The 45,065-nt window shown below is 60.7% G+C and carries 37 protein-coding genes and 1 pseudogene; 20 read left to right on the forward strand and 18 right to left on the reverse strand.

Going from position 1 to position 45,065, the window contains the following annotated elements; genetic code table 11:
* Positions 1–57: 57 nt before the first annotated feature.
* The 5 genes from ACYP2A_RS00760 to ACYP2A_RS00780 form a co-directional block, all read right to left on the reverse strand.
* Positions 58–1,308 carry a CynX/NimT family MFS transporter gene (locus ACYP2A_RS00760; protein ID WP_459741842.1) on the reverse strand — a complete coding sequence of 417 codons (1,251 nt, stop codon included), beginning with the start codon at positions 1,306–1,308 and terminating at the stop codon, positions 58–60.
* Positions 1,309–1,478: 170 nt separating this feature from the next.
* A complete protein-coding gene (locus ACYP2A_RS00765) occupies positions 1,479–2,243 on the reverse strand; it encodes an amino acid ABC transporter ATP-binding protein (protein WP_459741843.1) in 765 nt (254 codons plus the stop codon).
* A gap of 10 nt (positions 2,244–2,253) precedes the next feature.
* Positions 2,254–3,351: an amino acid ABC transporter permease gene (locus ACYP2A_RS00770; protein ID WP_459741846.1), complete on the reverse strand. Its 1,098-nt coding sequence runs from the start codon at positions 3,349–3,351 to the stop codon at positions 2,254–2,256.
* A 10-nt stretch (positions 3,352–3,361) separates the two neighbouring features.
* Entirely contained in the window at positions 3,362–4,543 is a 1,182-nt protein-coding gene (locus tag ACYP2A_RS00775; RefSeq protein ID WP_459741848.1) for an amino acid ABC transporter permease, read from the reverse strand.
* A 73-nt stretch (positions 4,544–4,616) separates the two neighbouring features.
* Positions 4,617–5,645: an amino acid ABC transporter substrate-binding protein gene (locus tag ACYP2A_RS00780; RefSeq protein ID WP_459741849.1), complete on the reverse strand. Its 1,029-nt coding sequence runs from the start codon at positions 5,643–5,645 to the stop codon at positions 4,617–4,619.
* A gap of 451 nt (positions 5,646–6,096) precedes the next feature.
* Between ACYP2A_RS00780 and ACYP2A_RS00785 the strand changes: the two genes are divergently transcribed.
* Complete coding sequence (locus ACYP2A_RS00785) at positions 6,097–6,753, forward strand: alpha/beta hydrolase (protein ID WP_459741851.1); 657 nt, start codon at positions 6,097–6,099, stop codon at positions 6,751–6,753.
* 105 nt (positions 6,754–6,858) lie between these two features.
* Entirely contained in the window at positions 6,859–8,310 is a 1,452-nt protein-coding gene (gene rhlB, locus ACYP2A_RS00790) for an ATP-dependent RNA helicase RhlB (protein WP_459741852.1), read from the forward strand.
* Positions 8,311–8,313: 3 nt separating this feature from the next.
* Here the strand turns inward: rhlB and moaE are convergent, their stop codons facing one another.
* From moaE to ACYP2A_RS00815, 5 genes and pseudogenes are all read right to left on the reverse strand, one after another.
* Entirely contained in the window at positions 8,314–8,766 is a 453-nt protein-coding gene (gene moaE, locus ACYP2A_RS00795) for a molybdopterin synthase catalytic subunit MoaE (protein WP_459741854.1), read from the reverse strand.
* Positions 8,767–8,768: 2 nt separating this feature from the next.
* Positions 8,769–9,014 carry a MoaD/ThiS family protein gene (locus tag ACYP2A_RS00800; RefSeq protein WP_459741856.1) on the reverse strand — a complete coding sequence of 82 codons (246 nt, stop codon included), beginning with the start codon at positions 9,012–9,014 and terminating at the stop codon, positions 8,769–8,771.
* Positions 9,011–9,496 (reverse strand): cyclic pyranopterin monophosphate synthase MoaC, encoded by a 486-nt coding sequence (gene moaC / locus ACYP2A_RS00805; protein WP_459741857.1) that lies wholly within the window; start codon positions 9,494–9,496, stop codon positions 9,011–9,013. Before moaC ends, ACYP2A_RS00800 begins: the two co-directional genes overlap by 4 nt.
* Before the next feature lie 103 nt (positions 9,497–9,599).
* Positions 9,600–10,994 (reverse strand): PhoH family protein, encoded by a 1,395-nt coding sequence (locus tag ACYP2A_RS00810; RefSeq protein WP_459741859.1) that lies wholly within the window; start codon positions 10,992–10,994, stop codon positions 9,600–9,602.
* A gap of 432 nt (positions 10,995–11,426) precedes the next feature.
* A pseudogene (locus ACYP2A_RS00815) lies at positions 11,427–12,587 on the reverse strand (polysaccharide deacetylase family protein); the annotation flags it as partial.
* 208 nt (positions 12,588–12,795) lie between these two features.
* On the opposite strand from ACYP2A_RS00815, the gene yaaA reads away from it, so the two are divergent.
* The 15 genes from yaaA to ACYP2A_RS00890 all read left to right on the forward strand — a co-directional run bounded on the left by yaaA (position 12,796) and on the right by ACYP2A_RS00890 (position 32,267).
* Positions 12,796–13,575 (forward strand): peroxide stress protein YaaA, encoded by a 780-nt coding sequence (gene yaaA / locus ACYP2A_RS00820; RefSeq protein WP_459741860.1) that lies wholly within the window; start codon positions 12,796–12,798, stop codon positions 13,573–13,575.
* 827 nt (positions 13,576–14,402) lie between these two features.
* Positions 14,403–15,719, forward strand: a complete 1,317-nt coding sequence (locus ACYP2A_RS00825) for a nucleotide sugar dehydrogenase (protein ID WP_459741862.1) — start codon at positions 14,403–14,405, stop codon at positions 15,717–15,719.
* 100 nt (positions 15,720–15,819) lie between these two features.
* Positions 15,820–17,301 carry a mannuronan synthase gene (alg8, locus tag ACYP2A_RS00830; protein WP_459741864.1) on the forward strand — a complete coding sequence of 494 codons (1,482 nt, stop codon included), beginning with the start codon at positions 15,820–15,822 and terminating at the stop codon, positions 17,299–17,301.
* 40 nt (positions 17,302–17,341) lie between these two features.
* Positions 17,342–18,514, forward strand: coding sequence for a PilZ domain-containing protein (locus ACYP2A_RS00835; protein WP_459741866.1), 1,173 nt, complete (start codon positions 17,342–17,344; stop codon positions 18,512–18,514).
* The gene (algK, locus tag ACYP2A_RS00840) at positions 18,514–19,935 is read left to right on the forward strand and encodes an alginate biosynthesis TPR repeat lipoprotein AlgK (RefSeq protein ID WP_459741907.1); all 1,422 of its coding nucleotides are present in this window, start codon (positions 18,514–18,516) and stop codon (positions 19,933–19,935) included. Before ACYP2A_RS00835 ends, algK begins: the two co-directional genes overlap by 1 nt.
* 26 nt (positions 19,936–19,961) lie before the next feature.
* Positions 19,962–21,440, forward strand: a complete 1,479-nt coding sequence (locus ACYP2A_RS00845) for an alginate export family protein (RefSeq protein ID WP_459741909.1) — start codon at positions 19,962–19,964, stop codon at positions 21,438–21,440.
* Between the two features lie 28 nt (positions 21,441–21,468).
* Complete coding sequence (algG, locus tag ACYP2A_RS00850) at positions 21,469–23,079, forward strand: mannuronan 5-epimerase AlgG (RefSeq protein ID WP_459741867.1); 1,611 nt, start codon at positions 21,469–21,471, stop codon at positions 23,077–23,079.
* Between the two features lie 14 nt (positions 23,080–23,093).
* Positions 23,094–24,539 carry an alginate O-acetyltransferase gene (locus ACYP2A_RS00855; protein ID WP_459741869.1) on the forward strand — a complete coding sequence of 482 codons (1,446 nt, stop codon included), beginning with the start codon at positions 23,094–23,096 and terminating at the stop codon, positions 24,537–24,539.
* A 10-nt stretch (positions 24,540–24,549) separates the two neighbouring features.
* Positions 24,550–25,683 (forward strand): mannuronate-specific alginate lyase, encoded by a 1,134-nt coding sequence (locus tag ACYP2A_RS00860; protein ID WP_459741871.1) that lies wholly within the window; start codon positions 24,550–24,552, stop codon positions 25,681–25,683.
* A 97-nt stretch (positions 25,684–25,780) separates the two neighbouring features.
* Complete coding sequence (locus tag ACYP2A_RS00865; RefSeq protein WP_459741873.1) at positions 25,781–27,334, forward strand: MBOAT family O-acyltransferase; 1,554 nt, start codon at positions 25,781–25,783, stop codon at positions 27,332–27,334.
* A 10-nt stretch (positions 27,335–27,344) separates the two neighbouring features.
* Complete coding sequence (locus ACYP2A_RS00870) at positions 27,345–28,520, forward strand: alginate O-acetyltransferase (RefSeq protein WP_459741875.1); 1,176 nt, start codon at positions 27,345–27,347, stop codon at positions 28,518–28,520.
* Between the two features lie 13 nt (positions 28,521–28,533).
* Positions 28,534–29,235, forward strand: a complete 702-nt coding sequence (locus ACYP2A_RS00875; RefSeq protein ID WP_459741877.1) for an alginate O-acetyltransferase AlgF — start codon at positions 28,534–28,536, stop codon at positions 29,233–29,235.
* A 138-nt stretch (positions 29,236–29,373) separates the two neighbouring features.
* Positions 29,374–30,825: a mannose-1-phosphate guanylyltransferase/mannose-6-phosphate isomerase gene (locus ACYP2A_RS00880; protein ID WP_459741878.1), complete on the forward strand. Its 1,452-nt coding sequence runs from the start codon at positions 29,374–29,376 to the stop codon at positions 30,823–30,825.
* A gap of 132 nt (positions 30,826–30,957) precedes the next feature.
* The gene (locus ACYP2A_RS00885; RefSeq protein WP_459741880.1) at positions 30,958–31,422 is read left to right on the forward strand and encodes a multidrug transporter; all 465 of its coding nucleotides are present in this window, start codon (positions 30,958–30,960) and stop codon (positions 31,420–31,422) included.
* A 26-nt stretch (positions 31,423–31,448) separates the two neighbouring features.
* Complete coding sequence (locus ACYP2A_RS00890; protein ID WP_459741882.1) at positions 31,449–32,267, forward strand: SDR family oxidoreductase; 819 nt, start codon at positions 31,449–31,451, stop codon at positions 32,265–32,267.
* Positions 32,268–32,277: 10 nt separating this feature from the next.
* Here ACYP2A_RS00890 and ACYP2A_RS00895 read toward each other — a convergent pair whose 3' ends face one another.
* The 5 genes from ACYP2A_RS00895 to ACYP2A_RS00915 form a co-directional block, all read right to left on the reverse strand.
* Complete coding sequence (locus tag ACYP2A_RS00895) at positions 32,278–32,454, reverse strand: hypothetical protein (RefSeq protein ID WP_459741884.1); 177 nt, start codon at positions 32,452–32,454, stop codon at positions 32,278–32,280.
* 176 nt (positions 32,455–32,630) lie between these two features.
* Complete coding sequence (locus ACYP2A_RS00900) at positions 32,631–33,488, reverse strand: efflux RND transporter periplasmic adaptor subunit (RefSeq protein ID WP_459741886.1); 858 nt, start codon at positions 33,486–33,488, stop codon at positions 32,631–32,633.
* A gap of 22 nt (positions 33,489–33,510) precedes the next feature.
* A complete protein-coding gene (locus ACYP2A_RS00905) occupies positions 33,511–33,711 on the reverse strand; it encodes a DUF1656 domain-containing protein (protein WP_459741887.1) in 201 nt (66 codons plus the stop codon).
* Entirely contained in the window at positions 33,701–35,884 is a 2,184-nt protein-coding gene (locus ACYP2A_RS00910; RefSeq protein ID WP_459741888.1) for an FUSC family protein, read from the reverse strand. The genes ACYP2A_RS00905 and ACYP2A_RS00910 overlap by 11 nt, the downstream gene beginning before the upstream one ends.
* An 86-nt stretch (positions 35,885–35,970) precedes the next feature.
* Entirely contained in the window at positions 35,971–37,428 is a 1,458-nt protein-coding gene (locus ACYP2A_RS00915) for an efflux transporter outer membrane subunit (protein WP_459741890.1), read from the reverse strand.
* A gap of 198 nt (positions 37,429–37,626) precedes the next feature.
* Between ACYP2A_RS00915 and ACYP2A_RS00920 the strand changes: the two genes are divergently transcribed.
* Both ACYP2A_RS00920 and ACYP2A_RS00925 read left to right on the forward strand, forming a co-directional pair.
* The gene (locus ACYP2A_RS00920; protein WP_459741892.1) at positions 37,627–38,565 is read left to right on the forward strand and encodes a LysR family transcriptional regulator; all 939 of its coding nucleotides are present in this window, start codon (positions 37,627–37,629) and stop codon (positions 38,563–38,565) included.
* Positions 38,566–38,652: 87 nt separating this feature from the next.
* Positions 38,653–39,627, forward strand: coding sequence for a 2-hydroxyacid dehydrogenase (locus ACYP2A_RS00925; protein ID WP_459741894.1), 975 nt, complete (start codon positions 38,653–38,655; stop codon positions 39,625–39,627).
* Positions 39,628–39,684: 57 nt separating this feature from the next.
* Here the strand turns inward: ACYP2A_RS00925 and ACYP2A_RS00930 are convergent, their stop codons facing one another.
* Both ACYP2A_RS00930 and ACYP2A_RS00935 read right to left on the reverse strand, forming a co-directional pair.
* Positions 39,685–42,414 (reverse strand): TagA domain-containing protein, encoded by a 2,730-nt coding sequence (locus ACYP2A_RS00930; protein WP_459741896.1) that lies wholly within the window; start codon positions 42,412–42,414, stop codon positions 39,685–39,687.
* 109 nt (positions 42,415–42,523) lie between these two features.
* Positions 42,524–43,426, reverse strand: a complete 903-nt coding sequence (locus ACYP2A_RS00935; RefSeq protein ID WP_459741898.1) for a DMT family transporter — start codon at positions 43,424–43,426, stop codon at positions 42,524–42,526.
* A 133-nt stretch (positions 43,427–43,559) separates the two neighbouring features.
* Here ACYP2A_RS00935 and ACYP2A_RS00940 point away from each other — a divergent pair, with 133 nt between their 5' ends.
* Entirely contained in the window at positions 43,560–44,429 is an 870-nt protein-coding gene (locus tag ACYP2A_RS00940) for a helix-turn-helix domain-containing protein (protein ID WP_459741899.1), read from the forward strand.
* Positions 44,430–44,969: 540 nt separating this feature from the next.
* Here ACYP2A_RS00940 and ACYP2A_RS00945 read toward each other — a convergent pair.
* Positions 44,970–45,065, reverse strand: a 96-nt coding sequence (locus ACYP2A_RS00945) for an IS3 family transposase (protein WP_459741911.1), incomplete at its 5' end; no start/stop codon positions are given.

The raw sequence follows: 45,065 nt of genomic DNA on the forward strand, positions 1-45,065 counted from the left end.
AAAGTTGACTGCACGATAAGCGGCAATTGGCCTGTCTGCCAACTGCCGCATGCAGGCTCACGGCGTATCGTGGCTGACCTGGACCTGACGCGCACGCCCGGCACCCAGCCCGGCGATGATCGCACCCAGGCCCAGCAGGCCGAAAATCCAGCCGATCGGCCCCCAGGTTCCCGTGGCATCGTGCACCACGCCGACGGCGAATGGCCCGATAGAGGCGACTGTATAGCCGATGCCCTGGGCCATGCCCGACAGGTTGGAGGCCACGTGCGAGTCGGCCGAGCGCAGCACGATCAGGGCCAGCGCCAGGCTGAACGTGCCGCCCTGACCGACACCCAGCAGGATCGCCCATCCCCACAGTCCTTCGACAGGCGCATACAGGCAGCCGAACAGACCGGTCAGGGTCATGCCCATGACCACCACGATCGCCAGGCGTTGATCCTTGCCACGGGTCGCCAGCCAGGGGGCACTCAAGGCGCTGACCAGTTGGCAGATGATCGAGCCGGAGAGCAGCAGGCCGGCCTCGGTCGGGTTCAGGCCGCGGCCGATCAGGATCGAGGGCAGCCAGCCAAAGACGATGTACGACAGCGAAGACTGCAAGCCCATGTACAGGGTCACTTGCCAGGCCAGCGGATCACGCAACAGGCCGCGCACCTTGACCATACTGCGCTGTGTGCCATACAACTGGCGTGTCTGCGGCCACCAGAACAGCGCGGCGAGCAACGCCGGAATCACCCAGAACGCCAGGCTGGCGTCCCAGCGCTCACCGAAGGCATGGCTCAGCGGCACACTGGCGCCAGCCGCCAGTGCCGCGCCCAGGCACAGCGCCATGGTGTAGACCCCGGTCATGGCGCCTGCACGGTTGGGAAAATCGCGCTTGACGATACCCGGCAACAGCACGCCGATGATGCCAATACTGGCACCGGCCAGCAGGCTGCCGGCAAACAGCCCTACTTCGCCAAACAGGCTACGCAGCCCGATACCGAGCGCCAGGGTAAACAGAATGCCCAGTACGACCCGCTCACTGCCAAAACGCCGTGCCAGCCATGGCGCCAGCGGCGCAAACAGACCAAGGCACAACACCGGCAAGGTGGTCAGCAAGCCGGCCTTGGCCGCCGACAGCCCCAACGCCTGCGACACGTCATTGAGCAAGGGCGCCACACTGGATAGTGCCGGACGCAGGTTGATGGCCACCAGCACCAGGCCCAGCAGCAACAGCCAGGTACGGATGCGTGGAACAGCCTTGCCGGTACTGGCATCGATCAAGGTATCGTCGGTCGGTGAAGGGTCGTGCGGTGGCTTGGCGGTCATTGAATCCTCAGGTCTCAGGTGTCGCCCCCGTCGCAGGGAGGGGCGCGTATCCTGTTGGAGAAGAATGAGGATTACAAGGTTCAGCACAATTGCAGGGGCGCGGCAGCACGCGGCGCACGAATAAAAAAACCGGACGCGAGGTCCGGTTTTTTATCTGCATCACGCCTGGATCAATGAATGATCTGGCTGAGGAACAGACGGGTACGGTCGCTTTGCGGGTTGTCGAAGAAGTCGTTTGGCGCGGCTTGTTCGACGATTTCACCCTTGTCCATGAAGATCACCCGGTTGGCCACGGTACGGGCGAAGCCCATTTCGTGGGTCACGCACAACATGGTCATGCCCTCTTCGGCCAGGCTGACCATGGTGTCGAGTACTTCCTTGACCATTTCCGGGTCGAGTGCCGAGGTCGGCTCGTCGAACAGCATGATCTTGGGCTTCATGCACAGGGCGCGGGCAATCGCCACACGCTGTTGCTGACCACCGGACAACTGGCCAGGAAACTTGTGCGCCTGCTCCGGAATACGCACACGCTCAAGGTAGTGCATGGCGATTTCTTCGGCCTGCTTCTTCGGCATCTTGCGTACCCACATCGGTGCCAGGGTGCAGTTCTGCAGAATGGTCAGGTGCGGGAACAGGTTGAAGTGCTGGAACACCATGCCCACTTCACGGCGGATGGTTTCGATCTGCCGCAGGTCGGAGGTCAGTTCGGTGCCATCGACAATGATGCGCCCCTGCTGGTGCTCTTCCAGACGGTTGATGCAACGGATGGTGGTCGATTTGCCCGAGCCCGATGGCCCGCACAGCACGATACGCTCACCCTGACGCACATTGAGGTTGATGTCCTTGAGCACATGGAACTGGCCGTACCACTTGTGTACACCTTCCAGACGAATCATACCTTCGGCGCCCAGCGGCTTTTTGACTGCTTCACTCATCACGAAACTCCTAACGCTTGTGGCCAGTGTCCAGCTTGCGCTCCAGATGCATGGAGTAGCGGGACATACCGAAACAGAAAATCCAGAACACCAGGGCCGCGAAGACATAGCCTTCGGTGGCCATGCCCAGCCAGGTCGGGTCGGCCGCAGCCTGCTTGACGCTGTTGAGCAGGTCGAACAGACCGATGATGATCACCAGGCTGGTGTCCTTGAACAAGGCAATGAAGGTGTTGACGATGCCGGGGATCACCAGCTTCAGGGCTTGCGGCAGAATCACCAGACCCATCGAGCGCCAGTAGCCCAGACCCATGGCCGCAGCGGCTTCATACTGGCCCTTGGGAATGGCCTGCATACCACCACGCACCACTTCGGCGATGTAGGCCGACTGGAACAGGATCACACCGATCAGTGCACGCAGCAGCTTGTCGAAGTTCATGCCTTCAGGCAGGAACAACGGCAGCATGACCGAGGACATGAACAGTACGGTAATCAGCGGCACACCGCGCCAGAACTCGATGAACGTCACGCAGACGACTTTCACCGCCGGCATGTTCGAACGCCGTCCCAGCGCCAGCAGGATACCCAGCGGCAAGGCCCCAACGATACCGACGGTGGCGATGACCAGGGTCAGCATCAGGCCGCCCCACTGGCTGGTAGGCACGGTGGTCAGACCGAACGCGCCGCCATGCAGCAGGTAGAAGGCGATGATCGGGTACAGCACCAGAAAACCCAGGCCGTAATGGAGCTTGCGCTCGAACGCCTTGATGAACAGTGGCGCGATACCGACGATGGCCAGGATCACGGTCAGGTCGACACGCCAGCGTTGGTCGCCGGGGAAGTAGCCGTACATGAACTGGCCAAAGCGCTGCTCGATGAACACCCAGCATGCACCGGCCTTGGTGCAGTCGGCGCGCGTGGTGCCGACCCAGTTCGCATCCAGAATGGCCCAGTTGAGGATCGGTGGCACAATCAGCCACACCAGATACAACGAGAACAGGGTCAGTACGGTGTTGAACCAGCTGGAGAACAGGTTACTGCGCATCCAGCCAACCACACCGACGGTGGATTTTGGCGGTGCCAGATTGGGTTTGAACGTATGTGTACTCATGCGCGTTTCCTCACCGCTCGATCAGCGCAATGCGCTTGTTGTACCAGTTCATCAACAGGGAAATGCTGATGCTGATTGCCAGGTACACGCTCATGGTGATGGCAATGACTTCGATCGCCTGCCCGGTCTGGTTGAGTACCGTGCCAGCAAACAGCGAAACCATTTCCGGATAACCGATACCGGCGGCCAGCGAAGAGTTCTTCACCAGGTTCAGGTATTGGCTGGTCAATGGCGGAATGATCACCCGCAGTGCCTGGGGAATGATCACCTTGCGCAGGGTAGGACCCGGACGCAGGCCCAATGAACGGGCAGCTTCGGTCTGGCCATGGCTGACCGACTTGATGCCGGAACGTACGATCTCGGCGATGAACGCCGCTGTATAGACCGTCAGCGCCAGGGTCAGCGCCAGCAGTTCAGGGATCAATACCCAGCCGCCGACGAAGTTGAAGCCACGCAGTTCAGGCATTTCCCAGTGCACAGGCGCACCGGCAATCAGGATGCTCAATGCCGGAATCACCAGCATCAGGCCAAGGCCTGCCCAGAACTTGTGGAAAGGCTCGCCGGTCAGCTCGAAACGCTTGTTGGCCCAGCGGACCATGACCACGGTGGCAATCACGGCCACCACCAGGCTGACCAGGAATGCTGTCATGCCTTCGGCCACCAGGGCACGCGGCATGTTCACACCACGGCTGCTGACATAGAACATGTCGAGGTAACCATGGGCGTTGCGTGGACCGGGCAGGGTCAGGAAGACCGCAAAGTACCAGAACAGGATCTGCAACAGCGGCGGGATGTTACGGAACACCTCGACGTAGACAGTCGCCAGCTTGTTGACCATCCAGTTGGGCGACAGACGAGCGATACCGATGCTGAAACCCAGCAGCGTCGCCAGAATGATGCCGATGAACGATACCAGCAGCGTATTGAGCAGGCCGATCAGAAAGACGCGGGCATAACTGTCGGCTTCGGTGTAGTCGATCAGGTGCTGGGCAATACCGAAGCCCGCACTGCGATCGAGAAAGCCGAAACCGGAGGTGATACCACGATGTTCAAGGTTGGTCTGGGTGTTGTCGAACAGGAACCAGCCCAGGGAGACCACCGCCACGATGGTGATGATCTGGAATAGCCAGGCGCGCACTTTGGGGTCGCTCAGGGTGAGCTTTTGTTTGGGTGCGTCGATATGTTTTTGCATGAAATGCCCCGGAAAAAATGGAACGGTGCAAAGCACCCGGCAGCCTGTTCAGGCAGCCGGGTGCAGGGTCAAATCAGCGAATCGGAGGAGCGTACTGAATGCCGCCGTTGTTCCACAAGGCGTTCTGGCCGCGCTTGATCTGCAGCGGGGTGTTCTCGCCCAGGTTGCGCTCGAACACTTCACCGTAGTTACCGACCTGCTTGACGATTTTCACCACCCAGTCTTTCGGCAGTTTCAGGTCTTTGCCGTACTCGCCGTCGGCGCCGAGCATACGGGCAACGTCAGGGTTTTTGGTCGACTTGGCTTCAGCTTCGACGTTCTTGGAGGTCACGCCCGCTTCTTCGGCGTTGAGCATGGCGAACAGGGTCCACTTGACGATGGCCAGCCATTCTTCGTCGCCTTTACGCACGACCGGACCCAGTGGCTCCTTGGAGATCACTTCCGGCAGAACCACGTAGTCCTTCGGATTGGCCAGCTTGCTGCGTTGTGCGTAGAGCTGCGACTGGTCGGAGGTCAGCACGTCGCAACGGCCGCTTTCCAGCGACTTGGCGCTTTCGTCGGAGGTGTCGAAAGTGATCGGGGTGTACTTCAGGCCATTGGCGCGGAAGTAGTCGGAAACGTTCAGCTCGGTGGTGGTACCGGCCTGGATGCACACGGTGGCGCCGTCCAGTTCTTTGGCGCTTTTAACGCCCAGCTTGTTGTTTACCAGGAAGCCGATGCCGTCGTAGTAGGTCACGCCGGCGAAGGTCAGGCCCATGCCCGAGTCACGCGAGCTGGTCCAGGTGGTGTTACGCGACAGCACGTCGATTTCGCCCGATTGCAGCGCGGTGAAGCGCTCTTTGGCGTTCAACTGGCTGAACTTGACCTTGGTGGCGTCACCGAATACGGCAGCGGCTACAGCGCGGCAGACATCAGCGTCGATACCGGTGATAACGCCTTTGGCATCAGGAACGGAGAAGCCTGGCAGACCATCGCTGACGCCGCACTGTACGAAGCCCTTTTTCTGGACTGCGTCAAGCGTTGCACCGGCATTGGCGACACCGGTCATGCCCAGTGCTGCGAAAGCGGTCACGACCGCCAGGGTGGATTTCAACATCTTCATTCATAACCTCCAGTTTGCTCTTTGTTGTGTGGGAGCTTCAGTCACGTCGCACCCTTGTGGGGCAGTAACGACCCGTGCTGGCTTTTTTTTGGGTCGTGCGACGTTGGGTCCGTTTGTGAAACCATTACCCGCCGTCTCGCGGACCAAAGCCCCATGATTTTTTCCGTATCGTTAAAACGGAATGAATCGTGACGTGAATCCTGTAGCTGGGATTCGCGTGCTGCGCCGACCAGTGATAGCCAAATAGTGTTACCGGACGACGTGAGCGCTCTGACTCCGCTTTCTCCATAGCAAAGCGCGTACCAGACTGCTGGCTGATTCGATAAACCAACAGGTCAAGTACAAAAGTTGTAACCTTGCGACATCTTCGTTCAGATTTGAATGGACCGCGCCAGGTCCAGCACTCATTAAATGCACGGTTGATACCGTAGCGCACCAAACTGGAGCAACCATGACTCAACCTTTGATACTTGAGCCCGCCACACAAGCCGACGCCTGTGTCATCTGGCTGCACGGCCTGGGTGCCGACCGCACTGATTTCGAGCCTGTGGCCGAGGCTTTGCAGGAGTCGCTGACCAGTACCCGTTTTGTGTTACCCCAGGCGCCCATGCGTGCCGTCACCATTAATGGTGGCTATCAGATGCCAAGCTGGTACGACATCATTGCCATGAGTCCTGCGCGGGCCATCAGCCACGAAGAACTGGAAGTGTCGGCGCAAACCGTCCTCGACCTGATCGAAGCCCAGCGCGACAGCGGCATCGACCCGGCACGGATCTTTCTGGCCGGTTTTTCCCAGGGTGGCGCGGTCGTGCTGCACACAGCCTATCGCCGCTGGCAGGGGCCTCTGGGTGGTGTACTGGCCTTGTCGACCTACGCGCCGACCTTCAATGAACAGATGACCATTTCGGCCAGTCAGCAACGAATCCCGGCCTATTGCCTGCACGGCTACCACGACGAAGTGGTGCTCAATGCCATGGGCCGCACGGTCTATGAGTACCTCAAGTCGCTGGGCGTCAGCGCGCAATGGCAGGAATACCCGATGGGCCACCAAGTGTTACCCCAGGAGATTTCCGATATCCGCGCCTGGCTGACCGACAAGCTGCGGTAACACCGTTGCTTAAAGCGGGGTTTGTAGCCTTGTATGGATGACACTACGCCGAGTACCCAACTTGCTTTACACTGCTCGGCGTACATTCCTTGACCAATTGACGAGATGACCGTGCTCAAAGCACTCAAGAAGATGTTCGGTAAAAGCGAGGCTGAGCCGCTCGCGCCCCTTCCGATCACATCGACCCCCGCTGCAGTGATTACCGGCGATGCCCTCCCCGTCCAGCCTGTTGCTGTGATACCGCCTCCTTCTTCTTCGCCCTTGCCTGTGCAACCAGCCGTTGCCAAGCCGCCACGGGCCGAACGCCCGCGCCGCGAACGACCGCCCAGGCCGGTCGACACCTGGAAACCCGAAGACTTCACCGTCGAGCCACAGGAAGGCAAGACCCGCTTCCATGACTTCGACCTTGCTCCTGAACTGATGCACGCCATCCACGACCTGGGCTTTCCTTATTGCACCCCCATTCAGGCCGGCGTGCTGGGTTACACCCTCAAGGGCCGCGATGCCATTGGCCGGGCACAGACCGGCACCGGCAAGACCGCGGCCTTTCTGATTTCGACCATCACCCAGTTGCTGCAGACCCCACCGCCCAAAGAACGCTACATGGGCGAGCCGCGTGCGCTGATCATCGCGCCCACCCGTGAACTGGTGGTGCAGATCGCCAAGGATGCGGCCGACCTCACCCGCTACACCGGCCTGAACGTGATGAGCTTTGTCGGCGGCATGGACTTCGACAAGCAACTCAAGCAGCTTGAATCGCGCTATTGCGATATCCTGGTCGCCACACCGGGCCGTCTGCTGGACTTCAACCAGCGCGGCGAGGTGCATCTGGACATGGTCGAGGTGATGGTGCTGGATGAGGCCGACCGCATGCTCGACATGGGCTTTATCCCGCAGGTGCGCTCGATCATCCGCCAGACACCGCACAAGGGCGAACGCCAGACCCTGCTGTTCTCGGCGACCTTCACCGATGACGTCATGAACCTGGCCAAGCAATGGACCACGGACCCGGCCATCGTCGAGATCGAAGCCCAGGGCGTGGCCAACGCCAACGTCGAGCAACACGTCTATGCCGTAGCGGCCGCCGACAAATACAAGTTGCTCTACAACCTGGTCACCGATAACGGCTGGGAACGGGTAATGGTCTTTGCCAACCGCAAGGACGAAGTACGCCGCATCGAAGAACGCCTGGTGCGCGATGGCGTCAATGCCGCCCAACTGTCGGGCGACGTGCCGCAGCACAAGCGCATCAAGACCCTGGAAGGTTTTCGCGAAGGCAGGATTCGCGTGCTGGTGGCCACCGACGTGGCCGGGCGCGGGATTCACATCGACGGCATCAGCCATGTGATCAACTTCACCCTGCCCGAAATGCCCGACGACTATGTGCACCGCATTGGTCGCACCGGTCGGGCAGGCGCCGATGGCGTGTCGATCAGTTTTGCCGGCGAAGACGATTCTTACCAGTTGCCGGCCATCGAAGAGAAGCTGGGCCGCAAGATCAGCTGCGAAATGCCGCCGACCGAGCTATTGCGTGCCGTAGAACGTAAACGCCCCTGACGTTTACGTGTCCCAACGCCGGGCGGCCTGCTGGTCGCTCACGCGGCCCTCGACCCAGCGCGGGCCCTCTGGGGTATTTTCCCGTTTCCAGAACGGCGCACGGGTTTTCAGGTAATCCATGATGAACTCGCAGGCCTCGAATGCGGCCTGCCGATGGGCACTGGTAACACCGACGAACACGATCGGCTCGCCCGGCTGCAAATCCCCTACCCGATGCAGCACCTCAACGCCCAACAATGACCAACGCTCGCGGGCCTGCTCGACGATTTTGTCCAGAGCCTTTTCAGTCATGCCCGGATAATGCTCCAGGAACATGCCCGAGACGTCCTGGCCGTCGTTGAAATCGCGCACATAGCCAACAAAACTGACCACCGCGCCCACTCCCCGGTTGGCGGCGTGCAGGGCATTGACTTCGGCACCTGGATCGAAGGCGCTTGCCTGAACCCGAACGCTCATCGTCAACCTCCGGTCACGGGCGGGAAAAACGCCACTTCGTCGCCGTCCTGTACAGGCTCGGCCAGTGAACACAGTTCCTGATTGCGCGCGCACATCACGCCCTTCTCGGCCAACACCTGCCAGGCCTCGCCACGGCTCAGCAGATACTGACGCACGGCCTCAAGGCTACCGAAGCTGCCCTCAAGCTGTTCGCTGTCCAGCCCCAGCACTTCACGGTAACGGGCGAAAAACTGCACGGTCAGACTCATTGTCCGCCCTCGCCTGCATCCGCCTGATAGTGGCCGCTCTTGCCGCCGAGCTTCTCCAGCAGGCGCACCGACTCGATCACCATGCCGCGATCCACCGCCTTGCACATGTCGTAAATCGTCAGCGCCGCGACACTGGCGGCGGTCAGCGCTTCCATTTCGACACCGGTCTGCCCGGACAGCTTGCAGCGCGAGGTGATCAGCACCGCATCCTCGCCCTCGGCCACCAGCTCGACCTTGACGCCGGTGAGCATCAGCGGATGGCACAGAGGAATCAGGTCACTGGTTTTTTTCGCCGCCTGAATGCCGGCAATACGCGCCACGGCGAACACATCGCCCTTGGGATGGCCACCGGCAACGATCATTTGCAGGGTGGTGGGCAACATGCGCACCCGCGCCTGGGCCACCGCTTCGCGGAAGGTCACGGCCTTGTCGGTCACATCGACCATATTGGCGCGGCCTTGGGAATCGAGATGAGTCAGCACAATCGTTACTCCTTTGCAGGGGCACGATTGTGAAGCCGCAAGCTGCAAGCCACAAGCTGCAAGCGAACTCACTTGCAGCTTGCAGCTTACCCGCTTGTAGCTGTTACAGATGGCCTTCGGCGTATTCGGCGAGGATGGAGCGTGGCACGCCCTGCAGGGTGATGTGCACGCCGTTGGGGAAGTCCTTGAAGCGCTCCGTCAGGTAGGTCAGCCCGGAACTGGTGGCCGACAGGTAAGGGGTGTCGATCTGCGCCAGGTTACCCAGGCAGACCACTTTGGAACCGGCACCGGCACGGGTGATGATGGTTTTGATCTGGTGCGGCGTCAGGTTCTGGCATTCATCGATCAGAATCAGGCTTTGCTGGAAACTGCGACCGCGGATGTAGTTGAGGGATTTGAACTGCAAGGGCACCTTGCTGAGGATGTAGTCGACACTGCCATGGGTGTTTTCGTCATCCATGTGCAGCGCTTCGAGGTTGTCGGTGATAGCCCCCAGCCACGGCTCCATCTTCTCGGCCTCGGTGCCGGGCAAGAAGCCGATTTCCTGATCCAGGCCCTGCACGCTGCGGGTGGCGATGATGCGCCGGTAGCGCTTGCTGACCATGGTCTGTTCGATGGCGGCGGCCAGCGCCAGGATGGTCTTGCCGGAACCGGCAGCGCCGGTCAGGTTGACCAGATGAATGTCCGGATCCAGCAATGCAAACAACGCCAGTGCCTGATGAATGTCGCGAGGTTTGAGCCCCCAGGCTTCCTGGTGCAGCAACGGCTCCTGGTGCATGTCGAGGATGATCAGTTCGTCGTTCTTGACACCCTTGATCCAGCCGACGAAGCCTTGCTCGTCGATGATGAACTCGTTGAGGTGCACTGCTGGCAGGTTTTCGCTCAGTTGCACGCGGTGCCAGGTGCGGCCATGGTCCTGGCGGGTATCAACCTTGCTGACCCGGTCCCAGAACGACCCGCTCAGTTCGTGATAGCCGCGTGACAGCAAAGAAACGTCATCGACCAGCTGGTCGGTGCTGTAGTCCTCGGCCGCAATGCCACAGGCGCGCGCCTTGAGGCGCATGTTGATGTCTTTGGTGACCAGCACCACGTCGCGGTCCGGGTGACGGGCGTGCAGTTCGATCAACTGGTTGATGATGATGTTGTCGTTGAGGTGCTCGGGCAGCAGGCTGGTGGGTTCCTGGCGCTTGCTCATCAGAATCGACAGGTACCCCTTGAAAATCCCGGTGCCACGGTCGATGGGTACGCCGCGTTCGACGTCTTCAGGGCAGGCCTCGCCGAGGGTCTTGTCGATCAGGCGAATGGCCTGGCGACATTCGGCAGCGACCGAGTGCTTGCCATCCTTGAGTTTGTCCAGCTCCTCCAGGACCGTCATCGGAATGGCAACGTGGTGTTCTTCGAAATTCAATAAGGCGTTGGGATCATGGATCAATACATTGGTATCGAGCACGTAAAGGATAGGCTGGTTAGTGGAGGGGCTGCGTCCGTTGTCATCCATACTCGCTCACCTTTTCAGAAGCCTGGACACGGCATCATTGAGATCCGTGCCACTAAGGGACCGCCGGTGGCTTCCCTTCAGGCAGGGGAGCCGAGGCTCAAGGTGGGTCTTGTGTGACGCCACCTGTGTTGCAGGTTTCGGCGGTCTGACTCAGGTAATACCGCAAAACAGATGACAGAAAAAAGCACTTTGACAGTTTTTTGAAGTTTATTTCACAGTATGACGAATAGCGCTTGGCGGTCGGCGCAGGCACGTTTACATTCATTAATTCGCCGCGTCGGGCTCCACCTGGTTTTCCGGGTCCTGTAGCTGCGCAGGCTCTACCCGCTGCACCGGCTGCGCCGCCTCAGGCGCCTGTGTTTGCTGACCCTCAGGCTGCGGCTCGACACTCTCCGGGTCCTGCGGTAGCTCTTCCTGCCCCGCCGGTTCCGGCTCTGGCTCGGGTTCCGGTTCAGGCTCCGGTTCCAGTTCGCGAGAAAAATTACGACAGTCTTCCCAGCTCAGCTCGCTCTGCGCGCTGTTGGCCAGCAACAGCGGCAGCGCCGATTGCGCCTGATTACCCGAGTCGTGAAACACCACCGTGCCCCTGCGCCACAGCAGCATCAGGGTTTGCACCCGGTCGCTGATCTGCGCCGAGGTCAGGCGCCCCACCTGATCCTGGGCATCGATGGTCCACAACGACACCCGCAGGTTCAACGAACGGAAAAACTCACCGCTGTCAGCGCGCCGATGCCCGTAAGGCGGACGGAACAACGGCACCAGATTGTCCGGCAGCAGGCGCTCGACCAGCTCGGCGCTACGCTGCACCGAGCTTTGCCATTCGCGCCACTGGCTGTGCGAACGGTATTCCCAGCCCTGAATACCCACGCACTGCTGGCGATAAAGGTTCTGAATGGCGCTGGCCGAACTGCTGTCCAGACGCGCCTGCAATTGTTTGCCCAGCACAAAGAAGGTGGCGGTCATGTTCTGCTGGCGCATGAAATCGGCCAGCCAGTCGGTGTCGCCATTGGTCGTGCCGGGGCCGCCTTCGAAATTGAGCATGAAGGTGCGGTCAGGCACTTCGTCGCCGCTCAGTTCGTCAGAGTTGTAACGGGCAATCTCACTGCTGGTCTGTGGAAACAGCGCAGCCTTGTACAGCAGTTCATCAAGGTAAAGCCGGTGAAAGACCGCATTGGGCGCCGCCCAGGCGGCATAGAACGAGTCGTCGCCGATCTTGAACTCCTCGGCACGCTGGCGCAGTTGCTCCATGTCTCGTGCATAGACACAGAAGTTGGCATCTTCGGTACAGGTCTTTCTCGCATGACGGAAGTTGACCAGCAAGCGCTCCCACAAGCGGTTGCGCACCAGATTGAGCGAGGCCACGTTGATGTAGCGCAGCCCCAGGCGCTGCTTGAGGCCCTCCTCGTTCAGTTGTTCACTGGCCCATAGTGCATGGGCAAAGCCCAGAATCTCGGCCCGCGAGGCAACATCGAACAAGGCCGGACTTTCCAGCCGCTCCGGCCACAGGCTGCGATCGATGATCGCCACCGGCGGCACTGCCGCCTGCACCTTGAACCCCAACAGACACACGCAAACTGCCAGAACGATACGCAAACCCGATGCCCACCCTTAATCAAATACACCACGTGTAGGAGCGAGCTTGCTCGCGATTGAGTGCGAAGCGCTCACAAAATTTGTGCAGCGCGAAACATTTACGACTGCTAATGCAGCCGATCGCGACCAAGGTCGCTCCTACACAGGATAGCTGGAGTCATGCGCCATCAGCCCCTAGAATCGCGCCACGACTTCAGGAGACAAGCGCATGCTGATGGTGATTTCCCCAGCGAAAACCCTCGATTTCGAGACACCGCCCACGACCACCCGTCATACCCTGCCGCAGTATCTGGACCATTCTCAAGAGCTGATTACCCAGCTTCGCGAGCTGGCACCCAATCAGATTGCCGAGCTGATGCACCTTTCCGACAAGCTGGCCGGCCTTAATGCCGCGCGCTTCGGCAGCTGGACCCCGGCGTTCACACCCGACAACGCCAAGCAGGCGCTGCTGGCCTTCAAGGGCGACGTGTACACGGGCCTCGCCGCCGAAACCCTCGATGAGGCAGGCCTGGACTATGCCCAGCAGCACCTGCGCATGCTCTCGGGGCTGTACGGCCTGCTGCGTCCGCTGGACCTGATGCAACCCTACCGTCTGGAAATGGGCACCCGGCTGGCCAATGCCCGTGGCAAGGACCTGTATGCCTTCTGGGGCACGCGCATCAGCGAATGGCTGAACCAGGCACTGAGCGACCAGGGCGACGACCTGCTGCTCAACCTGGCCTCTACCGAATACTTTTCAGCGGTCAAGCGCAGCGCCTTGAAGGCACGGATCATCAATACCGAATTCAAGGACTACAAGAACGGCCAGTACAAGATCATCAGCTTCTACGCGAAAAAAGCGCGCGGCATGATGAGCCGCTTCGTCATCGACGAACGCATCGAGACGCCCGAAGCCCTCAAAGGCTTTGATGTACAAGGTTATTACTTCAGCGCCGAACAGTCCGCCGCGGACAAACTGGTGTTTCTGCGCGACACCCCGCCCGCCTGAAAACGATGACCGGTGCGGCGGTGTTTCGCCGCACCGGTGCCTGTCAAGCCATCGCCCGAATAAGTCAGATAAATGGCGTCGTAATAACGTCAGCTTAGGCCTACACTTCTTTTCAGTTGCCGCCGTAGAAAAAAATAATGGATTTTTTTAACGATGGCACTTCGCCGCGAACGAGTAATAGCCATTAACCATACCTGTAAGTGAAGCGCCCGAATATAAAGGCCTCCCTGAGAATCGCTATCATTATGCAATGACTAAATGATTGGAAAAATAATAAGACCTCGGTGGAAACAGGATGAATGGCCCGGAACTATTTCATAATGTTCAGGCTCCTACATCCCGTAACAATTCTGCGACAGCCTGTAGGCGATAACGTACAGCTCACGCAGAAACATTGAAGTCGGTAAACGGTGTTACCGAAACGAAGTTTGATCCTTGGGATGATCAATGCTGTAGGTATCGAATCAAAACCCACATCAATAAAGCCACACAGGAAAAGCGCTGATCGGGAAATTTCAGACAGGACGAGACAGGACAACCGGGGCCCAGGCTTCGTACTGTTCTGATCAAACGGGCTGCTGATCTCCGCTCAGAAGTGATACAGGACTCCCAGAGCAGGACCCCGCCCGTCTGGGCAGGCAACTTGCCACCTGTGTCAGGCGCCAGTTGAGTTAGCCCATCCTGCTGTTGGCAACTCATTACATTAAACATGCCTCCGTTAGTTATGTGACTTAAATAAGTCACCGCTGCCTGATGCGGGGAAACTGCGGGCACTATTTATATCCAGCCACGCGTTGGCGACAGATGTAACGTTCGAGGAGAGTACGATGCGGATCAGTATTTTTGGTTTGGGTTATGTCGGTGCAGTGTGTGCCGGATGCCTGTCTGCACGGGGTCATGATGTAGTCGGCGTGGATATATCCAGCGACAAGATCGCCCTCATCAATAACGGTAAGTCGCCCATTGTCGAACCCGGCCTGGAAGCCCTTCTGCAACAGGGTATCAAGACCGGCAAACTGCGGGGTACCACGGACTTTGCCGAGGCCATTCGCAGCACTGACCTGTCGATGATTTGCGTCGGTACACCGAGCAAGAAAAACGGTGATCTGGAACTCGACTACATCGAAGCGGTGTGCCGCGAAATCGGCTTTGTGCTGCGCGACAAAACTTCGCGGCATACCGTGGTGGTACGCAGCACGGTACTGCCAGGCACCGTGGCCAATGTGGTGATTCCGATTCTGGAAGACTGCTCGGGCAAAAAGGCCGGCGTCGATTTCGGCGTGGCGGTCAATCCGGAATTCCTGCGTGAAAGCACCGCGATCGATGATTACGACCACCCACCGATGACCGTCATCGGCGAGTTCGACGCGTTGTCTGGCGACCTGCTGGAGTCGCTGTATGCCGAACTCGACGCACCGATCATCCGCAAGGACATCGCCGTCGCCGAGATGATCAAATACACCTGCAACGTCTGGCACGCCACCAAGGTGACCTTCGCCAACGAGATCGGCAACATCGCCAAGGCGGTGGGCGTCGATGGCCGCGAAGTGATGAACGTGGTCTGCCAGGACAAGACCCTCAACCTGTCGCAGTACTACATGCGCCCCGGCTTTGCCTTTGGCGGCTCGTGCCTGCCCAAGGACGTACGCGCCCTGACCTACCGTGCCGGCAGCCTGGACGTCGAAGCGCCGCTGCTCAATTCGCTGATGCGCAGCAACGGCGAGCAGGTGCAGAACGCCTTCAACATCGTCGCCAGCCATGACACCCGCAAGGTCGCCTTGCTGGGCCTGAGTTTCAAGGCCGGCACCGACGACCTGCGCGAAAGCCCGTTGGTCGAGCTGGCCGAAATGCTCATCGGCAAGGGCTTCGAGTTGAGCATCTACGACAGCAACGTCGAGTACGCCCGTATGCACGGTTCCAACAAGGAATACATCGAGTCGAAGATCCCCCACGTGTCGTCCCTGCTCAATGCCGACTTCGACCAGGTGATCGGTGACTCGGACGTGATCATTCTGGGTAACCGCGACGAGCGCTTCCGCGCCCTGGCCGACAAGGCACCGGAAGGCAAACACGTCGTCGACCTGGTGGGCTTCATGACCCACGCCACCGCACAAAGCGGTCGCAGCGAAGGCATTTGCTGGTAAGCAGCGAAGCTGCGGCAAGCGGCAAGCTGCAAGTTCAGGCCGTGGTGCTTCTACTTGCAGCTTATCGCTTGCAGCTCGCAACTGATTTAGGACGTGGATTATGCAAAGGCTCAAGCACGGCTTGCTGCAGGCCGCCGGTTGGCTGTTTTACCTGACCCTGCTGTTGGCGTTGGTCATGGCGTTGCCCACCAGCATTTTCGATTCGCAATCGAAGCATTTCATTTTCCTGATCGGGATCGTCGGTGTCTGGCGCTACTCGATGGGCGCCACGCACTTTGTGCGCGGCATGCTGTTTCTGTACGTGGTCTACCCGCACCTGCGGCGCAAGGTTCGCGCACTGGGCAAGGCGGCTGACCCGTCACATGTCTTTCTGATGGTCACCAGTTTTCGTATCGACGCGCTGACCACCGCTCAGGTCTACAGCTCGGTGATCCGCGAGGCCATCGACTGCGGCCTGCCGACCACCGTGGTCTGCTCGCTGGTCGAGATGAGCGATGAGCGTCTGGTCAAGAGCCTGTGGGAGCGGATGAACCCGCCGGACCGGGTCAGCCTGGACTTCGTGCGTATTCCCGGCACCGGCAAGCGTGACGGCCTGGCCTACGGCTTTCGCGCGATCTCGCGGCACATGCCCGACAACCGCGCCGTGGTCGCGGTCATCGATGGCGACACCGTGCTTTCCGAAGGCGTGGTGACCAAGACCGTGCCGTGGTTTCACCTGTTCGACAATGTTGGCGGCCTGACCACCAACGAGTTTTGCGAAGTGCGCGGCGGCTACATCATGAGCGAATGGCACAAGCTGCGCTTCGCCCAACGCCACATCAACATGTGTTCGATGGCTTTGTCCAAGCGCGTACTGACCATGACCGGACGCATGTCGATGTTTCGTGCCACGGTGGTCACCGACCCCGAGTTCATTGCCGATGTCGAAAGCGACTCGCTGCACCACTGGCGCCTGGGGACCTTTCGCTTTCTGACCGGCGACGACAAGTCCAGCTGGTTCAGCCTGATGCGCCTGGGCTACGACACCTTCTACGTGCCGGACGCGGCGATCAACACCGTCGAGCACCCGCCTGAAAAAAGCTTTTTCAAGGCCAGCCGCAAACTGATGTACCGCTGGTACGGCAACAACCTGCGGCAGAACTCCCGCGCGCTGGGCCTGGGCATCAACCGCTTGGGACTGTTCACCAGCGTGGTGCTGTTCGACCAGCGCGTGTCGATGTGGACCTCAATCCTGGGCCTGACCGTGGCGATCATCGCCAGCTTCAAATACGGCGGCGCCTTCCTGCTGGTGTACCTGCTGTGGATCGGCCTGACGCGGCTGATCCTCACGCTGCTGCTGGTCTGCTCGGGGCATCGCATCGGCCCGGCCTATCCGATGATTCTTTATTACAACCAGATTCTAGGGGCCTTGATGAAGATCTACGTGTTCTTCCGCCTCGACCGCCAGTCCTGGACCCGTCAGGACACCAAACTCAGCCGCGACATGGCCAGCTTTCAAGGCTGGTTCAACACCTGGTCGTCACGAACCATGACGTTTTCGGCCGGCAGCATTTTCGTCGCCGTGCTGCTGACCATGGTCTGACCGGACCTCTGAAGCCAACGATCTATCAGGAAGCCTCACCATGAATACAGCCGTGAATGCCAATGTCGTGCATGAATCCGAAGCCCAGCGCCAACACGCCCGGGTCAAGCTGCCGGCCCGGCTGCGCCTGCTCAACGGTGCCCCCAATGCGCCTCTGGTGCGCGTCGAAGACTTGTCGGCGGGCGGTCTGAGCTACATCACCCCCAACAGCCAGCACCTGACCGTGGGTGAGGTGATCAAGGGCCGTTTGCAGTTTCTGATCGACCACCTGGGCCTGGCCATGGATGTCGAGTTGCAGATCCGCTCGATCAATCCCAAGACCGGCCGGGTTGGCTGCCAGTTCCAGAACCTCGAACCCCAGGACATCAGCACCCTGCGGCACTTGATCACCTCGCACCTGGCCGGCGATATCGTCAGCGTCGGCGAAGTGCTGGCCACCCTGCAACGCGACAACTTCACCAAGGCGCGCAACAACAAGTCCGGCAACAGTGGCATGGGCGTGCTTGGCCGCCTGCGCGCAGTGACCTTCAGCCTGGGGATTTTCATTGTTGGCCTGGGCGCCTTCGGCTTCATTCTCAAGACCGTCTACAACCTGTACTTCGTCAGCCATGCCACGGCGGGTCTGGTCACCGTGCCGAGCATGGACGTGACCATGCCCCGCGAAGGCACCGTGCAAAGCCTGGTGATGTTCAATCAGGTCACCCAGAAAGGCGCGCCGCTGGCGACGTTCAACACCAATATGCTGGAACTGCTCAAGGGCGGTCTGGCCGGTGAAGACCTGCAACCGGCCAAGATCGAAGAGCTGTACGGCAAGCAAATGAGCGGCACCCTGACCAGCCCGTGCGACTGCGTCGTGGCCCGCCAACTGGTCGCCGACGGCCAGTACGCCGCCAAGGGCCAGGTGATCTTCCAGTTGGTGCCGCAAGACACCCAGGCCAGTGTCGAAGCGCGCTTTACCTATCGCCAGTTCAACGACATCAAGCCCGGCGCGCCGGTCAGCTTCCAGGTCGCCGGCGAAGATCAACTGCGCCGTGGCCATGTGGTCAGCAGTAGCAATCTGACCAACACCGAGCTGTCGACCGATATCCGCGTACAGATCAAACCTGACGAAGCCCTGAGCAGTTCGTTGGTCGGCCGCCCGGTCGAGGTGGTCAGCGATCGCGGTCCGTCCATGAACTGGCTGATCGATAAAGCCACCGCTGCGGGTTTTTGATCATGAGCCGCCTGTCGACTTTGCTGACGCCGTCAACGCTGAGCCTGGCCGTTGCCCTGGGCTTGAGCATGACCCTGAGTGGCTGTGCCGGTCTGCCAGACCAGCGCCTGGCCAACGAGGCCATGCAAAACGGCAACACCGCCCTGGCCGAGCAGAACTACCGGCAACTGGCCGATCTGGGCTACAGCGAGGCCAAGGTCGGGCTGGCCGATATTCAGGTGGCCAGCCGTGACCCTGCGGCACTGCAACAGGCCGAGGCCACCTACCGCGACGCGGCCGCCGAATCGCCACGTGCCCAGTCGCGTCTGGGCCGGCTGTTGGCAGCCAAGCCCGGCGCTACCCAGGCCGAGCACCAGGAGTCCGAAAAACTGCTGAAAAAAGCCTTTGCCAATGGTGAGTCGGGCGCGCTGATGGGCCTGGCCATGCTGTACCTGCAATACCCGCAGAGCTTTCCCGACGTCAACGCGCAGCAACAAATCAACCAGTGGCGCGAGCAGGGTTATGCCGAGGCCGGCCTGGCGCAGATCGTTCTGTACCGCACCCAGGGCACCTACGCGCAGCATCTGGACGAAGTCGAAAGCATCTGCAAACAGGCGCTGGCCAACACCGACCTGTGTTACGTCGAGCTGGCCACCGTGTATCAGACCCGTGGCCAGGCCGAGCCGCAAAAAGCGTTGATCGAGCAACTCAACAGCGCCTACAGCGCAGGCCGCGTCGACGCCGCCCGCGTCGACAGCGTGGCGCGGGTACTGGGCGATGCGCAGATCGGCACGCCGGATCCGCAGACGGCCCAGCACTTGCTCGAAGGCATCGCACCGGGCTACCCGGCCTCGTGGGTAACCCTGGCCAAGCTGCTTTACGACTTTCCCGAACAGGGCGATGTCGACAAGCTGATGGAATACCTCGACAACGGCCGCGCCGCCGATCAGCCACGCGCCGAGCTGCTGCTGGGGCGTATCTACTACGAAGGCAAATGGTTGCCGGCCGATGCAAAAAAGGCCGAGCAACACCTGAGCAAAGCCAGCGCCACCGAAATCTCGGCGCATTACTACCTGGGGCAGCTGTACCGACGCGGTTACCTGGGCCGTGTCGAGCCGCAAAAGGCCGTCGACGAACTGCTGACCGCTGCCCGTGGCGGCCAGGCCAGCGCCGACTACGCCCTGGCGCAGTTGTACTCGCAAGGGCGCGGTATTCAGCCCAACCGCGTCAACGCCTGGGTCTTTGGCCAACTGGCGCTGGCCACCAACACCCCGCAAGCCAATGAACTGGCGCAACAAGTCAACCAACAACTGCCACCGGAACAACTCGCCACAGCCCAAGCCTTGCTCGAACGCGAACAGAACGTCCGGGGTGCGACCGCCAGCCAAAGCGCGCTGGTCCTGCAAACCCTGCAAAAAGACAACGCTGAGGAAGCTCTATGAAGCTCAACCCCTTGATGGCCGCAGGCATGGGCCTTGGCTTTACGCTGTTGTGGGCGTGCCCGACCCTGGCCGCCCTGACCGAAGACCAGAACTTCGGCCTGGAAGCGAAGATCACCGCACAAAGCGAAGACGACCGTGACCTGGGCACCCGCTCGGGCGGTGACGTCAACGGTATCGGCCTGGACCTGCGCCCGTGGGTCTATGGCGAGCGCGGCGCCTGGAGTGGCTACGCGATGGGCCAGGTGGTGACCGCCACCGACACGATTCAGACCGACCCGCTGGAACAGACCGCGACCAACAGCAATGGCGAGACCGGCACGCAAGTGGCACGCGGCAACGCCAGCGAGCGCGAAGTGAAAAAGAGCTATGCCGCCCTGCGTGAATTCTGGGTCGGCTACAACGGTTTGACGCCCTACCCCGGCGAGATCCTCAAGATAGGCCGCCAGCGCCTGCGCAACGACGACGGCCAGTGGCGCGACTCCAATATCGAGGCCATCAACTGGACCTTCGACACCACCTTGCTGCGCGCCGACCTGGGCGCCGCCCAGCGCTTCAGCGAGTACCGCACCGACCTGACCGAGCTGTCGCCCGAAGACGAAGACCGTCAGCACCTGTTCGGTTCGGCCAGCTACCAGTGGACGCCAGGGCACTGGGCCGGTATTCGCGCCCACCACAGCCACGACGACGGCAAGCTGAAACACAGCGGTGAAGTGCTCGACGACCTGGACAAGACCGCCAATGGCGACCTGACCTGGCTGGGCCTGCAAGCCGACAGCGATGCCTTCAATCATCGCAACACGCACACCGTCAATTACTGGGGCAGCCTGACCTGGCTGACCGGCGACCGTGACGAAATCGGCGCTACCTACGACAGCAATACCGATCAATACCTGGCCGGCGAAAAACGCAGCCGCAATGTCGACGGCTGGGCTTCCGACCTGGGCGTGCGTCTGCGCCTGGACCCGCAATGGCAGGTCGGCGCCGCCTACTCGCGCGCCAGCAAGAACTACGAGCAGACCGGCCTTGAAAGCAACCGCTCGAACTGGACCGGCACGCGCTCGCGTGTGCACCGCTTCGGTGAAGCCTTCCAGGGTGAAATGGCCAACGTTGAAAGCGCCTCGTTGTTTGCCTCCTGGCAGTTGAACGACGAATACGACGCCTCGCTGATCTACCACAAGTTCCGCCGCGTCGATGGCAATGCACGCATCGGCGGTGCAGGCGTCAACCCGACCCAGGAGCAATTCGACGGCAACGGCGTGCCGACCAACACCTTCAGCTCTTTGCCGCTGGAAGACGGTCGCAAGGACCTGGGTCAGGAGATGGACCTGGTGGTCACCAAGTACTTCAAGCAGGGCCTGCTGCCGGCCGCACTCAGCCAGTCGATCGATGAACCCTCGGCGCTGATTCGCCTGCGTGCCGGCGTGTTCAAGCCGGGCGACGCCTACCACAGCGACGTGGACAGCTACATGCACCGCGCCATCGTCGATGTCATCTGGCGCTTCTGATGCGCGCCGTACCCAGGAGTGCGATGAGATGAACAGTCAACCCAGCCATGCCCGCCAGCGGCACTGGCCGCACGCGCTACTCGAAACCGCCGTGCTGGGCAGTGCGCTGCTGATGGCCAGCGTGGCGCTGGCCAGTACACCTGTGGTGTCAGAGCCGGTCAAAGAGGTGGTCAAGGAACTGCAACAGGCCAAGACCTACACCATCAGCAGCCCGCCCGTGGAGCCTCTGGCCATGAACAAGCCGGTGCTGCCCGACCTGTCCGGCTACACCGCCGAAGCGGCCCTGCAAAAGATTCAGCGCAACACCAAGGGCAAGGTGCGGGTCACGCGGATGATGGAAGAGCCCAACGGCATGAAGGAATTCGTCGGCGGCGACAACAAGATGTCCGAGTGGGTGGCGCGCCAGCGTGGCATTCCGCAGATCATCGTGGTCGAGAACGGTTACGCCAGCCTGCAGGACATCGCCCGCCAGGTGCCAAAACAGTTGCTCGGCGAAGTGTCGCCCGGCGTATTCATTGCCCGGGTACCGATCCTGGTCAAGGACACCGGCACCCTGGAAATCGACAAGCGCACCCGTGAGCTGCGCCTGTCGCAGGAAAAGGGCGCGTTCCTTGTCAATGAAGGCAAGCTGCTGATCACCCACTCGCAGGTCAACGGCTGGAGTGAGGCGCGCAACAGCCTGGCCAAATGGCGCCAGCCCAAGGAATTCCGGCCGTTCCTGCTGTCCTGGGGCGGCTCGCACACCTGGATTGCCAGCAGCAAGCTGAACAGCCTGGGCTATGACCAGAGCAAGTCCTACGGGGTAAGTATTTCGCAGTATCCGCCCAATGCCGCCAAGGTGCTCAAACGTCCCGAGCCCACCGGCTGGATCGTCGACTCGGAGTTCGTCGACCTGTGGTACGGCTTCTACTGCTACGAAACCCTGGGGTTCGTCATCAAGGGCAATACCTACCGCGACAACATCGTCTACGGCATCGACCCGCACGACCGTTCGCACGGTCTGATCATTGCCGAGAACACCGTGCACGGGACGAAAAAGAAACACGGCATCATCGTCTCCCGCGAGGTGAACGACAGCTTCATCTTTCGCAACAAGAGCTACGACAACAACCTGTCCGGGGTGATGCTCGACCGCAACAGCGTCAACAACATCGTCGCCGACAACGATATCTATCAGAACCACACCGACGGCATCACCCTGTACGAAAGCGGCGACAACCTGCTGTGGGGCAACCGTGTGGTCGCCAACCGTCGCCACGGTATCCGGGTGCGCAACAGCACCAACATCAAGCTGTACAACAACTTTGCCATGGGCAACGGTCTGGTCGGCGTCTACGGCCACATCAAGGACTTGAGCGACACCGACCGCGATATCGAACTGGACCCCTTCGACACCCAGGTGTCGCTGCTGGTGGTCGGCGGTGAACTGGCCGGCAATGGCTCAGGTCCCCTGTCGATCGACTCGCCGTTGAGCATCGAGCTGTACAACGTGGCCATGCTTGCGCCGACCAAGGCCAATGGCATCACCCTCAGCGGCATTCTGGGTGAAAACCAGGCACAGATTCTCGACCTGTTGGTACGCCAGAAAAAAGCCGTACTGATCGACCCTGTCGAAAGCCAGACCGAGTTGCGCGAATGAGCCGAGGTATTTTCATGCACACCCATTTGATCAAATGGCTCGGCCTGTCGAGCCTGACCGCCTTAATGGCCGCCCTGATGGCCGCTTCAGCCGCTGCACGTGCTGATGAGCAGGCGCCGGCCTTCACTGCCGAACCCTGCTGCCAGTTGTGCCCGGCGGCCCATGACGCCCGTAACTACACCACCCGCTACCAGCAGAATTTCACCACGCTGATTCAGGCCGAAGGCGACTGGCTGTTCCGTACCCAGGAAGACCTGCGCACCGAATTCAGCACTTCGGCGCTGGGCTATAAGCGCCTGCAACAGTTGCAACGTGCGTTCAAGAGCAAGGGCGTCGAGCTGGTCGTGGTCTATCAGCCGACCCGCGGTCTGGTGGATCGCAACAAACTGCTGCCCGCCGACCGCGAGAAATTCGCCTACGACACGGCGCTCAAAAACTACCAGGCCATGCTCGGCCGCTTCAGCAAGATGGGCTATTGGGTGCCGGACCTGTCACCACTGGCCGGCGAAAACGAAGCCCACGATTTCTACTTTCGCGGCGACCAGCACTGGACCCCGTATGGCGCCCAGCGCACGGCCCAACGCGTGGCCGAGACGGTGAAAAAGATCCCGGCCTATGCCGATATTCCCAAGCGTGAATTCGAAAGCAAGAAGTCCGGGCGCATGGGCAAGACCGGTACCCTGCACAACATGGCCGGCCAGTTGTGTGGCACCAGCTATGCGGTGCAGTACATGGATCAGTTTGCCACCGAGCCCAAGGGTGAAGCCGGCGACAGCGACCTGTTCGGTGATGCGGGCAACCCGGAAATCACCCTGGTCGGCACCAGCCACAGTGGCAAGAACTACAACTTCGGCGGCTTCTTGCAGGAGTACCTGAGCGCCGATGTCTACAACGTCGCCTTTCCCGGCGGCGGTCTGGAAGGCTCGATGCTGCAGTACCTGGGCAGCGAAGAGTTCCAGAACAACCCGCCCAAGGTACTCATCTGGGAGTTCTCGCCGCTGTACCGCCTGGACCAGGAAACCGTGTGGCGACAAATGCTCTCGATGCTCGACAACGGCTGTGAAGGCAAGCCTGCGCTGCTCAGCCGCGAGACCAGCCTCAAGCCTGGCAACAACGAAGTGCTGATCAACGGCAACAACGGCATCAAGAACATTCGCAACGGCGACAACCAGGTCGACATCCGTTTCGAGGACACCTCGGTGAAAGTCCTGCAGGCACGCCTCTGGTACATGAACGGCCGCCACGAAGACCTGAAGATCGAAAAACCCGAAACCTCCGACACCGACGGTCGCTTCGCCTTCGAGCTGCGTGAAGACGAAGACTGGGCCAACCAGCAGTTGCTGGCGGTGGAAATCGAAGGGCCGCAACCCGGCACCAAGGCCCAGAAGGTCAAGGCCCAGGTGTGCAAACGCAATGTATTTTCCAGCCCTGCGCAACAGACCGCGCAAGCCGGACGCTGAGGTGAATTTTATGCAGACCCGCAAAGCCCTACGCCCTGCCCTGCTGTCACTGGCCATTCTGGCAACGACGGCGTCGATGCCGACACTGGCCGGTAACGGCCATGGCACGTCGCTGATGCCGCCACAAGGCTATACCGCGCCGATCGAGCAAATGAAGACCGGCAGCCATAACTTCAGTTGTGAAAAGACTCCCACGCCCTATACCGGCGAACTGGTGTTTCGCAGCAAGTACGAAGGCTCGGACAAGGCCCGCTCGACCCTCAATGTGAGCGCAGAAAAAGCCTTTCGCGATGCGACCCAGGACATCACCGACCTTGAGCGCGGGGTCAGCAAAGTGGTCATGCAGTACATGCGTGACGGTCGCCCGGAACAGCTCGATTGCGCGCTGAATATGCTCACCACCTGGGCCCGCGCCGATGCACTGGAATCGCAGCAGTACAACCACACCGGCAAGTCGATGCGTAAATGGGCATTGGGCAGCATGTCCGGCGCCTACCTGCGCCTGAAATTCTCCGACTCCATGCCGCTGGCCAACCACCAGCAGCAGGCACAGGAAATCGAAGCCTGGTTCAACAAACTGGCCGACCAGGTGATCCGCGACTGGAGCAACCTGCCGCTGGAAAAAATCAACAACCACTCTTACTGGGCCGCCTGGTCGGTGATGTCCACCGCCGTAGCGACCAACCGCCGCGACCTGTTCGACTGGTCGGTGCAGGAGTTCAAGGTGGCCGCCAGCCAGATCGACGCGCAGGGCTTTCTGCCTAACGAACTCAAGCGCCGCGAACGCGCCCTGGCCTACCACAACTACGCCCTGCCGCCGCTGGCCATGATCGCCAGCTTCGCCCAGGCCAACGGCGTCGACCTGCGCCCGGAAAACAACGGCGCGCTGAAACGCCTGGGCGACCGGGTGCTGGAAGGCGTCGACGACCCGGATGAATTCGCCGAACGCGGCGGCCACAAGCAGGACATGACGGACCTGAAAAAGGACCCGAAATTCGCCTGGCTCGAGCCCTATTGCTCGCTGTACCAGTGCGACGAGAAGGCACTTGAAAAAAAGCACGAAAAGCAGCCGTTCAAGACCTTCCGTTTGGGCGGTGACCTGACCCGGGTCTATGACCCGCAACATGACCGCGATGGTTCGTAAGTCGTTGTGATGGATTGATGTCGTATGCCCCCTCATTTTCACGGGGGGGTTTGGGGGGGGCTTTGGCCCCTGATGCCGGACAATCGGAGATATGGGGATGGTCTTTTCATCCAATGTGTTCCTCTTCCTGTTCCTGCCGATCTTTCTCGGCTTGTACTACATAAGCGGACAACGCTATCGCAACCTGCTGTTGCTGCTGGCCAGTTACGTGTTCTACGCCTGGTGGCGGGTCGACTTCCTGGCGCTGTTCATCGCCGTCACGGTGTGGAACTACTGGATCGGCCTGAAGGTGGGGGCCGCCGGCGTTCGTACCAAACCGGCCCAGCGCTGGCTGCTACTGGGCGTGGGCGTCGACCTGTGCATTCTGGGGTACTTCAAGTACGCCAACTTCGGCGTCGACAGCATCAACGCGATGATGACTTCTGTCGGTCTCGAGCCCTTCATCCTGACCCATGTGTTGCTGCCGATCGGCATCTCGTTTTATGTCTTCGAGTCGATCAGCTACATCATCGATGTCTATCGCGGCGACACGCCGGCGACCCGCAACCTGATCGATTTCGCGGCGTTCGTGGCAATCTTCCCGCACCTGATTGCCGGCCCCGTGCTGCGCTTTCGCGACCTGGTCGACCAGTTCAACAATCGCACCCACACGCTCGACAAGTTCTCCGAAGGCTGCACGCGCTTCATGCAGGGCTTCATCAAGAAAGTCTTCATCGCCGATACCCTGGCGGTGGTGGCCGACCATTGTTTTGCGCTGGACAACCCCACCACCGGCGACGCCTGGCTGGGTGCGTTGGCGTACACCGCGCAGCTGTATTTCGACTTCTCGGGCTACAGCGACATGGCCATCGGCCTGGGCCTGATGATGGGTTTTCGCTTCATGGAAAACTTCAAGCAGCCCTATATCAGCCAGTCGATCACCGAGTTCTGGCGGCGCTGGCACATCAGCCTGTCGACCTGGCTGCGCGACTACCTGTACATCACCCTGGGTGGCAACCGTGGCGGCAAGTTCGCGACCTATCGCAACCTGTTTCTGACCATGCTGCTCGGCGGCCTGTGGCACGGCGCCAATATCACCTATGTGATCTGGGGCGCCTGGCACGGCCTGTGGCTGGCCATCGAAAAAGCCGTGGGCATCGACACCAAACCCTATGCCTTCAACCCGATCCGTTGGGCGCTGACCTTCCTGCTGGTGGTGATCGGCTGGGTGATCTTCCGCGCCGAAAACCTGCACGTTGCCGGCCGCATGTACGGCGCAATGTTCAGCTTTGGTGACTGGCAACTGTCGGAACTGACCCGCGCCAACCTCACCGGCCTGCAAGTGGCAACCCTGGTGCTGGCCTACGCCACGCTGGCGTTCTTCGGCCTGCGCGACTTCTACACCGACCGTCCGGCCAAACCGCTCAAGCCCGGCGCCGATGGCGTCACCCCCGATGCTCTCGGCACGGTCAAGGCGGTGCCTGGTGAGAATGCCAACAGTATTCATCAACCGGGCTTCAGCGTGGGCCACGAGGCACAGGTACAACCGGCTTACTGGCAGGCCGACTGGCCACGCTATGCCATGCGTGCGCTGATCCTGCTGCTGTTCGTGGCTTCGATCCTGAAACTGTCGGCGCAGAGTTTCTCGCCGTTCCTGTATTTCCAGTTCTGAGGCGCCTGACATGAGCCGTTCATTACGCATCCTCTACGTCTCGGTATTCATGGGCCTGCTGCTGGTGCTGGGCGTCTGGTCGCTGCGCAGTTTTGCCAGCTTCTCGACCACACCGGCCACCACGCTGCTCAACGGTAAATGGGCCAAGGCCGCCGAGACCCATTACGACGATGAGTTCCCGATCAAGCGCCTGGGCACCAACGTGTGGGCGGCGCTGGACTACAAACTGTTCAACGAAGGCCGCCCCGGCGTGGTGGTAGGCGAAGACCAGTGGCTGTTCAGCGACGAAGAGTTCGACGCCATCAAGGGCGGCGAGCACAACCTGCAAGAGAACCTGGCACTGGTGCGCGGCGTACAGGAAGCGCTGCGCAAACAGGGCTCGCAACTGGTGCTGGCGATTGTGCCGGCCAAGACCCGTCTGTACCCCGAGCACATCGGCGAACACACCCCGGCGCGCCTGCACAACGACCTGTATCAGCGCTTTCATGAGCAGGTCGCGCAGGCCGGCATCGTCGCCCCGGACTTGCTGACGCCGCTGCAACAGGCCAAGCAACGCGGCCAGGTGTTCCTGCGCACCGACACGCACTGGACGCCGATGGGCGCCGAGGTGGTCGCGCAGCAACTGGGCCAGACCATCGCCCGCCAGGCCCCGCTGAACGCCGAACCGCAGAGCTTTGTCACGGCCGACCAGGGCACCTCGGACTACAAGGGTGACCTGACCAACTTCCTGCCGCTGGACCCGTTGTTCAGCCACCTGCTGCCCAAGCCCGACGCGCTGCAAAAACGCAGCACCGAAGCGGTGGGTGCCGCCACCGAAGGCGACGACGCGTTGTTTGCCGACCATGAGATTGCCGTGGGTCTGGTAGGCACCAGCTACAGCGCCAATCCCAACTGGAATTTCCTCGGCGCGCTCAAGCAAGCGCTGCACAGCGATGTCGTCAACTACGCCGAAGACGGCCATGGCCCGATCTTGCCGATGCTCAAGTACCTGCAGACCGACGCCTTCAAGAACAACCCGCCACCGGTGGTGATCTGGGAATTTCCCGAGCGCTATCTGCCGGTACACAACGATCTGGGCGAGTTCGACGCCCAGTGGATTGCCGAGTTGAAGAAGCCCCGCAACACGCAAGAAAACCTGGCGCTCGGCGCCAGACCATCCGAGTCGCCCGAACGGGCGCATTACTGAGAGGACTGCCCTTATGACCTTACAGAACACTGCCGATCGTTCGACTTCCGACCGCCTGCGTAGCCGCAATCGCCTGCTGAAAAGTTGCGCCCTGACACTGGGTCTGAGCATGGGCCTGGGCGCTGTTTCACTGCCGGCAATGGCCGCCGGTGACGCCGCGCTGTATGGCCCGGTCGCCCCCAAAGGCTCGACCTTTGTGCGGGTCTACAACGCCAGCAACAGCGAAATCAGCGCCAGCGTCGGCAACACCAGCCTCAACGATGTCGCACCGCTGGGCAGCACCGCGTTCAGCTTCCTGCCGCAAGGCGACTACACCGCCAAACTCGGCAGCCAGAGCCTGCCGGTAAAACTGGCCGGCGATCACTACTACACCCTGGTCAACCACGCCACCGGCAAGCCGCAACTGGTGGAAGAGTCACCGTTCAAGAACAAGCAAAAGTCGCTGGTGCGCATCCAGAACCTTAGCGACCAGGCCTTGAGCCTGAAAACGGCCGACGGCAAAACCGATGTGATCAAGGCCGTGGCCGCCAAGGGCACCGGCGAGCGTGAAATCAATCCGGTGAAAGTCAGCCTGGCGCTGTACAGCGGCGACACCAAAGTCTCCGACATCAAGCCCGTGGCGCTGGAGCGCGGTGAAGCCGCCGTGCTGTACGTCACCGGTAGCGGCAGCAACCTGTCGCCGGTCTGGGTCAAGCCGCCGGTTGAAACCCGTTGAGTCATTTCCGGTCCCCGGCCGCCATCGGCCGGGTGATGAGGAGCAGCAGCGATGACCACAAGACGCAGCATCAGCACTTCACGCAGCACTCGTCAGCAACCCCGCAAAGCCCTTATTGAAAACGATTGGAGAGACAAAATGATTCCGGTAATTCTGTCAGGTGGTAGCGGTTCTCGACTCTGGCCACTGTCGCGCAAGCAATTTCCCAAGCAGTTCCTGGCCCTGACCGGCGAGCACACGCTGTTCCAGCAAACCCTGCAACGCCTGGCGTTCGAAGGCATGCAAGCGCCCATCGTGGTGTGCAACAAGGACCATCGCTTTATCGTCAACGAACAGTTGAGCGCGCTGAAACTGGAAACCCAGGCCATCATCATGGAACCGTTCGGGCGCAACACGGCGCCGGCCGTGGCGCTGACCGCGATGATGCTGGTCAACGAAGGCAATGACGAACTGATGCTGGTGCTGCCGGCCGATCATGTGATCGACGACCAGAAGGCCCTGCAACGCGCCCTGGCGCTGGCCACCGTGGCCGCCGAACGCGGCGAGATGGTGCTGTTCGGCGTGCCGGCGACCAAGCCTGAAACCGGCTACGGCTATATCAAGTCCGGCGCCGATTCGCTGCTGCCCGAAGGCGTACGCCGGGTACAGAGTTTTGTCGAAAAACCCGACGAAAAACGCGCCGTCGAGTTCGTTGCGGACGGCGGCTATTTCTGGAACAGCGGCATGTTCCTGTTCCGCGCCAGCCGTTACCTGGAAGAGCTGAAAAAGCACGACCCGGACATCTATGACACCTGCGTGCTGACCCTGGAGCGCAGCCAGCAGCAAGACGGCAGCATCGACATCGACGAAGCCACTTTCGCCTGCTGCCCGGACGACTCGATCGACTATGCGGTGATGGAAAAGACCCAGCGCGCCTGCGTGGTGCCACTCAGTGCCGGCTGGAGCGATGTCGGTTGCTGGGCCTCGTTGTGGGCGGTGCACGACAAAGACGTCGACGGCAACGTCACCAAGGGCGATGTGGTACTGCAAGACAGCCGCAATTGCATGATCCACGGCAACGGCAAGCTGGTGTCGGTGATCGGCCTGGACAATATCGTGGTGGTCGAGACCAAGGACGCCATGCTGATCGCGCACAAGGACAAGGTCCAGGGCGTCAAGCAGATGGTCAACACCCTCAATACCCAGGGCCGTAGCGAAACCCAGAACCATATGGAGGTCTACCGTCCGTGGGGCTCGTACGACTCGGTGGACATGGGCGGGCGCTTCCAGGTCAAGCGCATCTCGGTCAAGCCGGGGGCCAGCCTGTCGCTGCAAATGCACCACCACCGCGCCGAACACTGGATCGTGGTGTCCGGTACCGCGCAGGTCACGTGCGATGAAAACGTGTTTCTGCTGACTGAAAACCAGTCGACCTATATTCCGATTGCCTCGGTACACCGGCTGAAAAACCCCGGCAAGATTCCGCTGGAGATCATCGAGGTGCAATCGGGCAGTTACCTGGGAGAGGACGATATCGAGCGCTTCGAGGATATCTACGGGCGCTCCGGCCCCATCGAGGCCGGGGTGAAGACGCAGACGATCGCGCGTTAAGGCCTCAAACCCATTCAAGCTCTGCATACGCCCGGCGCACCTTTTGCGTCGGGCGTTTTTTTGTGCACACGGGCAAAGACGATCAGCTTTGGGTAGGATGACCGGCATCGTCCACGCGGGAGCACTCCACTCATGCTGATCGGCATCCTGCTTATCCTCACCTGGCTGATCCTGCTGCTGCGCTACCCGGCCAAGGCCTTGCCGGTCTCGTTGGTGGCCGCCGTGGCGCTGGGTATCGTCGCCACGCTGGTGATCTGGCAAGACAGCCGCGAAACACGCCAGCTTGAACGCCTCGATCTGCGCCTGGCGTATGCGCCGCAAAGCTGCCCGGCCGACCGGCCCTTGCAGGTCAGCCTGACCAATACCAATCCTGTGCCGCTGCTTGACCTGCGCTGGCGCGTGGCGGTGTATGTGCCGGGTGACACGGTGAACCTCGCCGACAACACGTACACCTCGGCGCGCTACCGTGGCCCTGGCGAATTACAGCCCGACGCCACCTGGCAGGAATGCCTGCCGCTGCCGGTGCTGCGCAGCGGCTATAGGCCGCAGACCCTGGAGTTTCGTGCCGAACACCTGCAAGGCAGCTTCTCCAATTAAGGTCGCCCCTCCAATAAGGAGCCTCGATGCCCGTTACTCTGATTACCGGCTGTTCCAGCGGCATTGGCCGCGCCCTGGCCGATGCCTTGCGCACAGCTGGCCATGAGGTCTGGGCCACAGCCCGCAAACCTGAAGATGTGGCCGCCCTCAGTGCCGCCGGCTTTACCGCCGTGCAACTGGACGTCAACGACAGCGCCGCCCTTGAGCAACTGGGCCAACGCCTTGAACCGCTTGGGCTGGACATTCTGATCAACAATGCTGGCTACGGCGCCATGGGGCCGCTGCTCGATGGCGGCGTGCAGGCCATGCAGCGTCAGTTCGAAACCAATGTGTTCGCAGTGGTTGGGGTTACCCGCGCGCTGTTCCCGGCCTTGCGCCGCAAACGTGGGCGGGTGGTGAATATCGGCAGCGTCTCCGGCGTGCTGGTCACCCCGTTTGCCGGTGCCTATTGCGCCTCCAAGGCCGCTGTGCATGCGCTGAGCGAAGCCCTGCGCCTGGAACTGGCGCCCTTCGGCATCCAGGTGATGGAAGTCCAGCCAGGCGCCATCGCCTCACGCTTTGCCAACCATGCCTCGCATGAAGCCGAACAATTGCTGGCTGAAAGCTCGCCATGGTGGCCGATCCGCGAAGGCATCCGCGCCCGCGCGCGCGCTTCGCAAGACAACCCGACGTCGGCAGAAGACTTCGCTCGCGGCGTGGTAGCAGCCCTTCAACGCCCTCGCCCGCCGCGCTTGCTGCGTTTGGGCAACGGCTCACGGCTGATGCCGCTGGTGGCGTGGCTGCTGCCGAGAGGATTGCTGGAGTTTGGGTTGAAGAAGCGCTTTGGGTTGGGTGGGCGGTTGTAGACCTGCAATTTCAGCGCCTGCGCTGAGCCTGTAAGCGAGAACGAGCGGCGATCCGTCTTGCTTGCGAAGGCCCGGGACTGGCACAGACTGCGATAGCCTCAAACTCGCGCATCGTCACTTTGCTGATCAAACCTGCTCGATACAGCGCCAGCATGTCTTTGTGCAGCGATTCAATGATTTTGCTCATGGGACACCTCCAGTAGACAGGTCGACCAAACCTGGTCGCTGAAGGTTAAGCAACTGGATCCGCTACCCGAAGGGCGCGAGGTTTTCTCGGATTATTCCTGCAACAAAACAGAGATATCCCACAGTGTGTGACTATCGATAGCAGTAATGCCAGTCAGTTAAATCTGTCCAACCCCTTCACAATTCCGCCTTCACCACCACCGTGCACGTCATCCCCGCCGCAAGCAGAACCCCTTCCGGCAGCGGGTCTAAATGGATGCGCACCGGTACGCGCTGGGCCAGGCGGACCCAGTTGAAGGTCGGGTTGACGTCGGCGAGCAGTTCGCGGCTTTCGGGGTTTTCGCGGTCGTAGATGCCGCGGGCGATGCTGTCGACGCGGCCGGTCAGAATCTGGCCGCTCATCATTTGCAGTTCGGCGGCATCGCCCACGTGCACATGCGGAAGTTTGGTTTCTTCGAAAAAGCCATAGACCCAGAACGAGTGCATGTCGATGACCGCCATTTTCGCCTCGCCGGCATGGGCGTAGTCGCCGCGATGCACATTGAGATTGGTCACATAGCCGTCCACCGAAGCGCGCACCTGAGTGCGGGCCAGGTTCAGTTCGGCGCTGTCCAGGCGTGCCTGGGCTTGCTGGTATTCGGCCTGGGCGGCCAGCGCCTGATGGCCGGCGTCATCGCGGCTTTCGGCCGAGATCACCAGCGCGTCCATGTCGGCACGGCGTTTGGCATTGCTGAGGCGCATGTCCCAGGCGGCCTTGCGCGCCGCCACCTCGGCACGGGCCTGTTTGACCGCCAACTGGTAATGCTCGGGGTCGATCTGCAACAGCAGGTCGCCCTGTTTTACCTGCTGGTTATCACGCACCGCGACGTTGACCACCAGCCCCGAGACATCGCTGGCGACATTGATGATGTCGGCGCGCACCCGGCCGTCGCGGGTCCACGGCGTGTCCATGTAGTGAACCCACACGCTGTGCCCCAGTCCGATGGCCAGGGCCAGAATCAATAAGGTGGCCATCAGGCTAAACAGCTTTTTCATCCGCAGGATCTCGAACCGGGCATCAACGATAAAGGGCCAGCGCCAAGGCGCCGAACAGGCAGGCAAACAGGCTCAGGCGCAGCAGCGCCGGGTGCCAGAACAGGCGGTACAGGTCCAGCGCGGACAGCACACGGTCCAGTACCCAGGCCAGCACCAGCGCCAGCAGAAACACCAGGCTCAGGGTCGGCATGTACACACCCTGCACAGCGATTTCACGCGGCATGCGCGGCTCCAGAGACGGCAGTGAGCGCCAGGCTGGCCAGCGGCGATTGCGGGTCCAGCAGGCAGGTGCGGATGAAGTGCAGGTAGCTCTCGACCCGGCGCAGCGGCGAGGTGTCGAAGTGCGAGGCGAACGGTTCGTCGGTTTGCCGGACCCGGCCGATGGCGCGGTTCACCGCCGCCAGGCTACGGCCCAGATTGCGCGCATCGGGCTGGATGAACAGGCGGATCAGCGAGCGACCCATGACCCGGATCGACACCCGCCATGAACGATGCGCCGCATAGCTGGGGTGCACCGGCAGCAACGCCTGCTCGCGGCGCAGTTCGATAATCGCGTGGCCGATTTCCAGCACCACGAACATCCAGCGCAGCAGTTCGCGCTGCACCTCGGGCTTGCCGGCGGCCAGGGTGTCGGCCTGGTGCATCACATCACGGGTCTGGCTCTCGAAGCTGGAGCCCAGTCGTGCCAGCGGCGCGCTGATGGCGAACACCACCTGGCGGCGCAGATCATCTTGCAGATGGCGCCACATCCAGCGGCTGTTGGGCGGCAGGATGATTGCCCCGGCCGCCGCGCAGATCAGCATGCCGACGATCATCGCCAGATAATCGTTGATGAACAGCGCCGGATCAAAGCGCGTCAGGTTGTCGGGCAGCGAGCCCATGCAAAAGAACAGCATCAGGCCCAGCCCATAGCCGGCCCACTGCGCGCGTGAGGACAGAAATGTGCCGAACACCAGCACCGGTGCCAGCACCACACACAGCAAGGGAAAGCCGTCGATGCGCGGAAAAATCGCGAAGGTTTCGACAAAGCCGAGTAGCGCACCCAACAGCGTGCCGCAGGCCATCTGCAACGACATGCGCCACGGGTTGGCATTCATCGACGACAAGGCCACGGTCACCGCAGAGACCAGAATCATCGTCGCGCCGCTGGGCCAGGCGCTCAGCACCCAGAAGACGCTCATCGCCCCGACCACCAACGCCGCGCGCACCCCGGCGCCCAGCGCGGCCATGCCGTTGGTACGGCTGACAAAGGGCTCTTCCCACTGCTCGCGCACATGGTTGTGATCGGCCAGCGAGGCATGGGTCAGCGCATAGTTGTGCAGTTCGCTAACCAACCGGTACAGCAACTCGAAGGCGGTGTGAAAGTCCAGGCGCTCGGCCTCGCTGGGCTGGTTGTCTTCCAGGTCCTTGCGCAACTGGCGTACCAACGGCGGCAGTTCAGCCTTCCAGTGTTCCAGACGCAGCACCAACCGTGCGGCATCTTCCAGGCTCAAGGCATGGTCGGCGCAGTGTTCCAGCATTGACGCCAGGCCTGTCATTCCTGGTTCTACATAGCGCAATACCCGACCCTGAGGCTGATTGCGCAGCCGTTCCAGCAGTTGATGCAACGCATTGAAGCGGGTGGTGATAGCCATGAACTCGCTGTTCAAACGATTGAGCCGACCGTTGCGCCGGCGCATGTACGGGTCTTCGAACAGGGTGACGCTGCGCAGCCCTTCAAGGCCAATGGCTTCGGCAACGAAGCGCAGATTACCTGCCTCGAATTCAGCTTGCGGATGGCCCTGGCGCAGACCATCGACTACAAAGCGGGCATAGCGGCCAAAGCGCTGAAACAGGGTGTTGCGCATCGCAGCACTGGCGCTTTGCGGCAAAATCGCGGCGCTGACCAGCGTCGAGCACAGAATGCCGAGAGAAATTTCCAGTACCCGCCACACCGCTGCCATGAACGCGCCTTCCGGGTGCGCCAGCGCCGGCAGGCCGATCAGGGCGGCGGTATAGCCGGCCAGCACAAAGGCATAGGCGCGAAAGTTGCGAAAGCGCGCCGCCCCTGCCGCACACAGGCCGACCCACAGCGCCAGGCAACCGAGAAACGGCACCGAATCCTGGCCGAACAAGGCCATCAACAGCACCATCATGGTCGAGCCGGCCAGGGTGCCGAGCAGGCGATAAAAACTCTTGGCGAACACATGCCCGCTTTGCGGTTGCATGACCAGCACCACGGTAATCACCGCAATGCGCGGCTGCGGCAGCTCCAGACGCAGCGCCAGCCAGTAGGTCAAAAACGCCGCCAGCAGTACCTTGGCGATGTACACCCAGGTCACGCCGTCGCTGCGCAACCAGGCATCGAACTCACGCCGCCATGGCAAGGCGACCAGACGTTGCAGAGCAAGATTCATAGGTATGTGAAATCCGTAGGAGCGGCTTCAGCCGCGAATGGTGGTGCCTGCTTTCCCGGCTAAAGCGGAACGCCGCCCGGCCGGTCCTACGGACTGTGCAGTGCAGGTTCAGCTGGCGAATCGGCGCCGGCCTGCAAGCCGCCGCCCAGCGCCACCACCAAGCCTGCATACGCACCCAGTCGTGCCGCTTCGACCCGTTGCTGGATGTCCTGCTGACGCCACAATTGAGTCTGCGCCTGCAATACATTGAGGTAGTCGACCAGCCCACGCTGCCAGGCCAAGCGCGCCAGGTCGCAGTTCTTTTGCGCGGCCGCCACCGACTCGCCGGCCAGCGCCTGTTGCTTGTCCAGCGATTCGCGGCGCACCAGTTGATCGGCAATGCCTTGCAACGCGCTGACCAGTGTCTGCTGGTAATGCGCCACGGCCAGGTCGTAGCCGGCGCTGGCCTGGCCCAATTCGGCACGCAGGCGGCCGCCCTCGAAAAGCGGCAGGCTCAAGGCAGGCCCGGCGTTCCAGGCCAGTTTGCGCGCACTTAAAAATTCCAGCAGGCCACCGCCGGTGGCCATGTAGCCAAGGCCGGCGGTCAGGTCGACATTGGGATAGAAGCCGGCCTGCGCCACCTCGATGCCGCGCGCCTGGGCCGCGACCTGCCAGCGGCTGGCAACCACATCCGGGCGCTGGCCGAGCAGTTGCGCGGGCAAGGCGGCAGGCAGTGGCAGCGGCTGATGCAAGGCCAGCGCCGGGCGCTTCAAGTGTTCGCCCTGCTGCGGCGGCAAACCTGCCAGCGCCGCGAGTTGATGCTGGCTCAAGCTAATGGCTTCGTGCAGCGCGTCGACCTGCCGATGGGTTTCCGGCAGCGGCGCCTCGGCCTGGCTCACTTCCAGTCGGGTGCCGATGCCCGCGCTCAGACGCCTGCGGGCCAGTTCAAGAATCTGCGTTTGCTGGTCCAGCGTCGACTCGACGATGCCCAGCCGCGCATGCTGCAACGCCAACTGGATATAGGCGCGCACCACGTTATCTTGCAGGGCCAGTTGCGCCTGGCGCAGTTCGGCAGCGCGCTGGTGAGCGATATCCAGTGCCTGTTCGCTGGCGTTATGTTCGCGGCCCCACAGGTCCAGATCCAGGCTCAGGACCAGGCCTGCATTGTTATCCCAGGTACGGGTATCGGCCAGGCTGCCAGGGCCGTAAAAACCATCGTTGGGCCAATTGCGCCGGGCAACGCGCGCCGTGGCATCGACCTGCACGGCCTCGCGAGACTCGACCACACCCGCCAGCGCTTGCGCCTCACGCACGCGGGCGGCGGCGGCGGCCAGGCTTGGGCTGCCACGCCCGGCACGCTCGACCCAGGCATCGAGCTGCGGATCGCCATAGGCGAGCCACCACTGCGTACCCGGCCAGCCGGCGTCGCGCTGGGCCAGTTCGATGGCCAAGTCTTGGGTGGGTAAGTGATCGGTCTGCGGCTTGATGCCTTGGGTTGAAATACAGCCGTTGAGTAAGGCGGATACGGCCAAAAGGCTGAGAGCCCTGATGATGCGACGCGGCACTGCTGCAAGTTCCCGAAAGGAATGAAACGACGGTAAGTGCGGCGATTCTAGGCGGCAGCCACGACGGCGATAAGCGGGAGCGGATGCGAATCTTTGTTACAGATTTTGAAATAATCACCGTATTCGGGATAGACATATCCCGGTAACTTCATGTCACAATTTGCTAACCGTGATAGCCGTTCCTCCCAGAGATACACCATGGACACCCTGCAAAACATGCGCGCCTTCAGTTGCGTGGCGCAAGCGGGCAGCTTTACTGCGGCTGCCGCCCAACTGGACACCACCACCGCCAATATCTCGCGGGCCGTTTCCAATCTTGAGGCGCACCTGCAAACCCGTCTGCTCAACCGCACGACACGGCGCATCGCCCTGACCGAAGCCGGCAAGCGCTACCTGCAACGCTGCGAGCAGATTCTGGCCTATGTCGAAGAAGCCGAAGCCGAGGCCAGCGATGCCCATGCGCGCCCGGCGGGGCAACTCAAGGTGCATTCGATGCCGGGGGTCGGCCAGCATTACGTGATCGATGCGATTGCCCGCTACCGCAGCGATCACCAGGACGTGTCGTTCGACCTGACCCTGACCAATCGCGTGCCGGACCTGCTTGAAGACGGCTACGACGTGTCCATCGTGCTGGCCAGCGAATTGCCCGACTCGGGCTTTGTTTCGCAGCGCCTGGGCATCACCTACAGCATCGTCTGTGCGTCACCGGCCTATATCAAGGCTCGCGGCATGGCGCACAAGCCCGACGAACTGCTGAACCACGCCTGCCTGCGCCTGGTCAGCCCGGTGTTCCCGCTGGACAAATGGCAGTTCAACGGTCCCGATGGTCAGGAAACCATCACGCTCAATCACTCGCCGTTTCTGGTCAATTCTGCCGAAGCCATGAAAACCGCCATCGCCAGTGGCATGGGCGTCGGTATTCTGCCGATCTACTCGGCCATCGACGGCCTGCGCGACGGTACGCTGGTGCGGGTATTGCCGCGCTACCGCTTTCAGGAGCTGAACCTGTACGCGGTCTATCCGTCGCGCCAGTACCTGGACGCCAAGATCAAGACCTGGGTCGAATACCTGCGCAGCACGCTGCCGGACATCCTGGCCGCCGACGAGGCGGATTTGCAGGTGCATACCCTCAGCTAGAGAGTTGTACGACAAGAAAACGGCTGACCGATAAGTGTCGAAATGTTAGCGTGCTACTTATTCATCCGGTCAAGAGTGATTAACACAATGAAAAAAACCGTACTCGCCTTCAGCCGTGTCAATCCGCAACTGGCTGAGCGCCTGGCGCAGGACTTCAACGTAATCGTGCCCGATCCGAAAAAGGGCGACCTCAACGACCAGTTCAACGAAGCCCTGCCCCAGGCGCATGGGCTGCTCGGTGCCGGCCGCAAGCTGGGCCGCGAGCAACTGGCCGCCGCCGAAAAGCTGGAAGTGATTTCGAGCATTTCGGTCGGCTACGACAACTACGACGTCGACTACCTCAGCGAGCGCGGCATTCTGCTGACCAATACCCCGGACGTACTGACCGAAAGCACCGCCGACCTGGGCTTTTCGCTGATCATGAGCAGCGCCCGCCGCGTCGCCGAACTGGACGCCTATACCAAGGCCGGCAACTGGAAACGCAGCATCGAGCCGCCGCACTTCGGCACCGATGTCTACGGCAAGACCCTGGGCATCGTCGGCATGGGCAACATCGGCGCCGCCGTAGCCCGTCGTGGTCGACTGGGTTTCAACATGCCGATCCTGTACAGCGGCAACAGCCGCAAGACCGCGCTTGAGCAAGAACTGGGCGCGCAATTTCGCAGCCTGGATCAACTGCTGGCCGAAGCCGACTTCGTTTGCCTGGTCGTGCCGTTGAGCGAGAAGACCCATCACTTGATTGGCCGTCGTGAACTGGCGCTGATGAAGCCGGGCGCGATTCTGGTCAACATCGCCCGTGGCCCGATCGTCGACGAGCCGGCGCTGATCGAAGCCTTGCAGAACGGCACCATTCGCGGTGCCGGCCTGGATGTCTACGAGAAAGAGCCGCTGTCCGACTCGCCGCTGTTCAAGCTCAGCAACGCCGTGACCCTGCCGCACATCGGCTCGGCCACCCACGAGACCCGCCAGGCGATGGCGGATCTGGCCTGCACCAACCTGCGCAGCGCCCTGCTGGGTGAGCGTCCGCAGAACCTGGTGAATACGCAGGTGTGGAAAGGCTGATCACCACCGGCAGCTTGTCGCCCCAGGACAAGCTGCCGTAGCGCCTGCACCGTCTGATCAAGGCTGCTGCGCTGCTGACAATCCGGCAGGCCCGGTGCGCCGAAAATTCTGATCCGCACCGTTGGTCAATGCCTGAGCACTCACGGTGCCATCCGGTGCCGCCGTGATGAACCGCCCATCAGCGCTGTTCTGCAGCATTATCATTTCCGGGTGTGCAAGATCCTTGCGCGCGCTCCACTGGAACGCCTTGAGGTTTATCAGGCAGGCGGCCATTTCCAGCTCCGTATGCAGGCACTCCGTAGAGGTCAATCCCGTCAGAATGAATGCCGGGCTTGAAACGCTGAGCACATCGAATACGCCCCATTGCTGCTGCACATCGGCTGCGTTACACACTTGCTGAGTCAACGTCCGGGACGTTCGGGCCAGGCACTTTCCTGTCGCTTCGGAGCGCAGGTATTGCGCGATTACCACTGGATAGCCCGCTTCGCCGCCGACAACGACAGGGGCTGGCAAGGCTGGCAATACCGGTAGTATGCGGCTATCGACGACTTGTCCGCTTCTCGACAACTGCACCTGTAAAGGCCTGCGCGAACTGGGCACATTGATCGCCGCCGTGATGAGACCCTCAGGAGGAATCCATCCTGGGTAAAGTGCCCAGCCATCAACCGAGCCGTCGGCATACAGAACCTTGAGCGTGTAGTCATTCAGATCGGAGCTACCACTGACGGCATAGACGTGCTGCTCACTTCCACGCACACCTTCCATGGAGACCGTGTCACTGGGGCCAGGCGTTATAAATTTTCCGTTATATGAATTCTGTAATAAATGAATGGTGTCACTGTTGGTCATGTCCTTGCGTACCACCCACGTCTGGATAGGTTGATTGGCACACACTGACATTTGCAAATTACCATCCAGGCATCTCAAGGTCGAAGACTGTCTGAGCCTGAACCGTTCGCCCCCAACAGCCGTCCAGCGCTGACGTGGTTCGTTGTCGAAGCAAGATTCAAAACCTGGGCCATCGAGCGCCAGTGACAGGCATTTGCCTGTTTTGACTGACTGGATTCTTGCTTCGGTAAAAGCCGACGTCGAAGGCTCATCAACGGATGAGGCGGTCCCCGTAGGAGCAAATACATTGCCGTAGTTGGAAACGATAGGGGGATATATCTGGGTTATCTGCTCGGCGTCATTGGAGGGATGGGACATCGAAATCACCAGAGTGTGTACAGCGACACCTTTTGCAACAGGCTCTTCGCCGGCCGCTACCAGATTCAGCACATGACCGTTATCAGAAACACGGGCAATACCCGTGTCGATCCCCCCGGTGGAAGGTTCGAGCGACTCGGAGGTCGGTATTGGCGCGGGACCGGGAGGCTGACGATGGTCGTCGGTGATTTCGGCATACTGCAAACCTTCAGGAAAGCTGCCAAAGCGCTGTTGTACCCGCAACATCTGTTGATGGGTATAAGGCGCAATGTAATGTTTCCAGTCGGCGGTGTTGGCAGGGTTCTCACGACGCAACTGCTCGAATTCATCGATCAGCGGTGCAGAGGCAGTCGAGGCCGGCCAGGCCGGTTCGCTCAAAGTGCCGAGCACGTGTCCGAAATAGTGATAATCGAGATGATCCTTGCCCAGACCGTAAGCCGTCGGATTCGGATGAGTGTTGGGCAGAAAGCGCAGATCGTACCCGCGCCATGCCCAGCCTTCGTAGCGCGGCGGCGTAGCGTGAGGCAGCCCCAGACCATGCCCGGTTTCATGCCAGAAACCGGCAGGGTAAAAGGGATAATTGCAACTGTTGCCACCACAACTGGCACCCACGCCAGGGGGCAACACAGGTATGTCATCGGGCACATCAAGCAATTGTCCGGAAATGGCCACGAACTGGCCGGGTCGCTTGTCACCCAGCGCGGAGGCTGCTCTCCAATAGTTGCCCATGCCCAACTTGGCAGGCAGGGTCTTGTCGCCAAACTCAGCCCACTCGCGGTCATTGCCATTCGCTGTGGAATACCGATGCGGCCGGCCATCAGGACCTCTGGCAATCACGTACGGCCAGTAACTCTCACCCATGCCAAGAATCAATTGTTTGATCGGCAATTCGGAGAACATTTCACGTGCGGCGATTTTTGCAAGTTGCGGATTCTTCTGCATGTCCCACTGATCCAGCGTTGTCCGGCAAGCAATGCGTGGTTTGAACAGACACCCTTTGATATTCATCAACACCAGGCCTTCACTCTCGTTGTTGAGAAACACCATCTTGTTTTTATTCAACGTACCGAATTTTTGCGGATCATGATTGACCACGAATTTCAGTTCAACGCCGGGTAGCACAAGGTAAGAAGGTAGCGTTACCGTGAAGGCGCTTGTCGTAAATCTGGGAAAGTTACCGACGATGGGCCTGCCCGAAAAAGTATTCTCTTGATCGAATAGTGCATTTTTGGGCAATGCTTCGGGTGGCGCCATGGGGATGGCAATTTCAACACCCCGGGACTGCACAATCATATTGACCGAGTCGACAGTCGCCAATGTGTTCGGTTCAAAAACCACTAATGCTTCACGACCGGGAACCAGCAGGGGATCGAATATTCTCCTTGGGGCATCGATAACATGGGTTTGCGCAAAACGTATTTGCGCCTGAACAAAACCGTCCAGATCGTTTTGCCAACGCGCTGTCCCGGAAGAACCCTCAGCAGGTGGCGGTGATGCCTCTTGCGCCTGCAACATCAACGAAGTTGGCGCAAACACCAGACATCCCGCCAGAAAAATAGCGTTTATCCTTGATTTGTTCATCTGTAATTCCCTTTACGAATGAGCTCATCTCTCCTCTTCGCCACCCTCCCATGTTTAAATGGTTCTAACCACTGACATAAATGACAGTAGGCCCCCAACGATAGAGTCGTTACGCCAGCTTGCCCTGCCCCGCCACCTGCACAATTCGTGGCTTCCTGAACACCAGCACGTTTCCTACCATCACCAGCACCAGCCCGAACAGCGCGGGCAGCGTCCACTGATAGCCCTCGACGAACACCGAGATATTCAGCGCCACCACCGGAAACAGTACGGTGCAGTAGGCGGCCCGTTCTGGCCCCATGCGCCCGACCAGGGTCAGGTAGGCGGTAAAGGCGATCACCGAACCCGGAATTACCAGATACACCAAGGACCCGACATAGCGGCTGTTCCATTCGAAATGCAGCGGTACGTCGCTGATCAGGCAGTACAGGCTGATCAGCAGTGCTCCGTAAAGCATGCCCCAGGCGTTGGTGGTCAGCGGGCGCAGGCCGGCTTTTTGTTGCAGGCTTGAAAGCATGTTGCCCGCCGAGAAGCACAGCGTACCGATCAATGCCAGACCCAGGCCGAGCAAGGTTTCACGGCTGGCGGTGTGGCCGACCAGTTCCGGCCAGAACAGACAGGCCAGGCCGCTGAGGCCCAGGGCGGCGCCGAGCAGTACGTTGCGCGCGATGCGCTGGCCGAAAAACACCCGGGCATTGAGCGCATTCCACAACGTGGAGGTGGAGAACACCACGGCAATCAGCCCGCTGGGGATCCATTGGCTGGCGGTGTAGAAGCACATGAAGTTCAGGCAGAACAGGCACAGCCCCTGAGCCATGCAGATGAGCTGGCCACGACGGTTCATCGGCTGCAGGCGGCGGCTGACTAACAGCACGGCAAACAGCACCAGTGCGGCCAGGCCGAAGCGATAGGCGATCGACAACGGGATGGCGACTTCGCCCAGTTGCAGTTTAAGGGCGATCCAGGTGGTGCCCCAGATGATGACGGTGAGCAAGTAAAGCGAGAGGTTCATGGTGCGGCTCCTGATGAGCCTTGAGTCTGATGCCCAGTCCTGGTGCGCGCTTGCATAATCTTGCGCATTTGCATCGGGCGTTGCTGGCAAACAGCCTTGCGCGGCGTAGGATAGGCGGGTCAGAGGAATCGTCATGTCGCTCGAATCAATCCAGGTCTTCCAGTGTTTGAACAGTTCACCCCACGCCCGCCTGGAGCAGAGCGCGCTGCTGGGTGACGGCTTGATCGCGGCGCAGTGGAACAACCATCACGATATCCGCGAATACCATTCGCCCACACACCACACCTTGTCGTGTTACATCGCTGATGGCACCGGCACGTTTCGCCGCGATCAGCCCGACCAGAAAGGCGCACCCGGCAAACTGTGCGTGCTGCCTGCCGGGCATGAGTCGGCCTGGGTGATCAATGGCGAGATTCGTCTGGCGCACTTGTATGTCAGCCCCGAACAGTTTGCCCAGGGCTGCGTCACGCTGCTGGACCGCGAACCACGCGAGCTGCAACTGCGCGAAAACACCTTTCTCGACGATGCTCGCCAGACCGGGCATTTTCGCCAGTTGATCAACCTGAACTGGCAGGAACCTGGCGAGCGACTGCTGACCAGCAGCCTGGCGCATGAAATGCTCAGTCACGCCCTGCTCAGCCAGGTCGGGCTGCGCGACGGCTTGCGCCTCAAGGGTGGCCTGGCAGCGCATGCACGACGGCGGCTGGTGGAGTTTATCGAGGCAAACCTGAGCGAAGCCTTGAGCCTGGGTCAATTGGCGGGGTTGTGCGCGCTGTCCGAATATCACTTTGCGCGGATGTTTCGCGAAAGCTTCGGCATGCCGCCGCATCGTTATGTATTAGCGCGACGCCTGGAGCGCGCCCGGCAGTTGCTGCGTGAGACGCTGCAGCCGGTGGGCGATATCGCGCTGGAATGCGGCTTTGCCAGCGCGAGTCATTTCACCAACCGCTTTCGCCAGAGCATGGCCGCGACGCCGATGGAATATCGCGCGGTATTTATGTAGCCCGGCCAGGCGGCACTCCGATTAATACCAATCAAACAAGACGGTTTTCGCCGATATTTCGTCTGACGCCGGATCCGGGTGAGACGGATGGCTGTCCCCTTAAGCTCGCGAAAAGACCCGCGAAATCAGCACATCTGTGGCGGCTGTACCTCAGCATTCGCGAGCTACGCTCACTCTTACCAAACACAACGCAAAACGACCTGATTGATCGCATTCGCAGGAGATCACCCGCCGCCATGGCGCCGCGCTGTCGCGTAGCAAACATTGGATGTAGGAGGGAGCTCTGCCGGAATGCCGGACCATCGCGATCGGCTGCGCAGCAGTCGTAGATTTGCAGCATTTCGACGATTTCTGTGAGCGCTTCGCGCTCAATCGCCAGCAGAGACGGATCGCCGCCCGCTCCCTCCTACAAGTGATGTTTTTTAATTCAATAAAATCAATAACTTATTTTATGTTTGATGAGAGATCGCCCGTCGCCATGGCGCCGCGCTGTCGCGCAGCAAACATGGGACCTGATCTGACCCCAAAAAGTTGGACAGTCTATTGCCACACGCCCACCGAGCGAGTCCTGAACTCCACAGGACTCAATCCGCCAAGCTTCACTTTTATCCGGTCATGATTGTAGTAACGGATGTA

This window comes from Pseudomonas sp. 3A(2025) (assembly GCF_054589175.1).

Excerpts from the sequence above, each read along its gene's own strand:
- ACYP2A_RS00905 (WP_459741887.1), bottom strand. The coding sequence starts at position 33,711 with ATGCCGCGTGAAATCGCTGTGCAGGGTGTGTACATGCCGACCCTGAGC.
- ACYP2A_RS00855 (WP_459741869.1), top strand. The coding sequence starts at position 23,094 with ATGCACACCCATTTGATCAAATGGCTCGGCCTGTCGAGCCTGACCGCC.
- moaE (WP_459741854.1), bottom strand. The coding sequence starts at position 8,766 with ATGAGCGTTCGGGTTCAGGCAAGCGCCTTCGATCCAGGTGCCGAAGTC.
- ACYP2A_RS00775 (WP_459741848.1), bottom strand. The coding sequence starts at position 4,543 with ATGCAAAAACATATCGACGCACCCAAACAAAAGCTCACCCTGAGCGAC.
- ACYP2A_RS00810 (WP_459741859.1), bottom strand. The coding sequence starts at position 10,994 with ATGGATGACAACGGACGCAGCCCCTCCACTAACCAGCCTATCCTTTAC.
- ACYP2A_RS00800 (WP_459741856.1), bottom strand. The coding sequence starts at position 9,014 with ATGAGTCTGACCGTGCAGTTTTTCGCCCGTTACCGTGAAGTGCTGGGG.
- ACYP2A_RS00935 (WP_459741898.1), bottom strand. The coding sequence starts at position 43,426 with ATGAACCTCTCGCTTTACTTGCTCACCGTCATCATCTGGGGCACCACC.
- yaaA (WP_459741860.1), top strand. The coding sequence starts at position 12,796 with ATGCTGATGGTGATTTCCCCAGCGAAAACCCTCGATTTCGAGACACCG.
- ACYP2A_RS00895 (WP_459741884.1), bottom strand. The coding sequence starts at position 32,454 with ATGAGCAAAATCATTGAATCGCTGCACAAAGACATGCTGGCGCTGTAT.
- ACYP2A_RS00885 (WP_459741880.1), top strand. The coding sequence starts at position 30,958 with ATGCTGATCGGCATCCTGCTTATCCTCACCTGGCTGATCCTGCTGCTG.
- ACYP2A_RS00940 (WP_459741899.1), top strand. The coding sequence starts at position 43,560 with ATGTCGCTCGAATCAATCCAGGTCTTCCAGTGTTTGAACAGTTCACCC.
- ACYP2A_RS00770 (WP_459741846.1), bottom strand. The coding sequence starts at position 3,351 with ATGAGTACACATACGTTCAAACCCAATCTGGCACCGCCAAAATCCACC.
- ACYP2A_RS00900 (WP_459741886.1), bottom strand. The coding sequence starts at position 33,488 with ATGAAAAAGCTGTTTAGCCTGATGGCCACCTTATTGATTCTGGCCCTG.
- ACYP2A_RS00875 (WP_459741877.1), top strand. The coding sequence starts at position 28,534 with ATGACCTTACAGAACACTGCCGATCGTTCGACTTCCGACCGCCTGCGT.
- ACYP2A_RS00880 (WP_459741878.1), top strand. The coding sequence starts at position 29,374 with ATGATTCCGGTAATTCTGTCAGGTGGTAGCGGTTCTCGACTCTGGCCA.
- alg8 (WP_459741864.1), top strand. The coding sequence starts at position 15,820 with ATGCAAAGGCTCAAGCACGGCTTGCTGCAGGCCGCCGGTTGGCTGTTT.
- ACYP2A_RS00760 (WP_459741842.1), bottom strand. The coding sequence starts at position 1,308 with ATGACCGCCAAGCCACCGCACGACCCTTCACCGACCGACGATACCTTG.
- ACYP2A_RS00835 (WP_459741866.1), top strand. The coding sequence starts at position 17,342 with ATGAATACAGCCGTGAATGCCAATGTCGTGCATGAATCCGAAGCCCAG.
- ACYP2A_RS00785 (WP_459741851.1), top strand. The coding sequence starts at position 6,097 with ATGACTCAACCTTTGATACTTGAGCCCGCCACACAAGCCGACGCCTGT.
- ACYP2A_RS00845 (WP_459741909.1), top strand. The coding sequence starts at position 19,962 with ATGGGCCTTGGCTTTACGCTGTTGTGGGCGTGCCCGACCCTGGCCGCC.
- ACYP2A_RS00930 (WP_459741896.1), bottom strand. The coding sequence starts at position 42,414 with ATGAACAAATCAAGGATAAACGCTATTTTTCTGGCGGGATGTCTGGTG.
- ACYP2A_RS00910 (WP_459741888.1), bottom strand. The coding sequence starts at position 35,884 with ATGAATCTTGCTCTGCAACGTCTGGTCGCCTTGCCATGGCGGCGTGAG.
- ACYP2A_RS00890 (WP_459741882.1), top strand. The coding sequence starts at position 31,449 with ATGCCCGTTACTCTGATTACCGGCTGTTCCAGCGGCATTGGCCGCGCC.
- ACYP2A_RS00825 (WP_459741862.1), top strand. The coding sequence starts at position 14,403 with ATGCGGATCAGTATTTTTGGTTTGGGTTATGTCGGTGCAGTGTGTGCC.
- ACYP2A_RS00865 (WP_459741873.1), top strand. The coding sequence starts at position 25,781 with ATGGTCTTTTCATCCAATGTGTTCCTCTTCCTGTTCCTGCCGATCTTT.
- ACYP2A_RS00920 (WP_459741892.1), top strand. The coding sequence starts at position 37,627 with ATGGACACCCTGCAAAACATGCGCGCCTTCAGTTGCGTGGCGCAAGCG.
- ACYP2A_RS00860 (WP_459741871.1), top strand. The coding sequence starts at position 24,550 with ATGCAGACCCGCAAAGCCCTACGCCCTGCCCTGCTGTCACTGGCCATT.
- ACYP2A_RS00765 (WP_459741843.1), bottom strand. The coding sequence starts at position 2,243 with ATGAGTGAAGCAGTCAAAAAGCCGCTGGGCGCCGAAGGTATGATTCGT.
- algG (WP_459741867.1), top strand. The coding sequence starts at position 21,469 with ATGAACAGTCAACCCAGCCATGCCCGCCAGCGGCACTGGCCGCACGCG.
- ACYP2A_RS00780 (WP_459741849.1), bottom strand. The coding sequence starts at position 5,645 with ATGAAGATGTTGAAATCCACCCTGGCGGTCGTGACCGCTTTCGCAGCA.
- ACYP2A_RS00870 (WP_459741875.1), top strand. The coding sequence starts at position 27,345 with ATGAGCCGTTCATTACGCATCCTCTACGTCTCGGTATTCATGGGCCTG.
- ACYP2A_RS00925 (WP_459741894.1), top strand. The coding sequence starts at position 38,653 with ATGAAAAAAACCGTACTCGCCTTCAGCCGTGTCAATCCGCAACTGGCT.
- rhlB (WP_459741852.1), top strand. The coding sequence starts at position 6,859 with ATGACCGTGCTCAAAGCACTCAAGAAGATGTTCGGTAAAAGCGAGGCT.